Source organism: Sphingopyxis sp. (assembly GCF_016793825.1).
Lineage (GTDB): Bacteria > Pseudomonadota > Alphaproteobacteria > Sphingomonadales > Sphingomonadaceae > Sphingopyxis.
Genome location: NZ_JAEULM010000050.1, coordinates 57,672 through 113,375, shown reverse-complemented (window position 1 = coordinate 113,375; position 55,704 = coordinate 57,672). Strand labels below are relative to the sequence as shown.

General features: G+C 64.3%; 56 protein-coding genes (1 of these 56 cut by a window edge). 24 read left to right on the top strand and 32 right to left on the bottom strand.

From position 1 onward, the window contains the following. Positions 1-571 precede the first annotated feature (571 nt). The 4 genes from JNM03_RS17790 to JNM03_RS17775 form a co-directional block, all read right to left on the bottom strand. Positions 572-976: a DUF4197 domain-containing protein gene (locus JNM03_RS17790; RefSeq protein ID WP_294038708.1), complete on the bottom strand. Its 405-nt coding sequence runs from the start codon at positions 974-976 to the stop codon at positions 572-574. 24 nt (positions 977-1,000) lie between these two features. Beyond that, positions 1,001-1,240: a hypothetical protein gene (locus tag JNM03_RS17785; RefSeq protein WP_294038689.1), complete on the bottom strand. Its 240-nt coding sequence runs from the start codon at positions 1,238-1,240 to the stop codon at positions 1,001-1,003. A gap of 73 nt (positions 1,241-1,313) precedes the next feature. Next, entirely contained in the window at positions 1,314-3,098 is a 1,785-nt protein-coding gene (locus tag JNM03_RS17780; protein WP_294038687.1) for a sensor domain-containing diguanylate cyclase, read from the bottom strand. Between the two features lie 91 nt (positions 3,099-3,189). Further along, on the bottom strand, positions 3,190-3,798 hold the full coding sequence (locus JNM03_RS17775; protein WP_294038685.1) for a TetR/AcrR family transcriptional regulator: 609 nt from the start codon (positions 3,796-3,798) through the stop codon (positions 3,190-3,192). A gap of 85 nt (positions 3,799-3,883) precedes the next feature. Between JNM03_RS17775 and JNM03_RS17770 the strand changes: the two genes are divergently transcribed. Beyond that, complete coding sequence (locus JNM03_RS17770; RefSeq protein WP_294038683.1) at positions 3,884-5,329, top strand: carotenoid oxygenase family protein; 1,446 nt, start codon at positions 3,884-3,886, stop codon at positions 5,327-5,329. Here the strand turns inward: JNM03_RS17770 and JNM03_RS17765 are convergent. After that, complete coding sequence (locus JNM03_RS17765) at positions 5,250-6,110, bottom strand: NTP transferase domain-containing protein (protein ID WP_294038681.1); 861 nt, start codon at positions 6,108-6,110, stop codon at positions 5,250-5,252. The two genes, JNM03_RS17770 and JNM03_RS17765, sit on opposite strands and share 80 nt — an antisense overlap. Beyond that, a complete protein-coding gene (locus JNM03_RS17760) occupies positions 6,107-7,102 on the bottom strand; it encodes a phosphoribosylglycinamide synthetase (RefSeq protein ID WP_294038679.1) in 996 nt (331 codons plus the stop codon). The genes JNM03_RS17765 and JNM03_RS17760 overlap by 4 nt, the downstream gene beginning before the upstream one ends. A 268-nt stretch (positions 7,103-7,370) precedes the next feature. On the opposite strand from JNM03_RS17760, the gene JNM03_RS17755 reads away from it, so the two are divergent. Continuing rightward, the gene (locus tag JNM03_RS17755; RefSeq protein WP_294038677.1) at positions 7,371-8,393 is read left to right on the top strand and encodes a hypothetical protein; all 1,023 of its coding nucleotides are present in this window, start codon (positions 7,371-7,373) and stop codon (positions 8,391-8,393) included. A 96-nt stretch (positions 8,394-8,489) separates the two neighbouring features. Here JNM03_RS17755 and rplL read toward each other — a convergent pair whose 3' ends face one another. Together rplL and rplJ are read right to left on the bottom strand one after the other, a co-directional pair. Beyond that, complete coding sequence (gene rplL / locus JNM03_RS17750) at positions 8,490-8,864, bottom strand: 50S ribosomal protein L7/L12 (protein ID WP_294038675.1); 375 nt, start codon at positions 8,862-8,864, stop codon at positions 8,490-8,492. Between the two features lie 57 nt (positions 8,865-8,921). Next, positions 8,922-9,437 carry a 50S ribosomal protein L10 gene (gene rplJ / locus JNM03_RS17745; protein ID WP_294038673.1) on the bottom strand — a complete coding sequence of 172 codons (516 nt, stop codon included), beginning with the start codon at positions 9,435-9,437 and terminating at the stop codon, positions 8,922-8,924. Positions 9,438-9,924: 487 nt separating this feature from the next. Here rplJ and JNM03_RS17740 point away from each other — a divergent pair, with 487 nt between their 5' ends. From JNM03_RS17740 to JNM03_RS17720, 5 genes are all read left to right on the top strand, one after another. Continuing rightward, complete coding sequence (locus JNM03_RS17740; protein ID WP_294038706.1) at positions 9,925-10,485, top strand: PadR family transcriptional regulator; 561 nt, start codon at positions 9,925-9,927, stop codon at positions 10,483-10,485. After that, entirely contained in the window at positions 10,485-10,802 is a 318-nt protein-coding gene (locus JNM03_RS17735) for a DUF2218 domain-containing protein (protein ID WP_294038671.1), read from the top strand. Before JNM03_RS17740 ends, JNM03_RS17735 begins: the two co-directional genes overlap by 1 nt. A 193-nt stretch (positions 10,803-10,995) precedes the next feature. After that, complete coding sequence (locus JNM03_RS17730) at positions 10,996-11,520, top strand: DUF2975 domain-containing protein (protein ID WP_294038669.1); 525 nt, start codon at positions 10,996-10,998, stop codon at positions 11,518-11,520. Next, positions 11,520-11,729 carry a helix-turn-helix transcriptional regulator gene (locus JNM03_RS17725; RefSeq protein WP_294038668.1) on the top strand — a complete coding sequence of 70 codons (210 nt, stop codon included), beginning with the start codon at positions 11,520-11,522 and terminating at the stop codon, positions 11,727-11,729. The genes JNM03_RS17730 and JNM03_RS17725 overlap by 1 nt, the downstream gene beginning before the upstream one ends. A gap of 144 nt (positions 11,730-11,873) precedes the next feature. Further along, a complete protein-coding gene (locus JNM03_RS17720; RefSeq protein WP_294038666.1) occupies positions 11,874-12,167 on the top strand; it encodes a zf-TFIIB domain-containing protein in 294 nt (97 codons plus the stop codon). A gap of 38 nt (positions 12,168-12,205) precedes the next feature. On the opposite strand, the gene JNM03_RS17715 is transcribed toward JNM03_RS17720, so the two are convergent. From JNM03_RS17715 to JNM03_RS17705, 3 genes are all read right to left on the bottom strand, one after another. Beyond that, on the bottom strand, positions 12,206-13,603 hold the full coding sequence (locus JNM03_RS17715) for an amino acid permease (protein ID WP_294038665.1): 1,398 nt from the start codon (positions 13,601-13,603) through the stop codon (positions 12,206-12,208). Between the two features lie 71 nt (positions 13,604-13,674). Further along, the gene (locus JNM03_RS17710; RefSeq protein ID WP_294038664.1) at positions 13,675-14,316 is read right to left on the bottom strand and encodes a YoaK family protein; all 642 of its coding nucleotides are present in this window, start codon (positions 14,314-14,316) and stop codon (positions 13,675-13,677) included. A gap of 4 nt (positions 14,317-14,320) precedes the next feature. Continuing rightward, entirely contained in the window at positions 14,321-14,608 is a 288-nt protein-coding gene (locus JNM03_RS17705; protein WP_294038663.1) for a 4a-hydroxytetrahydrobiopterin dehydratase, read from the bottom strand. Between the two features lie 51 nt (positions 14,609-14,659). Here JNM03_RS17705 and JNM03_RS17700 point away from each other — a divergent pair, with 51 nt between their 5' ends. From JNM03_RS17700 to JNM03_RS17690, 3 genes are all read left to right on the top strand, one after another. Beyond that, positions 14,660-15,103 (top strand): metallopeptidase family protein, encoded by a 444-nt coding sequence (locus JNM03_RS17700; RefSeq protein WP_294038661.1) that lies wholly within the window; start codon positions 14,660-14,662, stop codon positions 15,101-15,103. Then, entirely contained in the window at positions 15,100-15,684 is a 585-nt protein-coding gene (gene ccmA, locus JNM03_RS17695) for a heme ABC exporter ATP-binding protein CcmA (RefSeq protein ID WP_294038659.1), read from the top strand. Before JNM03_RS17700 ends, ccmA begins: the two co-directional genes overlap by 4 nt. 124 nt (positions 15,685-15,808) lie before the next feature. Next, on the top strand, positions 15,809-16,456 hold the full coding sequence (locus JNM03_RS17690) for a heme exporter protein CcmB (protein ID WP_294038657.1): 648 nt from the start codon (positions 15,809-15,811) through the stop codon (positions 16,454-16,456). A 192-nt stretch (positions 16,457-16,648) separates the two neighbouring features. On the opposite strand, the gene JNM03_RS17685 is transcribed toward JNM03_RS17690, so the two are convergent. After that, positions 16,649-17,614 (bottom strand): DUF3011 domain-containing protein, encoded by a 966-nt coding sequence (locus JNM03_RS17685; RefSeq protein ID WP_294038656.1) that lies wholly within the window; start codon positions 17,612-17,614, stop codon positions 16,649-16,651. A gap of 150 nt (positions 17,615-17,764) precedes the next feature. On the opposite strand from JNM03_RS17685, the gene murA reads away from it, so the two are divergent. Beyond that, positions 17,765-19,048 (top strand): UDP-N-acetylglucosamine 1-carboxyvinyltransferase, encoded by a 1,284-nt coding sequence (gene murA / locus JNM03_RS17680; protein ID WP_294038654.1) that lies wholly within the window; start codon positions 17,765-17,767, stop codon positions 19,046-19,048. A 10-nt stretch (positions 19,049-19,058) separates the two neighbouring features. Here murA and JNM03_RS17675 read toward each other — a convergent pair whose 3' ends face one another. From JNM03_RS17675 to JNM03_RS17650, 6 genes are all read right to left on the bottom strand, one after another. Then, entirely contained in the window at positions 19,059-20,015 is a 957-nt protein-coding gene (locus tag JNM03_RS17675) for a DMT family transporter (RefSeq protein ID WP_294038652.1), read from the bottom strand. Further along, positions 20,012-21,013, bottom strand: a complete 1,002-nt coding sequence (locus tag JNM03_RS17670; protein ID WP_294038704.1) for a low specificity L-threonine aldolase — start codon at positions 21,011-21,013, stop codon at positions 20,012-20,014. Before JNM03_RS17670 ends, JNM03_RS17675 begins: the two co-directional genes overlap by 4 nt. Positions 21,014-21,199: 186 nt before the next feature. Then, complete coding sequence (locus tag JNM03_RS17665) at positions 21,200-22,417, bottom strand: argininosuccinate synthase (RefSeq protein ID WP_294038651.1); 1,218 nt, start codon at positions 22,415-22,417, stop codon at positions 21,200-21,202. Between the two features lie 89 nt (positions 22,418-22,506). Further along, positions 22,507-22,899, bottom strand: coding sequence for a hypothetical protein (locus JNM03_RS17660; protein WP_294038650.1), 393 nt, complete (start codon positions 22,897-22,899; stop codon positions 22,507-22,509). Positions 22,900-22,965: 66 nt separating this feature from the next. Beyond that, a complete protein-coding gene (locus tag JNM03_RS17655; RefSeq protein WP_294038648.1) occupies positions 22,966-23,469 on the bottom strand; it encodes a hypothetical protein in 504 nt (167 codons plus the stop codon). 11 nt (positions 23,470-23,480) lie between these two features. Beyond that, positions 23,481-24,023 (bottom strand): hypothetical protein, encoded by a 543-nt coding sequence (locus JNM03_RS17650; RefSeq protein ID WP_294038646.1) that lies wholly within the window; start codon positions 24,021-24,023, stop codon positions 23,481-23,483. Between the two features lie 113 nt (positions 24,024-24,136). Between JNM03_RS17650 and JNM03_RS17645 the strand changes: the two genes are divergently transcribed. Together JNM03_RS17645 and JNM03_RS17640 are read left to right on the top strand one after the other, a co-directional pair. After that, on the top strand, positions 24,137-25,096 hold the full coding sequence (locus JNM03_RS17645) for a YafY family protein (RefSeq protein WP_294038644.1): 960 nt from the start codon (positions 24,137-24,139) through the stop codon (positions 25,094-25,096). A 32-nt stretch (positions 25,097-25,128) separates the two neighbouring features. Then, positions 25,129-25,566 (top strand): DUF1801 domain-containing protein, encoded by a 438-nt coding sequence (locus JNM03_RS17640; protein WP_294038642.1) that lies wholly within the window; start codon positions 25,129-25,131, stop codon positions 25,564-25,566. Between the two features lie 32 nt (positions 25,567-25,598). Here the strand turns inward: JNM03_RS17640 and JNM03_RS17635 are convergent, their stop codons facing one another. Continuing rightward, a complete protein-coding gene (locus JNM03_RS17635) occupies positions 25,599-27,311 on the bottom strand; it encodes a class I adenylate-forming enzyme family protein (RefSeq protein ID WP_294038640.1) in 1,713 nt (570 codons plus the stop codon). Between the two features lie 134 nt (positions 27,312-27,445). Here JNM03_RS17635 and lgt point away from each other — a divergent pair, with 134 nt between their 5' ends. The 6 genes from lgt (at position 27,446) to JNM03_RS17605 (ending at position 33,358) form a co-directional block, all read left to right on the top strand. After that, entirely contained in the window at positions 27,446-28,267 is an 822-nt protein-coding gene (gene lgt / locus JNM03_RS17630; RefSeq protein ID WP_294038702.1) for a prolipoprotein diacylglyceryl transferase, read from the top strand. Further along, entirely contained in the window at positions 28,260-29,324 is a 1,065-nt protein-coding gene (locus JNM03_RS17625; protein ID WP_367236029.1) for a class I SAM-dependent methyltransferase, read from the top strand. Before lgt ends, JNM03_RS17625 begins: the two co-directional genes overlap by 8 nt. Further along, the gene (locus JNM03_RS17620) at positions 29,321-29,839 is read left to right on the top strand and encodes a GNAT family N-acetyltransferase (RefSeq protein WP_294038638.1); all 519 of its coding nucleotides are present in this window, start codon (positions 29,321-29,323) and stop codon (positions 29,837-29,839) included. The genes JNM03_RS17625 and JNM03_RS17620 overlap by 4 nt, the downstream gene beginning before the upstream one ends. After that, positions 29,836-30,609, top strand: a complete 774-nt coding sequence (gene pgeF, locus JNM03_RS17615; protein WP_294038637.1) for a peptidoglycan editing factor PgeF — start codon at positions 29,836-29,838, stop codon at positions 30,607-30,609. The genes JNM03_RS17620 and pgeF overlap by 4 nt, the downstream gene beginning before the upstream one ends. A gap of 103 nt (positions 30,610-30,712) precedes the next feature. Then, positions 30,713-31,996 (top strand): MFS transporter, encoded by a 1,284-nt coding sequence (locus tag JNM03_RS17610; protein ID WP_294038635.1) that lies wholly within the window; start codon positions 30,713-30,715, stop codon positions 31,994-31,996. 69 nt (positions 31,997-32,065) lie between these two features. Continuing rightward, the gene (locus JNM03_RS17605; protein WP_294038634.1) at positions 32,066-33,358 is read left to right on the top strand and encodes a cystathionine gamma-synthase family protein; all 1,293 of its coding nucleotides are present in this window, start codon (positions 32,066-32,068) and stop codon (positions 33,356-33,358) included. Positions 33,359-33,384: 26 nt separating this feature from the next. Here the strand turns inward: JNM03_RS17605 and JNM03_RS17600 are convergent, their stop codons facing one another. Beyond that, complete coding sequence (locus JNM03_RS17600; RefSeq protein WP_294038632.1) at positions 33,385-34,104, bottom strand: HAD family phosphatase; 720 nt, start codon at positions 34,102-34,104, stop codon at positions 33,385-33,387. 90 nt (positions 34,105-34,194) lie between these two features. Here JNM03_RS17600 and JNM03_RS17595 point away from each other — a divergent pair, with 90 nt between their 5' ends. The 4 genes from JNM03_RS17595 to JNM03_RS17580 are packed head-to-tail and all read left to right on the top strand — an operon-like array spanning position 34,195 to position 37,716. Next, positions 34,195-35,301 (top strand): MlaE family lipid ABC transporter permease subunit, encoded by a 1,107-nt coding sequence (locus tag JNM03_RS17595; RefSeq protein WP_294038630.1) that lies wholly within the window; start codon positions 34,195-34,197, stop codon positions 35,299-35,301. Next, the gene (locus JNM03_RS17590) at positions 35,301-36,167 is read left to right on the top strand and encodes an ABC transporter ATP-binding protein (protein WP_294038628.1); all 867 of its coding nucleotides are present in this window, start codon (positions 35,301-35,303) and stop codon (positions 36,165-36,167) included. The genes JNM03_RS17595 and JNM03_RS17590 overlap by 1 nt, the downstream gene beginning before the upstream one ends. Continuing rightward, positions 36,167-37,108, top strand: a complete 942-nt coding sequence (locus JNM03_RS17585) for an MlaD family protein (protein WP_294038627.1) — start codon at positions 36,167-36,169, stop codon at positions 37,106-37,108. The genes JNM03_RS17590 and JNM03_RS17585 overlap by 1 nt, the downstream gene beginning before the upstream one ends. 8 nt (positions 37,109-37,116) lie before the next feature. Next, positions 37,117-37,716, top strand: a complete 600-nt coding sequence (locus tag JNM03_RS17580; protein ID WP_294038625.1) for an ABC-type transport auxiliary lipoprotein family protein — start codon at positions 37,117-37,119, stop codon at positions 37,714-37,716. Positions 37,717-37,749: 33 nt separating this feature from the next. Here the strand turns inward: JNM03_RS17580 and pepN are convergent, their stop codons facing one another. Continuing rightward, positions 37,750-40,338 (bottom strand): aminopeptidase N, encoded by a 2,589-nt coding sequence (pepN, locus tag JNM03_RS17575; RefSeq protein WP_294038623.1) that lies wholly within the window; start codon positions 40,336-40,338, stop codon positions 37,750-37,752. 47 nt (positions 40,339-40,385) lie between these two features. Here pepN and JNM03_RS17570 point away from each other — a divergent pair, with 47 nt between their 5' ends. Continuing rightward, positions 40,386-41,195, top strand: coding sequence for an SDR family NAD(P)-dependent oxidoreductase (locus JNM03_RS17570; protein ID WP_294038622.1), 810 nt, complete (start codon positions 40,386-40,388; stop codon positions 41,193-41,195). Positions 41,196-41,207: 12 nt separating this feature from the next. Here JNM03_RS17570 and JNM03_RS17565 read toward each other — a convergent pair whose 3' ends face one another. The 11 genes from JNM03_RS17565 to JNM03_RS17515 all read right to left on the bottom strand — a co-directional run. Next, positions 41,208-42,473, bottom strand: coding sequence for a DUF445 domain-containing protein (locus tag JNM03_RS17565; protein WP_294038620.1), 1,266 nt, complete (start codon positions 42,471-42,473; stop codon positions 41,208-41,210). A 72-nt stretch (positions 42,474-42,545) separates the two neighbouring features. Then, the gene (locus tag JNM03_RS17560) at positions 42,546-45,962 is read right to left on the bottom strand and encodes an efflux RND transporter permease subunit (RefSeq protein WP_294038619.1); all 3,417 of its coding nucleotides are present in this window, start codon (positions 45,960-45,962) and stop codon (positions 42,546-42,548) included. A gap of 44 nt (positions 45,963-46,006) precedes the next feature. Next, positions 46,007-47,182 (bottom strand): efflux RND transporter periplasmic adaptor subunit, encoded by a 1,176-nt coding sequence (locus tag JNM03_RS17555; RefSeq protein ID WP_294038698.1) that lies wholly within the window; start codon positions 47,180-47,182, stop codon positions 46,007-46,009. Positions 47,183-47,500: 318 nt separating this feature from the next. Beyond that, complete coding sequence (locus tag JNM03_RS17550) at positions 47,501-47,773, bottom strand: GlsB/YeaQ/YmgE family stress response membrane protein (RefSeq protein ID WP_294038617.1); 273 nt, start codon at positions 47,771-47,773, stop codon at positions 47,501-47,503. A gap of 1,177 nt (positions 47,774-48,950) precedes the next feature. Then, positions 48,951-49,940 (bottom strand): quinolinate synthase NadA, encoded by a 990-nt coding sequence (gene nadA, locus JNM03_RS17545; protein WP_294038615.1) that lies wholly within the window; start codon positions 49,938-49,940, stop codon positions 48,951-48,953. A 91-nt stretch (positions 49,941-50,031) separates the two neighbouring features. Beyond that, the gene (locus JNM03_RS17540) at positions 50,032-50,802 is read right to left on the bottom strand and encodes a hypothetical protein (protein WP_294038613.1); all 771 of its coding nucleotides are present in this window, start codon (positions 50,800-50,802) and stop codon (positions 50,032-50,034) included. Positions 50,803-50,868: 66 nt separating this feature from the next. After that, the gene (locus JNM03_RS17535) at positions 50,869-51,510 is read right to left on the bottom strand and encodes a DUF4230 domain-containing protein (protein WP_294038611.1); all 642 of its coding nucleotides are present in this window, start codon (positions 51,508-51,510) and stop codon (positions 50,869-50,871) included. A gap of 112 nt (positions 51,511-51,622) precedes the next feature. Continuing rightward, complete coding sequence (locus JNM03_RS17530; RefSeq protein ID WP_294038696.1) at positions 51,623-52,540, bottom strand: MBL fold metallo-hydrolase; 918 nt, start codon at positions 52,538-52,540, stop codon at positions 51,623-51,625. Positions 52,541-52,679: 139 nt separating this feature from the next. Beyond that, positions 52,680-54,383: a M56 family metallopeptidase gene (locus tag JNM03_RS17525; RefSeq protein WP_294038609.1), complete on the bottom strand. Its 1,704-nt coding sequence runs from the start codon at positions 54,381-54,383 to the stop codon at positions 52,680-52,682. Beyond that, positions 54,380-54,748 carry a BlaI/MecI/CopY family transcriptional regulator gene (locus JNM03_RS17520; protein WP_294038607.1) on the bottom strand — a complete coding sequence of 123 codons (369 nt, stop codon included), beginning with the start codon at positions 54,746-54,748 and terminating at the stop codon, positions 54,380-54,382. The genes JNM03_RS17525 and JNM03_RS17520 overlap by 4 nt, the downstream gene beginning before the upstream one ends. Before the next feature lie 400 nt (positions 54,749-55,148). Then, a protein-coding gene (locus JNM03_RS17515; protein WP_294038605.1) for a cytochrome c biogenesis protein DipZ crosses the window boundary here: on the bottom strand, positions 55,149-55,704 show its 3' end. It continues 1,172 nt past the right edge of the window; 556 of the gene's 1,728 nt are visible here — the last part of the coding sequence; its start codon lies off the right edge, out of view — the gene reads right to left on this strand; the stop codon is at positions 55,149-55,151.

The following is a 55,704-nucleotide window of genomic DNA, read 5'->3' as shown; positions in this document are numbered from 1 at the left end:
GAACAAGCCGGGAATTAAGAACGTCTCATGTCCAAGCCTAAAACGCGCATCATGTATATCGAAGACAAGTCCGCAGGGTCTAATGGTCCCGCCAGGATTGGTAGAGTTACCTTCTCAAAATCAGGTCGTTCGGTTCACTATGGGGGCCGGACGTTTGGGAAAGTTGGAGACGGATACAAATATAATCACATAGCTGAAGACAGCGGTGATCGATTTTGGATTTCCGGACCCCGAAAGGACGGAAAGGATCGACTTTATCCGGGAAGTTCGATGCCCGTAGAGATTGATGAGGATGTCGCAGAAGAATATTGGCGCGACATCAGAGGCAAAGCCTGACCGAACGTCCGCAATCGGTCGATTGCCGTCAATGCGTTTGGAGTGGGAGCGAAAGGCAGGAACGGGGTGGGACGCGGTCCGTCCTTCACCTTCGTCATCCCGGACTTGATCCGGGATCCATTTCCGCAGCGCTGCTGTGAATCCCGGATCACGTCCGGGATGACGACAAGGAATATCCTCCCTGTCGCGCAGCGACGGGAAGAAATTCAGGTTCGCAACGGGTCAAAACCGACCGCTAGAATATCCCCTTGAGCAATTTACCCGGGTTCTTCCGCAGCGCCGCCTCTTCATTCCCCATGTACAGGAAGATACCTTTCAGCGCCTGTTCGGTGACCGAGTCCGTCAGCCGGTCGCGGCTGATCCCCGCGACCGAGAGAAGCTGGCTGTTGCTCGCCAACTGGTCGAGCTGACGATAGGCACCGACGTCGTCGAGCGCGCCGGCGATCAGCGGTCGCACCTTTTCGTTCAGTACGCCGCCAGCGCTCGATTGCAGATAGCGCGTCGCCCCATCCTTTTTCGACACCAGCGACGGCACGTCATTCCAGCCCATATTGTCAATCGCGGCGCGGAACACGGGTTTGGCCTCGCCCGCTGCTTTCCCGCCCGCGTCGTTCAGGCTTTTGGTGAGCTTGGTCGTCAGGCCCAGCTTATCGCCGGCGCCGAGCTATTTCGACGCCAGCTTGCCACCCCCGCCCGGCAGCAAAATGCGCACCGCAGTATCGGCGTAGAAGGCACCGGGCTGTGCCAGCCGGTCGAGCGCGCCGTCCGACGCATTGCCGATCAAACCCTTGAAACCGCCGGCCGTCGTCTTCGCCAGCGCGGCGGGCATGACCGCAAGCCCCGCAGCCGAAAAGGCGCCCGCCAGCATCATCCGCCGCCCCACCATCATATCGTCCCGGTCCATGGAAGCCTCCGCATCGGTTGCAAGACCCGACGATAGCGGAAATAGCCCGCCTGCCCAAGCATTTAACGTCGGCTTACGCCGCCATTCGAAGGCGGTTTCGTCCATCGCGCTTCGCCGAATACAGCGCCTGATCGGCGCGGTGCAGCAACTCCTCGGCGTCGGGTTCGCCGGCGTACAGGGCCAGACCTATGCTGATCGTCGCGTTTGGCAGCGCCTTTTCCTTTGCCGTGCCCGCCTCGACGGCCTTGCGCACGCGCTCGGCGACAATTTCCGCCGCCTGCGCGCTCGACCGTTGCAGGACACAGACGAACTCTTCGCCGCCGATCCGTCCGACCATGTCGCAATCGCGCAGCACCGCCTTCGCCCGCTGCGCGACGCGGCGGATCACCGCATCCCCGACGGCGTGCCCATGCGCATCGTTGATCCGCTTGAAATGGTCGATGTCAAAGATCGCGACGGCCAGCGGCGCGCCATTTTCGCGCGCACCGACGAGCGCCTTCTCGAGGAACGCCAAAGTGTGGCGCCGGTTGGGCAACCCGGTCAGCATGTCGGTGTTTGCCACCCGTTCGGCCGCGCTGCGCGCCGCCTCCAGGATTCGCGCGTTCTCGACCGTCTCGGTGACGTCCTGCACGGTGCCGAAGATGCCGACGGCCTTGCCGGCGCGGTTCATTTCGATCGATCCGTGCGATTTCACATGGCGTATCTCGCCATCGGTGCGCCGGATGCGCCCTTGATATTCGAACGCCTGTCCGGTCCGAACCGCCTCGGCCAGCACCCTGCGCACCGCCACGGCGTCCTCGTCGACATATTGCTGGACGCTGTAATCGACATCGACGGGCGTTCCAGGCTCAAGACCGTGAACGCGATAGGTCTGGTCGGACCATTGGATCGTCCAGTCGACCAGGTCGACGCGCCAATGGCCGACGAGCGCCGCCGCCTCGGCCTGGATCAGCCAGCGATTGCTCTGTTCGAGCCGCCTCGCGAGCCGCCGCTGCACGACGAGCAGCGCCGCCAGCGGCAACGTCGTGAAAAGCAGCGCAACCAGATAGAATTGCAGGAACAGCACCTTGACCTTCTGGCTGTCGGCGATCGCGGCGATCGGCCCTACGCCCTGCCCGGTCAGCAACGACGCGATGATCGTCACGATCAGCATTCCCGTCGCGGCGCCGAACGGCCCCAGTCGATAGGCGGCGGCGACCACCGCGATGCACGGGAGGAAGGTCACCGGAAAATGCGATTGCGAAAAAGCCGTCGCGGTCACCGCCGCGGCGGCGGTCAGGATCAGGACCGCCTCGGTCTTCATTCGCGCCGACATATTGTCGAGCGCCTTTGTATCGATCATCCGGGCGAGCATCACGATCGGCGGCGTGACGATCAACATGCCGAGCCCGACCGTCGTGAGCCACGAGAAAAAGAAATCGATGCCGGTGCCGGCAAGCCCCGTGGCGATCGACGCGCTGAGCGCGCTGGCGGACAGCGTCGCGATGCAGAAATCACCGACCGAACGCGGCACCATGAAGGATAGCTCGCCCGTATGACGGCGGCGAATCAGCCACAGCGCGACAAAGGCTTCGCATGCGTTCGCAAGCGTGAAGCCGGCCGCGGGAAGCGGCGGCGTACCGGCAAGCATATTCGCAGCAAAGCTCGCCGCCGCCATCCCCGCGAACGAGGCGAACTGCGCCCGCGCGGGCATCAGGAGCAGCAGCGCGAGGAAATAGCCGCTCGGCGGCCAGACCGCGGCGATATTGTCCGCGCCCTTGGTCGCATAGAGCGACAGGCTGGCCAGCAGGAAATAGCCGAACGCCGTAAGCAGCGACCAGAGCGCCGCCTCGACTCCGGATGAGAGCGACCGCGTCATAACCGTCCGCTAGCCCGGAACTGGAAAATAAACCGCTAACATTCGCTGCGCTCTAAACCCTATTCACCGCGAAATCATGCCTTTTCGGGGACTAGTCGACCCCGCCGAACGTCATGCCGACAATCTGTTCGATGCGCGCCTCGTCCCAGTCGATCCGTCGGTCGAGGACCAGCATCGCCAGGCCGTGGACCAGCGACCAGGCGTGCAGCGCCGCCACCTCCGGATCGTCCAGATGCGCCATCGTCTGCGCCACGCCCGCGCGAAGCAGGCTATAGGCGACCTCTCCGCCATCGCCGCCGCCCTGCTTTCGTTCGAGCATCTGGCGTGTGAAGCTGAGGCGAAAGACGGCCGGCTCTTCGTGCGCGAAGCGGACATAGGCGACGCCGGTGGCGAGGAACCCGGTCCGCCCCCCGCCCGCCTTGAGCCAGGCCTGCGCCTGCAGCGCGCCCAACCGGCGCAACCCCTCGTCGGCAAGCGCGTCGAGCAGCGCCTCCTTGTCGGGAAAATGGCGATACAGCGCCGTCGCGCTGACCCCGACGTCGCGGGCGAGCGCGCGCAGCCCCAGCTCGGCACTGTCACCACTCTCCAGCCGCTTCAGCCCGGCCGCGATCACCGCGGCGCGCAGGTCGCCGTGATGATAGGAACCCGCACTCTTGCCGCCGCCATTTTCCATGTTGACACTGTTATCTTCTTCGCTCATGTTGTCACCGTAAACATTCCGAGTCGGCCTTGCAAGCCCCCGCTGCATAGTCGCGTTTCCATCCTTCCGCCCAAGGAGCATCGACATGGCGAGCAATGTAGAGACCCTGATCCGCGGCGCCGTTACCAAAGGCATCGGCAAGGTCGCCGATTTCAATCGCAAGCGCCTGCCCCGACCCACCGATGCGCACCCGTTCCTGACCGGCATCCACAAACCGATGGAAGAAGAGGTGACGCTGGAAAACCTGCGCATCGACGGCGAAATTCCGACCAGCCTCACTGGCCGCTACCTGCGCAATGGCCCCAATCCCGCCGCCGAACCCGACCCGGCGAGCTATCACTGGTTCAGTGGCGCCGGCATGGTCCATGGCATCCGGATCGCGGACGGCAAGGCCGACTGGTATCGCAACCGCTGGGTTCGCGGCACCGAGGCGTGCGCCGTGCTCGGCGAACCGATCCCCCCGGGCACGCGGGCCGAGGGCGGTTTCGACGCGCCCAACACCAATGTCGTCGGCATCGCCGGCCGGACCTTTGCGATCGTCGAGGCGGGCGGCAAGCCGGTCGAGCTGGGCTATGAATTGAACACGCTCGCCCACAACCCCTTCGACGGGACCCTCGCCGGAAGCTATACCGCACATCCGCACGAAGACCCCGCGACCGGCGAACTCCACGCCATCACCTATAAAGGCGACGAGCCGAACAAGGTCTGGCACGTCGTCCTCGACAAGGACGCGCACGTCGTTCGCGAGGAAGCGATCGCGGTCAGCGACGGCCCGTCGATCCACGACTGCGCGATCACCGAAAATTACGTGCTCGTCTTCGACCTGCCCGTTACCTTTTCGATGAAGATGCTGCTCGGCGGCTATCGCTTTCCTTATGCATGGAACGACGCCCATCAGGCGCGTGTCGGCCTTCTCCCCCGCAAGGGCCGTGGCGACGACGTCGTCTGGGTGCCCGTCGAGCCTTGCTATGTCTTCCACCCCGCCAACGCCCACGAGACCGCCGACGGCAAGGTGGTGGTCGATGTCGTCGCGCACGAGACGATGTTCGCCAGTTCGAAGCGCGGGCCCGACAGCGAAAAGTCGCGCATGGAACGCTGGATGATCGATCCGGCGGCCGGCACGACCGTGCGCACCGTCGTCCACGATCATGCACAGGAATTCCCGCGTTACGACGAGCGCCTGACCACTCGCCCCTATCGCTATATCTACAGCGTCGCGATCCCCGACGGCGTTTCGTCCGAATGGGCGCTCGCCGATACGCGGCTGTTCCGCCACGATCTGGAGCAAGGCACGACCGCCATCCACGATTTCGGGTCCGGCCGTCACCCCGGCGAGTTCGTTTTCGTACCCAGAGGCGAAGCCGGCGCCGAGGATGACGGCTGGCTGATCGGCCTCGTCGTCGACATGAACGACGAGACCACCGACCTCGTCATCCTGAATGCCGATGATTTTACCGGATCACCGCAAGCCGTCGTTCACCTGCCGCACCGCGTGCCGCCGGGGTTCCACGGAAACTGGGTGGCGGACTGACCTCGCCGGCGCCCGCCATCAACGCCTCGGTCACACGCAGCGAGCGCTCGTTGTCGACATCGATCGCCATCGCCCCGTTGCGGACCAGCAGCGGGGCGACATCGACGTCAAGCTTGCGTGAAATGCGCTGGAAGATGTGATGGATCGGACCCAGGCCGAAGCGGAAGCGTAGCAGGTTGACGATACCGAACGCCCGCATCACGCGGACCGGCTTCTTCACGAACTGGCCGCCGCCGCGAAACGCCTCCGCCGCGCGGAGCGCGCCGCGATCGCCGATCCAATAGGCATTGCAGTTGGACACGGCGACGTCCGAAAATTCATAGAAGCGCCGCTGCCCCTCTGGGTGAGCCGCCAGAACATCCTCGCGCCGCGCCAGCGCCACCCCTGCCCCGACGCCGAGCCGTTCGGCTTCCTTGCCGATCTCGGCGATCGTCTCGGCGGTCAGCAGGCAATTGTCGGCCGTCGTGACAAACAGCGGAAAATCCGCCTTGTCGGCAACTGCCAGGATCGAATCCGCCAGATTGTCCGCCGCACGAACCACCTCCAGCCGCGGCCCCAGACGGTCGACGACCGGATCGGCAAGATCGTCGAGCAAGGTCGCGTGATGGGTCGAGATGAAGATCCGCGTCGCGCCAGTCCGCGCCGCGCTGTCGAGCACATGTGCGATCATCGCGCGGCCGGCGACCGGGACAAGGCATTTGTCGCCCACGCCATAAGCTTCGGCCAGCGCATCGATCGCGCCGGCACGGCGACCGGCAAGGATCAGGATCGAACCGGTCATGCCGCGTTCCGCCGTACGCTGGGCCGGATCTGACGGATCATGCTTTCCGCGACGATTGTCTCGACAAGGTCGCGGTGGGAGAAGCCGGCCAGCGTCGCCGCACGTGCAAACAGCTTTTCGGACCAGAGATTGCAGTTGAGATTGACTTCGAGCAGCCGGATATCGCCGGTCCGCGCATCGACACGAAATTCGAACCGCCCATAGTCGAAGGGGCGGAAAACCTCGACCATGCGGTCGGCATATTCCGCGATCCGCGCCGCGATATCGCGGTCGCCGACTTCGCGGATCGTATAACCGACGTGTCCAGCCAGATCGCGTTTCTCCTCGTAAGTGCGCAGCTGCGTGGGATCATCCTGTTCGAAGACCAGCATCGGCAGCATCGCCGGGGCACCGTCCAGCGTGATGACGGGAACCTCGACATCGCTGCCGTCGATGAAGGGTTCAACGATCGCATCATGGTCCAACGCATGGATTTCGGTGATCGACCGCGCCAGTTCGACGCGGTCCCGTGCGTCGCGCACACCCCAGGACGCCGAACTGTTGTTCGGCTTGATCACCCAGCGGCGCGCCGGCGGGCACCGCAGCACATCGACGGGCGCGCCGCGACGGAACAATGCCCACGGCGCCGTGGGGACGTCCCGCGCCGCCGCTTCCAGCTTGGTGAGATGCTTGTCGTCGGACAGCCCGCGAACGATCGGCGATGCGCCGAGATACGGGATCGCAAGCCGGTTGCAGAGCAGCGGCACCAGCATTTCGGAATTGAAAAAGCCGCCACGATTGAGCAGCGGAAAGACGAAATCGGCGCCCGGCGGGTCGAACAGCGCAGGATAACTGTCCGCGATCAGCAGCGGCATGCCGATCTGTTCCAGCGTCTCGCGCATCTCGCGGTGGTAGAGGGCATGGTTGCCGTCGTCGGGATGAAGTCCCCCCGTCCAGCGGGCATGTTTGGCGATGAACAGCAGGCGCTGCGTATCACGCAGCGGGGCGGGCACTCTCGTCGGAGATAGGTCGGTTCGCATGCCGCGCTTTGATCATGGCAAGGTTGCACCGCCATGACCCTTTGGTGACTGGCCCGCCATCAAAGCGCAAAATCACTGTCACTTTCGGGCGACGGACGCCGTCACGGACCGCCGCGAAGCCGGTCCGAAGCCGCGACGAACTGCTATGAAATCCTCACCGCACCGTCGGGGGCGCACGGCTCGTCGCGGAAGCGGCCTGCTTTGGCAGCGCTTTTGCCGCGCGGTTCGTTGCCCCTTCACTATGACGAAAATTGCTCCCCCTATCCGTCCCGCCGCGAGCGCGATTGCCGCGTTCCTGGCCCTGTCCACCCCCGCCGCCTTTGCGCAGGATGCGCCGATCGTGCCGATGACCCCGCCGGTCGCCGCACCGACGACCCCGGCACCGCCGACGATCCAGCCGCCCACGACGGTTGCCGCTCCCGCCGAAGCGCCGGCGGCGCAGCCGGTCATTCGCGTGCCGCTCGACCTGCCGCCCGTTTCGAGGGCGACCGAACGCGACGCCGCCGCGCCTCCGGCACGGGCACGCGCCGAACGCCCGACGCAGCGCGCGGCCGCTCCGGCCCCGACAGCGACGGCTCGCGCCGCCGCAGCGCCAGCCGCTGATCCCCTATCGTCCGCCGCCCCCGCGGAGGTTGCCGCGCCGATTGCGGCGCCGAAGACCGAGCCTGTCCAGCCCGCCGCCGACGTCGTTGCGGCGCCTGTCGAAACGACCGCGACAAACAGCAGCGGCTTTCCCTGGGAGATCGCCGGGGGGGCAGCGGCGCTGTTGATCGTCGGCAGTGCCGGCCTTGCTTTCGCTCGCCGTCGCCGCGTGTCGAGCGAGGTGTGGACCTTCGACGAAAGCGCGACCGGCACCGAATGGGTCCCCGCAGCGGAGCCGGCCTTCGCGGCACGCGAGGAAATCGCTCCGACGCCCGAACCCCGACCGGCGGACCCCGCAAGCACGCCGACCTTCGCCGCCGCGCCGAGTGGCAGCATGGGACGCCACGAAGCCATCGCGATGGCAGGCCCCACGCCCGAGAATCCCTTCTCGACGCTCAGCAAACGGCTAGCCCGCGCGCGCTTTCTCGATCGGCAGGAACGCGCGGCATATGACGCGACCCTAGCCAGCGCGCAGCCGGCCGAACCGGCGCGCAAGCCAGTCAGCGCATGGGAAATTTCCCAGCGCCAAGCGCCCGCCATGCCGGCCGAACAGGAAGTTCGCCGACTTGAACGCGGCCGCACGGCCCGCGCCGACCTGAAGCCCGGCTGGACGCGCAACTAACCCGCTATCACGCCAAGGAAAAAGGGCGGCGCCTTGCGGCACCGCCCTTTTTCCTTGGCGAACCTCGGCAGGCGAACCTGCCGAAATCCGGCTGCATTACTTCAGCTCGACGGTGCCGCCGGCGGCGAGGATCTTCGCCTTCAGCTCTTCGGCTTCCGCCTTGCTCACGCCTTCCTTGACGGCCTTCGGCGCGCCTTCGACAAGCGCCTTGGCTTCGCCAAGACCCAGGCCGGTGATCGCGCGGACTTCCTTGATGACGTTGATCTTGTTGCCGCCGTCACCCGTCAGGATGACGTCGAATTCGGTCTGCTCTTCAGCAGCCGGGCCAGCAGCGGCAGCGGCCGGGCCAGCAACGGCGACGGCAGCGGCAGCCGAAACGCCCCACTTTTCTTCGAGCAGCTTCGACAGGTCAGCCGCTTCGAGGACGGTCAGCGACGACAGTTCTTCAACGATCTTTGCAAGATCAGCCATGTTCATTCTCCATCAGAGCCGGGATGTCCCGGCAGTAAGTTTCAGTTCAGTTCGAAATCACGCTGCTTCTTTGGCGGCATATGCGCCAAAAACCCGCGCCAACTGGCCGGCCGGAGCTGCGGCAATCTGCGCAACCTTGGTGGCCGGAGCCTGCACAAGACCGATGATCTTGGCACGCAGTTCGTCAAGCGAGGGAAGCGAAGCCAGCGCCTTCACGCCATCAACGTCGAGCACCACGTCGCCCATGCCGCCGCCAACGATCTCAAGCCGATCATTGGTCTTGGCAAATTCCACGGCGATCTTCGCAGCCGAGACCGGATCGGTCGAGGTTGCAAGGGCCGTGGGACCGGTCAGCAGGTCGCCGATACCGGTGTAGGACGTGCCATCGAGCGCGATTTTGGCAAGACGGTTCTTCGTGACGCGAAAGTCGGCTCCTGCATCGCGCATCTGCTGGCGCAGCACCGTCGACTGGGCGACGGTCATGCCAAGGTTGCGGACGACCACAACAGCGGCAGCTGACGACAGCGTAGCGTTCAGCGAGGATACGGCTTCGGCCTTTTCCGTACGATCCATGCCTATACTCCACTCATCTGCCCGGATGCGCAGGCGTCGAAACGCACGCGCCGCCGGGCGGCTAACACACGCAAACGACAGACATGGGACGCATCCCGCCTGTCTTTCGCGCAACGATGTCCGATGGGGTCGGTCAAGCCGCGAACGCCTGGCAATCAGGCGGGCGACCGAAGAAGACTGTTCCCCGTCTCGGCTGGAAATTAAGAAGGGCCAATCCCCTTCACCAACTGTCTCGGACGGAATTGCCACGAGCGAACCCGCTGCAACACGGGGCGCCTGATAGCGATCCGCATCGGGGAGTCAAGCGCAATGGCGGATGCAATGGCGGAAAAGCTCCCCGCCACGCCGATCGAAAAATATTCCGCGATGACTTGCAAAGTTTGTTTCAAGATATATCTTAGAAACATCGAATTGCATGAAGGAGAAGAAAATGCGACATGGAATGAACCGGCATGGTTGCGACAAGCGCCATGCCATGCACCACGAAATGCGACAGGCGATGCGTCACGGCGGCTTTGGGCACGGACGCGGGTTCGGGCGCGGCTTCGGCGGGCGCCACGGACATGACGACGAAGGCCAGGGCCGTCGCCGGCGCATGTTCGACAGCGGCGAGCTGCGGCTCGTGCTGCTGAAGCTGATCGCCGACGAGCCACGCCACGGCTATGACCTCATTCGCCAGATCGAGGATCTGACCGGCGGCGCCTATGCGCCGAGTCCGGGCGTCATCTACCCCACCCTGACCCTGCTGGGCGACATGGGGCTGATCGAGGCGGCCGACAGCGACGGCGCGAAAAAGCTGTTCGCCATTACCGACGGCGGCCAGGCCGAACTGGCCGCGAACAAGGATGTCGTCGAACGGCTGATCGCGCGCCTCACCGAAGTTGGCGAAGAACGCCAGCGCACGGACAGCGCGTCGGTCCGCCGTGCCATGGGGAACCTGAGGGCGGTGCTGATGAACCGTCTGGGCGATCGCGACCTCGATGAGGCGACGCTGCACGACATCGTCGGTCTGATCGACGAGGCAGCTCAGAAGATCGAGCGGCTGTGATGACCAGTAGCATCGCCAAGATCCCCACCGCGCATGCGAGCAAATATCTGCAACAATTGTGCAAGCACTGGCAGCACAATCTGGCGGTCGAGTTCACCCCCGAGCATGGCACCGTGACCTTTCCCAAGGATGCGCGCGGCGCGACATGGACGGATGATGCACTGGTGACGTTCGATGCCGGATCCGACGCCCTGTCCGTCCGCATCGACGCCAGCAGCGACGACCATGTCGAGGCGATGAAAGGCGTGGTGGCGCGCCACCTCGATCGCTTTGCGTTTCGGGAAGCGCCATTGGGGTTCGACTGGGCTGCTACCTGAGCGCCAACCTCGCCCAACAGGCATCGTCATTCCAGCGGAAGCCGGAATCTCTCCGTCGAACATCTGCGCACCGGCGAGATCCCGGCCTCCGCCGGGGTGACGAAGGGCATTATCGTTTTTCGATAATATCGATTGACGATAAGGCAGAATCGGAATATATCGTTTTTCGATAATCAAACTATCGGAGAACGATATGCCTAAAGACCATTCGACCCTGCTGGGCGCGACCCGTGGACTGCTCTGGCTGATGCTGGCGCTCGTCGCGGCGGCCTTTCTGTTCGTGATGGCCGCCGCCGGCGCACTGGTCGTGATCTGGCCCGACATCGCGGTCGGGGTAAAGGACAGCGAAGTCTTCATCGATCCCGCAACGATCCGGCCACCGCTGTTCGCACTGCTCGGCATTCTCGCCATGGTGCTGGCCGTCGCGGTCTTCATCTTGCGCAAACTGCAGGCGCTCGTCGCCAGCGCGTCGAGCGACCCGTTCATTCCCGCCAACGCCGCCCGGCTCCGTCACATCGGCTGGGCGCTCGTCGCGGTGCAGCTGCTTGCGCTGCCGCTGGGGTCGATCGCGCGAAGCATCGCGGTCCCGACGAGCCAGTTCGCCGACATGGGCGGGATCGACCTCAACGGCATATTGTCGATCCTGCTCGCCTTCGTCCTCGCGGCCGTCTTCGAACGCGGCGCGGCAATGCGCGACGAGTTGGAGGGGACGGTGTGATGGCGATCGTCGTGAAACTCGATGACCTGCTTCACGCGAAGCGGATGACGCTGACCGACCTGTCCGACCGCATCGGCATCACGCTGGCCAATCTGTCGATCCTCAAGACCGGCAAGGCCAAGGCGATGCGCTTTTCGACGCTCGAGGCGATCTGCAACGAACTCGAATGCCAGCCGGGCGACTTGCTGGTCTTTGAAGCCGATAGCTGAAGACAGCGCGGCACCCCACTGGCCCCGCAGCCGCTTCCCCGGGCGGCGGCGGGGCTTTTCCTGTCCCGGGAACGCAAATCGGCGACCGGCGTTCCAACCTGTACGGCGGTCATTCTGGCCGCGCATTGCATGAAAGGAACATCCGTGACCGATGCCCAGGGGCTGCTTTGCCCTTCCTGCCGCGTGAATTTGACGATGTCGGAGCGTCAGGGGATCGAGATCGACTATTGTCCGCAATGCCGCGGCGTCTGGCTGGACCGCGGCGAACTCGACAAGATCATCGAACGTAGCGAAGGCGCCGGCGCCCCGCCGCCACCGCGCCAGACCACGCCGCAGCCGCAATATCGCGAGCGCGGCTATGACGATGATCGTCATTACGCCAAGCCCTACAAGAAGAAGAGCTATACGAAGAGCTTTCTCAGCGACCTGTTCGATTGACGATGCGTTCCTCCCCTGCCGAAGGCATGGGGAGGAACTCAGTCCGCTATCGCATTGCGCCGCGCATAAGCGAAATAGACGCCAAGCCCCGCCACATTCCATATCCCAAACCATATCTGCGTCTTCGCTGGCAGGCTGAGGAACAGGTAGATGCAGCCAAGCACGGCGATGCCGCCCACGACCCAGGGCATCGGCGTGCGGAAGGTGCGCGGCGCGTCCGGCGCGCGGCGGCGCATGACGAGCATGCACACCGACACCGCGGTAAACGCCGCGAGCGTGCCGGCGTTCGCCAGCGCCGCCAGTTCGTCGAGCGGGATGAAACCGGCCAGGATCGCAACGACGATCGCGGTGAAGATCGTGATACGCACCGGCGTTCCGCGCGCCGAAAGCTTCGCAAGGCCGCTGGGCAGCAATCCGTCGCGGGCCATGGTGAAGAAGATACGGCTCTGCCCGAAGAAGAAGGCGAGGATCACCGTCGGCAACGCGATCACCGCCGAAAGCGCAAGATATTTCGCCGCACCAGGCTGACCCAGTTCGCGCAGGATCAGCGCCAGCGGTTCGGGGCTGTTCGCGAACCGGCTATAGCTGATCGCTCCGACCGCCGCGACGGCCACGGCGACATAGATGAGCACACAGATGACCATCGATCCGACGATCCCGATCTTGAGATCGCGGTCGGGATTCTTGGTCTCTTCGGCCGCGGTCGCGATGGCATCGAAGCCATAGAAGGCAAAGAAGATGATCGCCGCCGCCGCCATCACGCCGCGCTCGACGCCATCGGGCGCCATATGCTTGGCAAAGCCATAGGGGCTGAACGGTTCTAGGTTCGCGGCATCGAAGGCCGGCAGCGCCAGGGCGACGAACACCGCGAGCGCGATGATCTTCACCACCACCAGGATCGCGTTGACCGTCGCGCTTTCGCGCGTGCCGTAAAGCAGCATGCCGGCGACGATCGCGATGATCGCGATCGCCGGCAGGTTGACGATCCCGCCAAGCTCGGGCCCCTGCATCAGCGCCATCGGCACGCCGGCCCAGGCTTGCAGCAAGGGGGCGGCATAGCCTGACCAGCCGACCGCGACGGCGCTTACCACCAGCGAATATTCCAGGATCAGGCTCCAGCCGACGATCCACGCGATCAACTCGCCGATCACGACATAGCTGTAGGTATAGGCGCTGCCCGACGCAGGGATCATCGTCGCCATCTCGGCATAGGCAAGCGCGGCGCACGCGCAGATCAGGCCTGCCACCGCGAACGACAGGATCACCGCGGGGCCTGCCTTGTCGGCACCGACCCCGATCAGCGTCAGGATTCCCGTACCGACGATCGCCCCGACGCCCAGCGCGATCAGATGCGGCCAGCTGAGCGTTCGGGCGAGGCCATGCCCTTCCTGCTGTTCCGGAACGATGGTCTTGCGGCGCAGCAGGCTGTCGCTCATGCGGTGGCTCCCCTTGTTACTTTATTGCTTGACCCCTTGTGGAACCGCCGCGCCGCGAAGGCAAGGCCGGCTTAGGCCGCCCGCCGCACCGCGCGCAGCGCGTGGATAACCAGTCCGCCGGCCAACAGGGCCGCCAGGCCATAGGCGAGCGGAACCGACCACAGAACCGTGCGTGCGCCAAGGATCGCGCCGCCGACAAGCGCGGCCCACAATCCGAAGTGATGAAACCAGCGCCCGTCCCCCTGCCCGCGCAGCCGGTTGGCGATCTTTTGCCCCATCTGGACGAGCGTCCCGGTCATGTACGTGACGCCGACGACGGCGCCGTCCTTCCCTTCCAGTGCGGCGTTGACCAGCCCCATCGCCAGGGCAAGGCACGCGATGGCCGGCCATTCGCCGCCGCCCAGCCGTATCGGCGCCGCGACCACCATCAGGATGGCGACCAATGACAGGACGGCCGGTGTACGCCTCGATCCGACGCGCGCCGCCAGCAGCGAACCGACGACCACCCCGGTCACGAACAGGGCGATCAGCCCCCCTGCGATCAACGCCGCCTGCCGCACTTCGGCGGCTCCCACCGCGAACCGCGTCGAATTGCCGGTCATGAACGACACGAAAAAGCCGCCCGATTCGACAAAGCCGATCGCGTCGACGAACCCGGCCAGAATCGCGACCCCGATCGCGAGCGACTGGGTGGATCGGTCGAACCGGATCATGGCGTCAGAGCAGTCCCTCGATCGCCTCGGCCAGCGCGACGTCGCGCTCGGACAATCCGTCCGCGTCGTGCGTCGTCAGCAGGATATCGACGCGATTGTAGACGTTCGACCATTCGGGATGATGGTCCATCTTTTCGGCAAGGATCGCGACGCTTGCCATAAAGCCGAAGGCTTGCGCGAAATCGTCGAACCTGAACTGCCGCACGATGCCGTCGCGCACAGGTTCGTGCGTCCAGTCGGGAAAGCGCGCGAACAGCGCGGCGCGCTCTGCATCGTCGAGTTTCTGGACCAAGTCTTTTCTCCCGCTGGTCAAGTTGCGCCTCCCGCCATAAGGAAGGGCGCGATGAGCGACAAGACCGCGCCCCCGATTACGCCCCTTGCCGGACTTCCGGCCGGCTGGACGGGGGCGGCGCCCGACGCCGATGCCCTGTTCGCGATGGCGCAAACTGCGCTCGATGCGTTGCCGGAGGTTTTCAGGCCGCATATCGAAGGCGTCGTGATCGCGATCGAGGAGTTCGCCGACGACGAGGTGCTGAAATCGCTCGACATCGAGCATCCGTACGATCTGACCGGGCTCTACGAGGGCCGCCCGCTCACCGAACGCAGCATCGAGCAGAGCGGAGGGATGCCCGATCGGGTCACGCTTTACCGCATCCCGATCCTCGTCGAATGGATCGAGGGCGGCGAGCGGCTCGACTGGCTGGTCCGCCACGTCCTGATCCACGAGATCGGTCATCATTTCGGCTTTTCCGACGACGATATGCACGCGCTGGAAGACATGGCGTGACCGCGCTGCTGCGACTGGAAGACGTGGCGTGCATCCGCGGCGACCGCCTGCTGTTCGTACGCCTGTCGCTGACACTGGAACGCGGCGCCGCGCTCTGGCTGCGTGGCCCCAACGGCGCTGGAAAATCCAGCCTGATCCGCCTCGCCGCCGGCCTGCTCCGCCCCGCCGCGGGGACCGTCGAACGCCGCGAGCGCATCGCACTGATCGACGAGGCGACGGCGCTCGACGCCGAACTCCCCTTGCGCCGCGCGCTCGATTTCTGGGCGCGGATCGACACGGTCGATGGCCATGCCGTGGATCGCGCGATGGACGACATGGCGCTGGCGCCTCTCGCCGAAGTCCCGGTGTCGATGCTCTCGACCGGCCAGCGCAAACGCGCCGCCATGGCGCGCGTCATCGCCAGCGGAGCGCCGATCTGGCTGCTCGACGAACCCGCGAACGGCATGGACGACGCGGCGCAGGCGCGGCTGGTCGCGGGAATCGCGAAGCATCGCGCGAATGGAGGCGCCGTGCTGCTGGCCTCGCATTTCGCGCTGGGCGTTCCCGATCTGGCCGAACTCGACATGGGCGCGCTGGCGTGAGCCCGCGTCCGTCATTACGAGGCGCCGAGGGCGACGTGGCAATCTCCAGCCATCGGCCTCGCGGAAGGCCGATGGCTGGAGATTGCTTCGCTTCGCTCGCAATGACGAGGTGGGGGGTTCCGGAATGACCGCGCTCATCGCCCTCTTCTGGCGCGACCTAAGGCGCGCGTGGGGCAGCGGAGCGCTCTGGCTCCCCGTCCTGTTCTTCCTGCTCGTCGCGACCGCCTTCCCGTTCGCGGTCGGGCCCGACGCCCCATTGCTGCGCCGCGCGGGTGGCGGGATGGTCTGGGTCGCCGCGCTGCTGTCGGCGTTGCTGCCGATCGACCGGCTGGTGAAGCCCGACAAGGACGCAGGCGTGCTCGACCAGCTTGCCGTGCGCGGCTTCGCCGACGAGCTGATTGCCGCCGTAAAGATCGTCGCCCATGCCATTGGTTTTGGCTTGCCCTTGCTGATCGCGCTGCTGCCCGCATCGGCCCTGCTGGCGCAGGATTCGGCGCGGGTCGAAACGCTGGCGACCGGCATCGCCATCGCCATCCCCGCCCTCGCCTCGCTCGCGCTCCTCAGTGCCGCGCTGACCGCGAACCTGAAAGGAGGCAGCGCGATCGGCGGGCTGCTGATCCTGCCGCTCGCGGTGCCGATGTTGATCTTCGGCGCCGGTATGCTCGACCCGTCGGGTCGCGGCGCGGTGAAGTTGCTGGCGGCAGTGAGTTTGCTGCTGACGGTGATCGGGCCCTTCGCGGCGGGCGCTGCGCTGCGGGGGCTGAGGGAATAGCCGGTAGTGATTGATTGCGGACGTTCTTCTCCCCTCCCGCAGGCGGGAGGGGTTAGGGGTAGGCAGCACCGTCTCAGGCGCCCACCCCGCTGCGACTAACGAACAAGTTCGCAAGTCTCGCTGCCCCTCCCGCCCGCGGGAGAGGAGTTTAGCGTATTTGTCGAACGTCCGCCTCCCACTCCAACGCTGACCTCAATTGAAATCGAGCTGGATGATATCGCTCGGTGTCGCGCGGCAATACATCTCCACCGATTTTGCGCCGTCGGGATATGTCGCGGTCATCGCGGCGCGGATGCGCCAGCCGCCATTGCCCTGTTCCAGCGAGACGAGCTTGTCATAGGACAGATTGGTTCCGCCGGTCGCCCCGATCTGGCGCGCGGCATCGGTCATGCAATTCTGCACCGATGGCCGGGCGGCGCTCGGCAAGCCGTTCAGATTGGCGGTCAGCGTCGCAGGCCCCTGTCCCGGCTGCGCGGTCGCGCTGTCATCGGGGGCGGCGCCGTCCTTCTTTTTCTTCTGGCTCGCGAGCAGCGCGATCAGGCCGCCGGTAACGACGATGCCGCCGATGATCAGGCCGGTGCTCGGCCCTTTCTTCTTTTCGGGTTCAGGTCCGGGCAGCGGTGCCAGGTTGGCATAGCCATAGCCGAACTCGGCGCGGCAACCACTCGTCACCCAGATATAATCGGCGCCATAGCCCCATTGCCGGCCGGCGTTGCACTTGCCGCCGATCTTGCGCACCAGTTCCACGCGCCCGTTCGTCTGCACCGCGCATTGCTCATAACGGTTGCTCCGCGATTCGCAGCGCAGCGTGCCTGCGAAATCATTGCCGGGATAGGTTCCGCCAGCATAGCCATAGCGGAACTCGGCGCGGCAGCCCCCCGACACCCAGATGCCGTCGGTGTCAAAGCCCCAGTCGCGTCCCTTCGAACAGCGCCCGCCGATCACGCGGACGAGTTCGACCCGATTGTCGGTTCGCACATCGCAGCGTTGCTGCCGGTTCCCATAGGATTCGCAACGGATCGTGCCAGCATAGCCCTGATCGTACCCCGACGATCCTGTCGGCGGCGGATAGGGATAGGTCTGCGCAAAGGACGGGACGACGAACTGGCTGGCGACGAACGATGCGGCGGCAATCACCGTGACGGCAGGATTTCGCATAGCTATTTCTCCCCGGTTGAACTCTCTGCGCTACGACCCTCATATCCTTCGACTATCGACGCGAAGTGTTTCACATTTTGACAGGGCGCGCCACCGGGAATGCCCTCCGCATCCGCTTGCGCGCGCCAATGCATGCGCTAAGGACAGACGATGGATCAGATCGTCATTCGCGGCGGCCAGCGACTCAAGGGCCGTATCCCCATTTCCGGCGCCAAGAACGCCGCGCTCACATTGTTGCCGTGCGCCTTGCTCACCGACGAGCCGCTGACGCTGCGCAACCTGCCGCGGCTCGCCGACGTCGACGGGTTCGGCCATCTGCTCAACCAGCTTGGTTGCTCGACGACCATCGAAGGCTCGCGCCCCGAGGATTTCGGCCGTGTGATGACCGCGCGCGCGACCACTCTCACCTCGACCGTCGCGCCCTATGACATCGTCCGCAAGATGCGCGCATCGATCCTTGTCCTCGGCCCGCTGCTCGCGCGCGCGGGCGAAGCGACGGTCTCGCTTCCTGGCGGCTGCGCCATCGGCAACCGCCCGATCGACCTCCACCTGAAAGCACTGGAAGCCTTTGGCGCCGAAATCGAGCTGGCCTCCGGCTATGTAAAGGCGAGCGCTCCCGGCGGACGGCTTGCGGGCGGCAGGTTCACCTTCCCGGTCGTATCGGTCGGCGCCACCGAAAACGCCGTCATGGCGGCAGTGCTCGCCAGCGGCACCTGCGTCCTGGAAAACGCGGCGCGCGAACCGGAGATCGTCGACCTTTGCAACTGCCTCGTCGCGATGGGCGCGCACATCGACGGGATCGGCACCGAGACGCTGACGATCGAAGGCGTCGACCGGCTGCACGGTGCAACCTACCGCGTGATGGCCGACCGGATCGAGGCGGGCAGCTATGCCTGCGCCGCGGTGATCACGCAGGGCGATGTCGAACTGGTCGGCGCGAACGCAGCCGAGATGGACGCAACGCTCGCCGCGCTGCGCGAAGCCGGCGCAACGGTCGAAGAGACCAAGGCGGGCATTCGCGTCGCGATGTCGGGCCGCGCCGAGCCCGTCACGCTGTCGACCGCCCCCTACCCCGGCTTCGCGACCGACATGCAGGCGCAATTCATGGCGATGGCCACGCTAGGCACCGGCGCGTCGCTGTTCACCGAAACGATCTTCGAGAACCGCTACATGCACGTCCCCGAACTCGCGCGCATGGGCTGCGATATCCAGGTCAAGGGCCGAACCGCGATCGTCCGCGGCGTCGAAGGCCTTGTCGGCGCACCCGTGATGGCGACCGACCTGCGCGCCTCGATGAGCCTGATCATCGCCGGCCTCGCCGCCGAGGGCATGACCGAAGTCAATCGCGTCTATCACCTCGACCGCGGCTATGAGCGGCTGGAAGAAAAGCTGCAGGCTGTCGGCGCGGATATCGAGCGGATCAGCGCCGGCTAGGGTCCTGACCCTAGTCGGCGTCGACCGGCACCGACACCATATTGCCGCTGACCGAGGGTCGCTCGGGCCGCTTCGCCACCGCGATCGCCAGCCCGATCAGCGCCACGGCCCCGCCCGCGATCGACAGCGTCGCCCAGCGATAGCCTTCGAGCGCGGTCGAAAAGCCCATCGCGATGATCGGGATCAACACGCTGGACCAGGCCGCCTGCCCCGGCCCGACCGCGCGGATAACGTTGAAATAGAGCGGAAAGGTCACCGCGCTCGCCACGATACCAAGATAAAGGACGCCACCCAGATAGACGGGCGTCGCCTCGATCGCCGGCGGACCGGTGGTAATCCACGCAAACGTCCCGTCGGCGACCGCACCAAAGAGCATCGCCCAGGCGATCATCACCACCATCGGCTGCGCGCGGGCGATCGTCGTGCCCTGCATCACATTGGCCGTCGAGGCGCTGAAAACGCCCGCTAGCGTCAGGACGGTTCCCATGATCACCGCCTGCGGATCGAGCGCGGCGGCGCGATATTCGTGCAGGATCATCAATCCGACCCCGATGATCGCGATCCCCGCCCCGGCAAGGAAACGCCGTTCCAGCGGACTCTTGAGAAACAGCCGCCCCAGCAGCGTGTTCGGCACGATCAACAGCGCGAACAGCACCGCGACAAGCCCCGACGTGATATGCTGTTCGGCGCGGTACACGAAATTGAAGTTGAAGGTGAACTGCGCGATCCCCAGCACCACGGCAAAGGTCATCGCATCGCGGCCCAACCAGATCCTCTCCCCCCTGAAAATGGCAAAGGCGAACATCGCGATCGCGGCAACGGCAAAACGATAGGTCACCGACCAGCTCGGCGGCACGATCCCGAGTTGGCCCTTGATGACGATCCAGGTCGAACCCCAGATCAGCGTGACGAGGATGAAGGGCAAAAAAACGCGCGGGCTGAGCAGCGTCGCGGGCTGCTCGCTCATAGCGCCGAGATGGCGGCCGCGAGCGGCGCTACAGCAGCCGCGTCCTGATCCCAGCTCACGACAAGGCGCGCTGCTCCATCGCCCCAATCATAGAAGTCAAAGCCCTTGGCTCGCAGATCGGCCGCCTCCTCGGCACTGATCCGCACGAACAATTCATTGGCCTCGACCGGATACATCAGCCGGTCGCCGCATGCCGCGGCAACCGCGGCCGCGCCGGCGTTGGCCGCACGGGCATTGGCGAGCCACAGGTCGTCCTTCAGCATCGCGCGAATCTGCGCCGCGACAAAGCGCCCTTTGCTGAGCAAGTGGCCGCCCCGCTTTTTCAGCTCGCGAACCCCGGCGCCGCCGCTACCGCCGAAGAACACGAGCGCTTCCGCCATCATCGCGCCGTTCTTGGTAAAACCGAACGACAGGGCGTCGACACCCGCTCGCCACGTCACATCCGCGGGCGCACAATCGAGGAACGCCACCGCATTGGCGAAGCGCGCGCCATCCATATGCAGCTTCATGTCGTTTGCCTTGGCGATCTGGCTGATCTCGTCCACTTCGTCGGGACGCCAGGCTAGACCATATTCCGTCGCATTGGTGATGCTGATCGCGGCGGGTTGCACCTGATGAACATCCTTGCGGATGCCGGCGATGCGCGCCTTGAGCGCATCGGCGTCGATCTTCGCACCGGTACCCGGCAGGGTCATCAGCTTCGCACCGCCCGAATAGAAGGTCGGAGCGCCGCATTCATCGACCTCGATATGCGCTTCCTCATAGCAGAGAATGCCCTGCCAAGGCCGCACAAAATGGCCGAGAATGATGCTGTTCGCCGCGGTGCCGGTCGATATCCAGACGACCTCGCACGTCGTTTCGAACAGATCCGAAAACGCCGCGTCGAGCGATTGGCTGAGCGCATCGCCGTCATAAGCGGTATCGACATGATTTGCGGCGGCAAGCGCCTCCATCACGGCGGGATGGACGGCGGCAGCATTATCCGAGAAAAAGCGCATGGCGGTCATGCCGCGCCCTTAGCGCAGGAATCGCTGCGGCGCTAATGCGTTAAGAATTGGTACTGCCAATTCGGAGATATTATTGAAAGCAGCGATCCTGCTCCAGCCTGAGATCGGACAAGCACCCGTCACGCCCGCGTCGATGCGTGCGCAAAATCCCATATCCAGAGCATGCCGTCGCCAGGCTCAGCGATCGCGCTTCGCGAGCAACTTCAGGCGCAATGCGTTGAGCTTGATGAAGCCGGCCGCGTCCTTCTGGTCATAGGCCCCCGCGTCATCCTCGAACGTAACATGGCGCTCGCTGTAAAGGCTGTGCGGCGACTTGCGACCGACCACACTGGCGTTGCCCTTGTAAAGCTTCAAGCGAACGGTGCCCGCGACCTTTTCCTGGCTATGGTCGATCGCCGCCTGAAGCATCTCGCGCTCGGGCGCGAACCAGAAACCGTTATAGATGAGCTCGGCATATTTCGGCATCAGTTCGTCCTTGAGATGCGCCGCGCCGCGATCGAGCGTGATGCTCTCGATCCCGCGATGCGCGCGGGCGTAGATTTCGCCGCCCGGCGTCTCGTACATGCCGCGCGACTTCATGCCGACAAAGCGGTTCTCGACGAGGTCAAGGCGGCCAATGCCATGCTTGCGGCCGAGATCGTTGAGCGCGGCGAGCAGCGTCGCGGGGGACATCGGCTGGCCGTTGAGCGCAACGCCGTCGCCCTTTTCAAAATCGATGGTGATATATTCGGGGGTGTCGGGCGCATCCTCCGGATTCACAGTGCGCGAATAGACATAGTCGGGGGTCTCTTCCCACGGATCCTCGAGCACCTTCCCCTCGGACGAAGTGTGAAGAAGATTGGCATCGGTCGAGAACGGGCTTTCGCCGCGCTTGTCCTTCGGCACCGGAATCTGGCTTTTCTCGGCAAAGTCGATGAGAGCGGTACGGCTGGTCAGATCCCACTCGCGCCAGGGTGCGATGACCTTGATGTCGGGGTTCAGCGCATAGGCGCTGAGCTCGAAGCGCACCTGATCATTGCCTTTGCCCGTCGCCCCATGCGCGACCGCATCGGCGCCCGTTTCCTTCGCGATCTCGACAAGCCGCTTCGAAATGAGCGGGCGCGCGATCGAGGTGCCGAGCAGATAATCGCCCTCATACCGGGCATTGGCGCGCATCATCGGAAAGACGAAGTCGCGGACGAATTCTTCGCGTACGTCATCGATATAGATATGCTCGGGCTTCACCCCCATCAGCTCGGCCTTGGCGCGCGCGGGTTCCAGCTCGTCGCCCTGCCCCAGGTCCGCGGTAAAGGTCACGACCTCGCAGCCATAGGTCACCTGCAGCCATTTCAGGATGACGCTGGTATCGAGACCTCCCGAATAGGCGAGGACGACGCGCTTGAAGGACTCGGACATGACAGCACCTTTTGGCGGGGAAAGACGCGGGCGCGGCTAGCAGGCCGCCGCCGAAGGTGCAACCGGATTGGGACGCCGGGAACCTGACGTTAACGGTCGCGGGGAGCAGGTGGCTGGTTGGCGATAAACTGCTGACAGACCGCTTTTGGGAGATGAATTATATCCATTCGCCCGTCGCTCGCTGCCCTGCTGAAAATGCACCAGAAACCTCGATCGCCATATTGCGCAAGTTCCGACCGTTCGAAAACCATCTCCTTGTCGGCGTAGTTCCCCGTTTCATCCTCGGCGTGGACAGGACGGCGACCTTCCAGCAGATATGCGATCGCATGACTGCCCTTGGGAACCGGCCCAATGGTCTGGGTACCGATCAACCAAGTCGTACTCGACGGCATGATATTGGCGACAATGATCTCGTCGGCCGACGCTAAGCTGGACAGGAGCGAGGCGATGGCGGCGATAGCCGCAGCAGCAGGTCTGAGCATGAGTCCTCATCCACAAGATCGACCCATTCCACTAGCTAGCTTTCCGACACTCGTCGGGCAACCCTGTCATCCCACCCGCGTCCAGTTCATCCACCAGCTCCAGTCCCAGCTCTTGCCGCCGTCGGTCGAACTGGACTGATGCCAGCGGCAACTCGTCGGCGTGATCCGGTCCCATATGCCGCGATAGAGATTTGTTGCACCATCGGCCTGCTCCTCGGACAGGAATATGCCCTCTCCATCGACAAAGGTGCCAAGCTGCGGCGCATTGACCACGCCGTCATAGCTACCGGTCCAATGGTCGGTCCATTGGCCTTCCTTGGGGCGCCAGACCCGGACTCCCATGCCGCGAAACTTGTCGGACGGGATGCGCAGTTCCTCGATGCTCGCTTGTCCGCCCATCACACGGTGGACGGTCGCCGCCCCTGCGAATTCTTCCCAGACGTCGGCCGTCCCGTCCTTGAGCCGGCGATTGTGGATGCGCCACTCGCCGGCAAGGAAATCGAAATCGCCGATCCCGCGGCCCGTTACGACACCCTTGCCCGGCGGGCCGTAGAAATATCCGTCCGTCATATCTGCCTCCCTTATGCCACCCGCGTCCAGTCCATGTACCAGCCGCGCTCCCAGCTTGTGCCGCCGTCGCGCGACATCATCTGGTACCAGCGGCAGGACGTCGGGGTGATCTTGTCCCAGACCGCCTTCACCTTGACCGGTTTCCCATCCATCTCGTCATCCGCGGTAAAGACGCCGGCGCCATCGATGAAACGCCCGAGTTGCGGCGGGTTGACCACGCCGTCTTCGGCTGCGGTCCAGTGGTCGGCCCAGAGGCCGTCCCTGGGATGCCAGACCCTGACGCCCATTCCGAGGACGCGGCCGTCGCCCTTGCGCAGTTCCTCGACGCTGCCCATGCCGCCGAGCACGCTGCGCACCGTCGCGCTGCCATCAAGCTCGCGATGGCCGTCCGGCCCCGATGTGTCGAAGCGGCGATGTTTGATCGCCCATTCGCCGGTCAGGAAATCGAAATCCCCTGGCCCCTTTCCCGTAACAATCCCTCCGACGGGATCCGCCGCGAGAAGCCCGCGCGGCGAGAAGGCCAGAGCCGCTGCAAGCGCACCGCTAGCGAGCATCTGTCGGCGCCTTATCAATTGCATCGTCACACACCTTTTTCCTGAAGAGCTTCCTTTCATAAGACACTATTCCTGACATCTATCGTCAGCTATTATGTGACAGAGAAAAATCGATGCGTGCCAGCCGTCTCCTTTCGATCCTCATCCTGCTGCAACTGCGTGGACGGCTGACTGCATCGGACCTCGCGATCGAGTTCGAGGTGTCCGAACGCACCATCTATCGCGACATCGACGCGCTGAGCGCTGCCGGGGTACCGATCTATGGCGACCGTGGGCCGGGCGGCGGCTTCCAGCTCCTGGACGGCTACCGCACGCGGCTCACCGGCTTGTCGACGGGCGAGGCGGAGGCCGCGATGATGATCGGCCTTCCCGGGCCCGCTGCCGAACTGGGACTTGGTACGGAAGCCAGCGCGGCACGAAACAAGCTGATGTCCGCCCTGCCCGACGCCGGCGCGGCACTGGCAGACCGGATGGCCGCCCGGTTCCACCTCGATCCGATCGACTGGTATCGCGGCAGCGAGGCGCTGCCATATCTGCCGACCATCGCCCGCGCGGTGCTCGATCAGCGCACCCTCCGGATGCGTTACGAAAGTTGGCAAGGCGTCCGCGACTGGAACGTCGAGCCGCTGGGCCTCGTCCTGAAAGCGGGCATCTGGTATCTTGCGGCGCGCGGGGCGGAGAAGGTCCGCGTCTTCCGCGTCTCTCAGATTCAGGCGTTGACCGTCAGCGATGCCGGGTTCGAACGACCTGTCGATTTCCATCTCGCGACATGGTGGCGAACCGAACAGGCGCGTTTCGAGGCCGATCTGTTCACGACCCAAGCCATCGTCAGAGCCTCGGCCGAGGGATGCAAACGCCTTGCCGCGCAGTCGCCGCGCGGTGCAACGGCGGTGTCCGCAGCGGCGCCCGCCGACCCTGACGGCTGGCGCCGGATGACGATGATGATCGAAGACGCCGATCATGGCGCGCGCGAAATGCTGGCGCTCGGCGCCGAAATCGAAGTTGTCGGACCCGACAGCTTCCGGCGGCGCGTCGCCGCGCTGGCACGCGAGATTCTGGCGCGACACGGTTGAACAGGCTATCATTCGCGCAAGGGAGTGAAGCCATGGGCAAGGCCGAGATCAAGACCAAGGCAACCGACGTCAGTGTCGCCGAATTCATCGCGGCGATCCCCGAAGTCCGGCGGCGGGAGGATGCGGCGGTCGTCGACGCAATCCACCGCCGCATAACCGGACTGGCGCCGAAGATGTGGGGACCATCGATCATCGGCTACGGCAGCTACGACTATGTGTACGACAGCGGCCGGTCGGGGACCATGTGCCGCGCCGGCTACTCGCCCCGCAAGGGTGCGATGACGCTCTATCTCGTCGGCCACTACCAGAATCGGCAAAGCGAAGCCGACGCGCTGCTGGCAAGGCTCGGCAAGCACAAGACCAGCAAGGCGTGTCTCTACATCAACAACCTCGCCGATGTGGACGTCGCCGTGCTCGAACAGCTTGTCACGCTGAGCTGGGACGTAATGAACGAGCGCTATCCGGAATAGCGCGCCGGCGAACGCGCCGGCGCGCGAATAGTCTAGGCGGTCGCTTCCGCCGCATATTCATCCCGATAGACCTTGCGCAGGCTGACCTTGTCGATTTTTTCGCTGCCAAGCTTGGGCAGCGCGTCGTTCGACATCCAGATTCGGCTCGGCACCTTGTAAGGCGCGAGCCGCTGGCCAAGAAAGACGGACATATCCTCTGCCGACACGCTGCTGCCGGGCTTCATCCAGATCACCGCGCCGACGACTTCGCCGAGCCGCTCGTCGGGCAGGCCGAATACCGCGCACTCGTTGGCATCGGGATGTTCGTAGATCGCGGCCTCGACCTCGGGGCAGCTGATATTTTCGCCGCCGCGGATGATGATGTCCTTCTTGCGATCGACGATGAACAGATAGCCGTCGGCATCGAGATACCCAAGGTCACCCGAACGGAAATAGCCATTGTCGAAGAAGGCTGCCTTCGTCGCTTCCGGATTGTTCCAATAGCCTTCGAAATTGCACACCGAACGGATGCATACTTCGCCGACGCTGCCTTGCGGTTGCTCGACCCCATTGTCGTCAAGGATCGCAAGATCGACGAGCGGTTTCGACGCGGGGCCGGTCGATGTCGGCTTCTCGAGATAGTTTTCGTTGATGATGCCGCATCCGACCGCATTGGTTTCGGTAAGGCCATAGCCGAGCAGCGGCTTGCCCTCACCCATCTCGGTCGCCAACCGCCGGACATGTTCCGGCGGGCGTGGCGCGCCTCCGCCGGCGTAGCTCTTGCACGTCGACAGATCGTAATTCTTGCGGTTCGGGCTGACGAGAATTTCATAGCTCATGAGTGGCACGCCCACGAAATAATTGACCTTCTCGTCCTGGATGAGCCGCATCGCTTCGTCGGCGTTCCATTTCGGCATCAGGACAAGCTTGCGCCCGAGCGCCATGCTCTGGAGGAACACGGGAATCTCGGCCGTGACATGGAACAGCGGCGTGCAGATCAGGGTCGCGGGCTGAAGATCGGACATCTGCCCGTCTTCCGTCAGCAGATGAACGATGCTCGCCGTCTGCGCCACATAGTTGAAGATTGCCTGTACCACCGCTTCGTGGCGCGAATAGGCGCCCTTCGACTGGCCAGTCGAACCCGAGGTGAAGAGGATGGTCGCCAGATCCTGACCGGTCAGCACCGGTAGCACGGTCGCCGCGCCGCCGCCGGCATCGGTGATCGGCGCGATCGCGCGGTCAATGGGCTGAGCGATGTCCAGTGTGACGAGCCTTGCACCGTGCGACACCCCCGGCTCCTGAAGCCGCGCCGCCCGCTGGACGTCAGCGATGACCAGCTTCGCTTCGGCATCGTCGATCCCCGCCGCAAGTTCGCTGCCCTGCCACCAGCCGTTGAGCAGGGTCGCACAGCCGCCGGCGAGCAGGATGCCGACATAGGTCACGCACCAGGCATTGGCGTTGCGCATCGCGATGGCGACGCGATCGCCGCGCTGCACGCCGTATCCTTCGACCAGTCCCGCCGCAACCTGGCGCGCCGCGGCATAGAATTGCCCGAAACTCAGCCGTTCGTCGCCCTCCACCAGAAAAGTCGCGTCGCCATGCTGCGCCGCGAAAAAGGCGACATAGTCGGCAAGATTCGTCGGTGCATTCGCAATGAGGGGGAGCTGGCGACCAAAGCGTTCCACCGATCCGATCTGGATCGGCCCGCCGGGCCCGGTGATCAGATTATACGCGGATTCGAGGCGCAGATCGAGCGCGGAAGGCATTGGGCATCTCTCCTCTTGGTCTCTTTCGCCTTACCCCCTATGGGGAAGGCCTCTCCTGGGGAAGGTGTCGAGACTATATGTTTCTTTTTGCAACCTTAGCCGAAGCAACACAATATGTGAACTTCACCGAGCTGATGGGCGAGCATAGCGAGGTCGCCTTCAGCGTCTTTGGTTTGCCGATCCGCTGGTATGCGCTTGCCTATCTCGCGGGTATTTTTCTTGGCTATTGGTATCTGCTCAAGCTGATCGATCAGCCCGGCGCCCCGATGGCGCGCCGTCACGCCGACGACATGATCTTTTATGCCATGCTGGGGATCATCCTCGGCGGGCGCCTGGGTTATGTCCTGTTCTACAATCTGGAATCCTATCTTCAGTCGCCGGCCGCGATCTTCCGTTTGTGGGACGGTGGCATGTCGCTGCACGGCGGGGTACTGGGTGTTCTGCTCGCGATCTGGTATGTGACGCGCAAGGAAAAGCTGAATTTCCTGCGCTTCTGCGACTATATCGCGTGCACCATCCCGTTCGGGCTGTTCCTTGGCCGCCTCGCCAATTTCGTCAACGGCGAGCTTTGGGGTCGCGTGACCGATGTGCCTTGGGCGATCATCTTCCCGCGCGGCGGCCCCGACCCCCGCCACCCAAGCCAGCTTTACGAAGCGGGACTTGAAGGCATCGTGATGATGGCCGTCCTCGCCTTCTTCTTCTGGCGCACCGATGCGCGGTACAAGCCCGGCTTCCTCGTCGGCATGGCTTCCATCCTCTATGGGCTGAGCCGCTTTACGGTGGAGTATTTCCGCGAACCGGACGTCCAGCGGATGAATGTCGTCGAGGCGACCGGCCTGTCGATGGGGCAATGGCTGACGGTTCCGATGCTGGTGATCGGCGTCTGGCTCGTCGCGACGGCGAAGAGCCGGCGCCAACGGATCGAGCCGGTCGCGGGGACGGACAGCGTTGCCTGACGGCCCGCCGACGCCGCAGCAGTTGATCAGGGATATCGCGGCCGCAAGGCCGATGTCGGTTGCCGACTATATGGCAGCGGCCAACGGGCACTATTATGCAACCCGCGATCCGCTCGGCACCCAGGGCGACTTCACCACCGCGCCCGAAATCAGCCAGATGTTCGGCGAGATGGTCGGCGTCTGGATAGCCGACCTGTGGTCGCGCGCGGGCAGCCCGGCCTTTCGCTATGTCGAACTTGGCCCCGGCCGCGGCACGCTTGCCGACGACGCGCTGCGCGCTATGGCGCGTTTTGGCTGCGTGCCGGTGGGCATCGATCTGGTCGAGACGAGCCCGACGCTGCGCGCCGCACAGCATATCCGGTTGCCCGCCGCCGAACATCACGACGAGGTCGACGCGCTGCCCGACGACGCACCGCTGTTCGTCGTCGCGAACGAATTTTTCGACGCCCTGCCGATCCACCAATATGTCCGCGTCGCCGACGGCTGGCGCGAACGCATGATCGAACGCCGCGATAGCATATTGGCGCCGGTGGCCGGCGGCATTCAGGTCGATGACGCAATACCCGCTGCGCTGCGAAGCCAACCCGAGGGAACGATCGTCGAGACGATGCCGGTCGCGGCGGCGATCATGCAACGCTGTGCCTTTCGCCTCGCGCGGCAAGGCGGCGCGATGCTCGCGATCGACTATGGCTATGCCGGCCCCGCGGCGGGCGACACGTTGCAGGCGATGAAGGCGCACCAGTTTACCGATCCCTTCGCCGATCCGGGCGAGGTCGATCTGACCGCGCATGTCGATTTCACCACGCTTGCCGCGGCCGCGCACGATGTCGGCGTGTCGGTCAGCGCCCTCGCAACGCAGGGCGAATGGCTGCAACGGCTCGGCATCGACGCGCGGCTCCGGTCGCTCTCCGTCGCTGCGCCGAACCGCGCCGAGGAATTGAAGGGCCAGCGCGACCGCCTTGTCGAGGCAATCGCAATGGGTAGCCTGTTCAAGGTGATGGCCTTCACAGCGCCCGGCTGGCCCGCCCCCGCAGGATTCACAGGAGACGCCGCATGACCCCCATCCAACTGGCCGAACGCGGAGACGCAGAAGCCATCGCTGCCTTTGCCAACGGATCGTTCACCCACACCTTCGGGCATATCTATGACCCCGTCGACCTGGTCGCCTTTCTGGCGGAATGGAATCCCCCCGCCCGTGTCCGCGCACAGATCGCCAGCGACGATCATGACATCGCGCTGGTACGCAGCGAAGCCGGCGCGATCCTCGGCTATATCAAGATGGGCCCGGTCGATTTCGACCTGCCCGACGATCAGCCGACCGACGATGCGGTCGAGTTGCACCAGCTCTATGTCGCCGAAGCCGCAAAGGGGACGGGCGTCGCGGTGGCCCTTATGGAATGGGGCATTGCCTGGGCGCGCGAGCGGGCGTCTATCCTCTACCTCACCGTCTTCACCGACAACGACCGCGCGCAGGCCTTTTATCGGCGCTACGGCTTTTACGACGTTGGCCGCAACGAATTTCGCGTCGGCAATCATATCGACGAGGATCGCTTTTTCAGGCTCGACCTGTGACAATTCCCTTCACCACGGCCGCGCCGCTGGAGGCGATCCCGCACGGCTTCTTCGGTCGCCGCGGCGGGGTGTCCTCCGGCGAACTCGCCTCGCTGAATTGCGGCCTCGGTTCGCTCGACGATCCCGCGCTGATCGCCGAAAACCGCCGGCGCGTGGCAGATACCATATTGCCCGGCGCGACGCTGACCGGCCTTTACCAGGTTCACGGCAATCGCTGCGTGGTCGTCGATCGCGATACCGACCTTGCCGCGCGACCCGAGGCTGACGCGCTCGTCACCAGCACCCCCGGCGTGCTGCTTGGCATCCTGACCGCCGACTGCGTGCCGGTGCTGTTCGCCGACCGCGAAGCCGGCGTGATCGGCGCCGCGCATGCCGGCTGGAAGGGAGCGCTCGCCGGAGTCACCGACGCCACGCTCGACGCGATGGAAGGTCTGGGCGCCGTCCGCGCGAATGTCGCCGTCGCTATCGGCCCATGCATCGGTCGCGCCTCTTACGAAGTCGACGACGGTTTTACCGCGCGATTCCTGGCCGATGATTCCGCGAACGAACGATTCTTCGCAGCCTGCAAACCCGGACATGCGATGTTCGACATCGCCGCCTATGTCGCCGCGCGCCTCGCCGCTGCCGGCGTACGCCGAATTGCCATCGGCGGACAGGATACCTATGCCGAGGTCGATGAGTATTTCAGCTATCGCCGCGCGGGCCACCGTAACGAGAACGGCTATGGCCGCCAATTGTCGGTGATCGGGCTGGGCACATCATCCCCTTGATCGTGACCCTGAACTTGATCCGGGATCCGGCTTCCTCGAAGAGAGCGGGGCTCCGGATCGGCTTCGGCGTGGCAAGACAATGTGGGGCGGGGAGAGGAAGCGCATGAAATCCTTGGCGATCCCGCGCAAGCGGCTCGTTTCGATCGTTGGCGGTTCGGCGGGCAATCTGGTCGAATGGTACGACTGGTTCGCCTATGCCGCCTTCGCGATCTATTTCGCGCCGGTATTTTTCCCCAAGGCCGACCCGACCGCACAGCTTTTGAGCACGGCGACAATCTTTGCCGTCGGCTTCGTCATGCGGCCGATCGGGGCGTGGGTGATGGGCCGTTTCGCCGACACGCGCGGTCGCAAGGCCGGACTCTCCTTATCGGTCGCGCTGATGTTCAGCGGATCGATGCTGATCGCGATCGCGCCGACCTATGCGGTGGCGGGGCTGCTCGGGCCGGCAACCCTGCTTGTTGCGCGCATGTTGCAGGGACTGTCGCTCGGCGGCGAATATGGCGCAAGCGCGACCTATCTGTCGGAGATGGCACCGCGCGAGAATCGCGGTTTCTGGGCCAGCTTCCAGTATATGACGCTGATCGGCGGCCAGCTTTGCGCGATTTTCGTGGCGGTGGTGCTGCAAGCCTTCCTGACCGAAGACGAACTGACCGCCTGGGGCTGGCGCATCCCGTTCGTGATCGGCGCGCTGCTCGCGCTCGGCGTCTACCTGCTTCGCCGCAATCTGGCCGAGACGCCATCGTTCGAGAATCAGGCGGTCGACCGCCCGGCTTCGACGGCAAGGCTGCTATGGACCGACCATCGGCGCGAAAGCATCCTGGTCGGAATGCTGTCTGCGGGCGGCGGGCTCGCGGCCTATACCTACACCAGTTACATGCAGAAATATCTGTTCAACACCGTCGGCTTCGACAAGGCGACCGCGACCTATATCATCGCGGTCGCGCTGATATGGTTCACGATTATGCAACCGGTGTTCGGTGCGCTTGCCGACCGGTTCGGGCGCAAGCCGATGCTGCTGCTCTTTGGGATTGGCGGCGCCCTCGTCGCGGTTCCGACCTTCCTGACGCTCGAGACGGTGACCTCCCCGGTGACGGCGACGCTGCTCATCCTGATCCCGCTGACCCTGCAGGCGGGCTACAGCGCGAACAACGCGCTGGTGAAGGCCGAACTCTTCCCGGCGCACATTCGCGGCCTGGGCGTGGCGCTGCCTTATGCGATCGGCAACGCGATCTTTGCAGGAACGCTGGAAATGGTCGCGCTGGGTCTCAAGGGCGCCGGGCTGGAGTGGGTGTTCTATTTCTACGTCGCGATCGTCATCGGCATGGCGGGCGTCGCGACGCTGATGCTCCCCGAAACGAAGGACCGCAGCCTGATCGTCGAGGATTGACCGCGCAACATAGTTTCAAAAGAAACCGCTGCTGCTATAGGGGGCTTCAACCTCACAGGAGCACCCCCCATGTCCACGCGCGGCAACCCCAAGATGAACAGCAGGAAAGTCGGCGACAAGGACCTCAGTCCCGCGACGTTGATGATGGGACTCGGATATGATCCCATGCTGTCGGAGGGGTCGCTGAAGCCGCCGATCTTCCTGACGTCGACTTTCGCCTTCGAAAGCGCGGCGGCCGGCAAACGATTCTTCGAGCATATCACCGGCAAGCGCGAAGGGCCGGCCGACGGCCTTGTCTATTCGCGCTTCAACGGCCCGAACCAGGAAATCGTCGAAGACCGACTAGCAGTATGGGACGGCGCGGAAGATTGCCTTGTCTTTTCAAGCGGCATGTCGGCGATCGCGACGATGCTCCTCGCCCTCGTCGGCCAGAATGACGTGATCGTCCATTCGGGTCCGCTCTATGCGGCAACCGAAACGCTGATCGCGCGCATCCTGTCGCGCTTCGGCGTCAGCTTCGTCGATTTCCCCGCCGGCGCGACGCGCGAGGAGATCGACGACATCCTCGCGCGCGCCCAAACGCTGGCAGACGAAAAGGGCGGCAAGGTCGCACTCGTCTATCTGGAAAGCCCGGCGAACCCGACCAACGCACTCGTCGATGTCGAGGCGGTCCGCGCCGCGCGCGACGCCGCTTTTACCGGCGAACAAAAACCCGCAATCGCGATCGACAACACCTTCCTCGGCCCGCTGTGGCAACAGCCGCTGAAACAGGGGGCAGACCTCGTCGTCTATAGCCTCACCAAATATGCGGGCGGCCATTCGGACCTGGTCGCCGGCGGCGTGTCGGGCAGCCAGACGCTCATCAACTCGATCCGTCCGATGCGCAACACGATCGGCACGATCTGCGATCCCAATACCGCATGGATGCTGCTTCGCAGCCTCGAAACGCTGGAACTGCGAATGAGCCGCGCGGGCGAGAACGCGCTGAAGGTCTGCACATTCCTGCGCGATCACCCGAAGGTCGAAGGACTGGGCTATCTCGGTTTCATCAGCGACGCACGGCAAAAGGACATCTTCGACCGTCACTGCACGGGCGCGGGTTCGACCTTCTCGCTCTTCATCAAGGGCGGCGAAGCCGAGAGCTTCCGTTTCCTCGACGCGCTACGTATCGCGAAACTGGCGGTCAGCCTCGGCGGCACGGAAACACTCGCCAGCCACCCCGCCGCGATGACCCATCTGTCGGTTCCCGATGAACGCAAGAAGGCGCTCGGCATCACCGACAATCTGGTGCGCGTATCGATCGGGATCGAGAATGCCGACGACCTGATCGCCGACTTCGCGCAGGCGCTGGACGCGGTCTGATGCCTCGCTTCGCTGGCGCGCGGGGATTACTTCCCGGCGCGCCAGTCGACCACCTGCCAACCCATCTTCGGCGCCAGCAGCTTCAGCTTGCGCGACGGCGTCGTGGCCACCGCTTCGTCGGCGAAACGCAACATCGGATGATCGGATACATGGTCTGAATAAGCCCGGACATGCGCTTGATCACGGGTGATTTCATTCGCCGCGAGCCAGTCCGAAATGCGCGCGAACTTCGCCTCTCCATAACAATTGTCGCCTGCCAGCCGCGCATGAATATGATCGGCACCGTCGGGCTCGTCGAGCCGCGTCGCAAGCACGTCGTCGATCCCCAGCCGCCGCGCGATCGCATCGACATACAGGTGGAAGGATGCGGTCGCCAGCAACAACCGGTACCCTGCCTCGCGGTCGGCGGCGATCTGCTCGATCGCCGCGTGGTGAAGCCCGCGCGCGACCACCTTGTCGGCATAGCTTTCGGCAAGCGGCGAAATTTCGGTACGACTGAAACGGCTGCCGACAAGAAGGCGCAGATTGATCGCCTTCAGCCGCGACCGGTCGATCAGGCGCAAGCTATAGCCGAACCCGGCAAGCGCGACGAACGGCAGAAGAAGCAGCCGCCATTGCTGGCGCCGTCTTGCGACATGCATCAAGAATCCGCTGTAAGTCCCTGATCTGGTTATCGTCCGATCCATGTCATACATTGCGACACGGTGCGCATAATCGGTCGGTGGGGCGGCGGGCGGAATTTCCATACCGATGTCATAGGGCCGCGCCGCGCTGCGGCCAAGGGGGGCGGGATTCGCTTGCCGTTCCAAATGAAATAAGACAATGTCGCCCGCGAGATGGTGGCCCGGGCGGACTTCGACTACAGCGATGGCGCCAAGGGTGCCGCGGTTCGCTTTACCGGCCGGCTGACGCTGGCGCGGCTTGGTGACCTTCCGGCACGGCTCGACGAACTCGGCCCGATCGAATCGCTCGACCTTTCCCAAATCGAACGGATCGATACCGTCGGCGCGTGGATCGTCACCCGCACGATCAATGATCATGGTGCGACCGTGACCGGCGCCAGCCCGGAAGCGCGACGGCTTCTCGATGCGCTGAAGGACGACAAGAGCGCGTTTCGCGTCCACCGCGATCGCCGCTCGGCGATCGAACGCATGCTGGACCAGGTCGGCCTGGCAAGCATCGCGATCTGGCGCGAACTGATCGGGATCATCGATTTCTTCGGCGCGATGATCGTGTCGCTGTTCGTCCAGATCCGCGCGCGGCGCCGGCTCCGCTGGAATGCCGTCGTCACCCGGTTCCAGGCGGTCGGCGTCGATGCGCTGCCGATCATCGGCCTGATGAGTTTCCTCATCGGCATCGTCATCGCACAGCAAGGTGCGGTGCAACTCGAACAATTCGGGCTCGAGGTGTTCACGATCAACCTCGTCGGCCGCGCCTCGATCCGCGAACTCGGCCTCCTGATGACCGCGATCATGGTCGCCGGCCGATCGGGTTCGGCCTTCGCGGCGCAGATCGGAACGATGAAGCTGACCGAAGAAGTCGATGCGATGCGCACAATCGGCGTATCGCCAATGGAAGCGATCGTGCTGCCCCGCGTCGCCGCCTCGACGATCACGATGCCGCTGCTGGGCTTTTACGCCAGCCTGTGCGCGATCGCCGGTGGCGGGGTCTTCTGCTGGGTCGGGCTCGACATACCGCCCCTCACCTATGTCCAGCGGCTGCGCGAAATCATCCCGATGACCGATTTCTACATCATGCTGATCAAGGCGCCGGTGTTCGGAATCCTGATCGGTGTCACCGGCTGCTATGAAGGCATGCAGGTGCGCCAGAACGCCGAGGAGGTCGGTAAGCGGACCACCTCGGCGGTGGTGGCCGCAATCTTTCTCGTCATCGTTCTCGACGCCTTCTTCGCGGTGTTCTTCTCGTCGCTGGGGTGGAATTGATGAGCGAGGAGGTCCAGGCCGAAATCAAGGAGGAACTCGCCGCTGCCGACGCCGTGCGCCCCGAAAAATTCGAGTATGCGATCCGTATCCGCGGCCTGCGCAACCAGTTCGGCGACGCGATCATCCACGACAACCTCGACCTCGACGTGCGATCAGGCGAGATATTGGGCGTGGTCGGCGGCTCCGGCACCGGAAAATCGGTGCTTATGCGGTCGATCGTCGGGCTCCAGACGCCGACAGCGGGCGAGATCGAAGTCTATGGCAAGACGCTCGACACGATCACGGATGCCGAGGAATCGCGCGACCTTCGTCGCCGCTGGGGCGTCATGTTCCAGGGTGGCGCCCTCTTTTCAACGCTGAGCGTCGCCGAAAATATCCAGGTCCCGCTGCGCGAATATTATCCGCGGCTGGACCAGCGACTGCTCGACGAGATCGCCGCGTACAAGGTGTCGATGGTCGGCCTGCCGCCCGATGCCGGCCCCAAATATCCCGCCGAACTGTCGGGCGGCATGGTCAAGCGTGCCGGCCTCGCCCGCGCGCTTGCGCTCGATCCCGCGCTGCTCTTTCTCGACGAGCCTACCGCGGGCCTTGATCCGATCGGCGCTGCCAAGTTCGACGAACTGATCCGCGAGCTTGCCGATACGATGGGCCTGACCGTTTTCCTGATAACCCACGATCTCGACTCGCTGTATGCGACATGCGACCGGGTCGCGGTCCTGGCGGAAAAGCATGTGATCGCAGTCGGCACGATCCCCGAACTGCTTGCCACCGAGCATCCGTGGATACAGGATTATTTCAACGGGCCGCGCGGCCGGGCCGCCGCCAATTGCAAACAGGCCGTCGAACGGCAGGATGGGAAAAGCTGATGGAAACACGATCGAACAATGTGCTCGTCGGCGCTTTCGTCCTCTTCTTTGTCGCCGCACTCGCGATCTTCGTCGTCTGGCTGGCGAACGACAGCGGCGGGACGAAGCGCGAATATGATATTTATTTCAAACAGTCGGTGGACGGACTCAACAAGGGCGCACAGGTGCAATATTCAGGCGTGCCCGTCGGCCAGGTGCGACAGATCGCACTGCTCCCCGACGATCCGCAGTTCGTTCGCGTGCGGATTGAGGTGAACGAGGGGGTCCCGATCCTGCAAGGCACCACCGCGGCGCTGGAGGGTGTCGGCTTTACTGGCGTCTCGCAGATTTCGCTCGACGGCGGGGTGAAGGGCGCGCCGCCGATCACCGACAAGGGGCCCGATGGCAAACCCGTCATCCCCAACCGCGTCGGCGGGCTCGGCGAACTTCTGAACACCGCGCCGCAGCTCCTGCAACGCCTCTCCACGCTCTCCGAACGGCTCGCCGAACTGGCCGATGATGAAAATCAGGCCAGCATCAAGGGCATTCTCAACAATGTCGAGGCATCGACCGCGATCCTCGCCCGCAATGGCCCTGCGATCGAAAAGGCACTCGCCGACACGCGCATCGCGATCCAGCAGACCGGCAACGCCGCCGAGCAGATCGGCAACCTCGCGGCCGCGACGCAGGGCACGATCGATCGCAACGTCGATCCGGCCATGGCCAACCTGCGCGACACGCTGAAATCCGCAAATAATTCGATCAGGACCCTCGAGGCGGCAATTTCCGACGCCCGACCGGGGCTCAAGACGTTCAGCGAGACGACAATCCCCGAAGCCAATGCGCTGATCCGCGACCTGCGCCGTACCTCTGCGTCGCTGTCGAGCCTGACCGACAAGCTCGACCAGCAAGGCGCCGGCGCGGTCCTCAGCGGCAGCAAGCTGCCCGATTACAAGGAATGACGATGCCCATGATAGGAAAACTCCGTGCGCCGTTGCTCTGTGCTACGCTCGCCGTGACGCTGTCGGGCTGTATCGGACTCGGCGGAAAGACGCCGCCTTTCCTGCTGACCCTCGATCCCGATACCGCACCGCAAGCGGGCGCGGCGCGTACGGCGGCCGAGGCGGCGACATTGACGATCCTCATCCCCACCGCTCCGCAAAAGCTGCGCACGACGCGCATTCCGGTGCAGCAGGACGACGCCAGCGTGACCTATGTGAAGGATGCGCAATGGGTCGAGGCGCCGTCGCGCCTGTTCCAGCGACTGGTGTCCGAAACCGTCGCGGCGCGCACGGCGCGCGTCGTTCTGGACGAGGGGCAATATCTGACCGCTCCCGGCGAGCAGCTCGCCGGACAGCTCATGGAATTCGGCGTCGATGCCCGGTCGAACGAGGCGGTCGTCGTCTTTCAGGCGATGCTCGTCTCGGCGGGCGGCAAGACCGTCACCCAGCGCCGTTTCGAAGTGCGCGAACCGATCGGCGGCAAGGTCGAAGCCAAGCCTGTCGGCGAGGCGCTGACGCGCGCAGCGAACAAGGTAGCCGCCGATGTCACCGGGTGGCTGGGTGGATGACCCCTTCCCCTGCCGCAACGGCAGAGGCGTTCTTCAACCCAGCAAACTCTTGCTCGCCTGCTCCGTCACGTCGCGTGACAGCCCCGGCTGGGCGAGGATGCGGCCGAGCTCCGCTTTCATCATCTCTGCGCGTGCATCGTCGAAACGCTTCCAGCGGCCGAGCGGCGGGATCATCTTCGCCGCCGTTTGAGGATTCTTGGGATCGAGCGCGATGACGAGGTCGGCGATCAGCCTGTAGCCCGCCCCGTCGCCCTGGTGGAACGCGGCCTGATTACCGGTCAACGCGCCGTAAAGCGAGCGGACGCGGTTGGGGTTGGAAAGCGTGAAGTCGGGATGCTGCGAGAGCGCCTTGACGGCTTCGACCGTGTCGGGCCGCATCGACCAGGACTGCACCTGAAACCATTTGTCGAGGACGAGCGGATTGTCGCGATAGCGCTGGTAGAAAATGTCGAGAGCGTGCGTCCGCTCGTCGCTTTCTCCATGCGCAAGCGTCGCAAGCGCGGCTTGCCGTTCGGTCATGCCATCGGCGTCGGAGAAGATCCTGAACGCCAGCGCGGGCGCATCCTCGATACCGGTCGCGGCCAGATAGGCAAGCGCGACACCGCGCAGACGGCGACCGCCTTTTGCCTTGCGCGACAGGATTGCGGCGGGCGGCGCGACCTCGGCCAGAATCGCGCGCCATTCGCTTTCGAGAGCGCGGCCGATCGCCGCCTGCAACGCCAGCCGCTCGCGGCGGATCGCGTCGGGATCGACGGTCACCATCTGATCGCCGATGAACGCCTCGCTCGGCAACAGGATGGCTTCGGCGACGAAAGCGGGATCGGCGGCGCGCCCGCGGAGCGTCAGCGCGACGGCGTCGATCACCGACTGGGCGTCGGCGGTCTCCCCCGACACCGCAAGGACGAGGGTATCGAGCATCAACTGCTGGAGCGCTTCGTAGCGCGCGAAGGGATCGTCGTCATGCGCGGCGAGCCAGGCCAGTTCGCCGGGGGCACGCTCGAAATCGATGATCACGGGCGCCGAAAAGCCCCGATTGACCGACAGCGCCGGACGGGCGACGAAACGACCCAGCGCAATGCGCTGTGTCGCGCCGGTCAGCGTGACGAGTGAATCGGAAAGCCCGCCCGCACCGTCCATCGCGAACGCGGCAAGGCGCAGCGGCATCATGGCGGGCTGCTTGTCAGGCTGTCCCGGCGTCGGCGGCACCATCTGCGCGACATCGAGGAACCATTCTCCGCTTTCCTCGGCAAGTGACAGGCGAAGACGCGGGGTTCCGGCCTGCTCGTACCAGCGGCGGAACAATGTCAGGTCGATCCCGCCGCCCTCCTCCATGGCGCGGACGAAATCCTCGCAGGTCGCGGCTTCGCCGTCGTGGCGGTCGAAATACAGGTCCGTGCCTTTGCGAAAGCGATCGGGCCCAAGCAGGGTCGCCATCATGCGGATGATCTCGGCGCCCTTGTTGTAGACGGTCGCGGTATAGAAGTTCGAGATTTCCTGATAGCTGTCGGGCCGGATCGGATGCGCCAGCGGGCCGGCATCCTCCGGGAACTGCGCCGCGCGGAGCAACCGGACATCCTCGATCCGCTTGACGGGCGGCGATCCCATATCGGCCGAAAAGCTCTGATCGCGAAAGACCGTGAAGCCCTCTTTCAGGCTGAGCTGGAACCAGTCGCGGCAGGTGACGCGATTGCCCGACCAGTTGTGGAAATACTCGTGTGCCACGACGCCTTCGACCCCATTATAGTCGAGGTCGGTCGCGGTGTCGGGATCGGCCAGGATGTACCGGGTGTTGAAGATGTTCAGCCCCTTGTTCTCCATCGCCCCCATGTTGAAATCGCTGACCGCGACGATGTTGAACAGGTCGAGGTCATATTCACGACCATAGACGCGCTCGTCCCACGCCATGCTGTTCTTGAGCGCCTGCATCGCGTGCCCGGTTCGCGGCGCATCGCCGTCGCGCACCCAGATACCCAGTTCGACCTTGCGGCCCGACATGGTGACGAACTCGTCACGATTGACGACAAGATCGCCCGCAACGAGCGCGAACAGATAGGACGGCTTCGGCCAGGGGTCTTCCCACAACGCCCAGTGATCGCTGCCTTCCTCGCCCGACGCGACGCAATTGCCGTTCGAAAGCAGGATCGGAAACATCGTCTTGTCGCCCGCCATTCGCACCTTGTAGCGACTGAGCACGTCGGGCCGGTCGGGATGGAAGGTGATGCGGCGAAACCCCTCGGCTTCGCATTGGGTACAAAGCATGCCGTTCGATGCGTACAGGCCCATCAGCTGGGTGTTGGCGCCGGGATCGATCACCGTATCGACCTCGACCACCGCCGCGGCCCGATCGCCAAGGTCGACGATCAGGTCGGGTCCATCCATGCGCCAGTCGTTCCAGCTTTCGCCATCGACACGCACCGCTGCGGCGGCCAGTCCATCGCCGCGCAAGGTCAGCGGCACCGGCGCATCGCCATGGCGCACCACCGAAAGCGCCGCCGATACGCGGGTCTCTTCGATACCCAGAGCGAAATCGAGCGCGATGTCGGGAACCTGCCATTCGGGCGGACGATAGTCGCCGCGATGGATCGTGGCAGGGATGGCGGGGGTGGAAGAGGCATCGGTCATACACTGGGGTCTAGGCGCGGCACGTCAGGCGCGCAATAAGGTGCACGATGGCGAACATGCTGATTTTCGGAATGGGCTATGCGGCGGGACAGCTCGCGGACCGGCTGCGCGCCCGCGGCTGGGACGTTCGCGGCACGACGCGCGACGGGCGCGGCGACAGCCTCGCATTCGCCGACGAAGCCGCGGTGATCGGCGCCCTGCGAGACGCGACGCATATCCTGTCGTCAGTGCCGCCGACGGACGGGATCGATCCGGTGCTGGCGCGATATGGACAAGCGCTTGCCGTCGCGCCCGGCCGCTGGACAGGCTATCTGTCCTCGACCGGCGTCTATGGCGACGCGGGCGGAGCATGGGTCGACGAAGGCGCGCCCGTAAAGGGCCGCCGCGCGGACCGCAACGCCGCAGACGCCGCGTGGGTCGCGCTGCGCGGCGATGTCCGCGTCTTTCGCCTGCCCGGCATCTATGGTCCCGGCCGTTCGATCCTCGATCGTATCGAAGCGGGCCGCGCGCATCGCGTCGATCTCCCCGAACAGGTCTTCAGCCGCATCCATGTCGATGACATCGCGAGCGGGGTGATCGCATCGTTCAAAGAAGGGCCGGCCGGCGTCTACAACCTCGCCGACGACGAACCGTGCCACCAGAACCGCCTGGTCGAGTGGGGATGCGCGATGCTGGGCACGCCGCTGCCGCCGTTGCGAACGCTGGACGAAGCGGGCCTGTCGCCCGCGGCACGGGCCTTTTACGCCGAAAACCGCCGCGTTGCGAACGGCAAGGCGAAGCGGATGCTGGGATGGGCGCCGGAATATCCGACGTGGCGCGAAGGGCTGGCGGCCTGCAAACGATCGTCGCGCCGCTGAAGGAACCATGTCTTAGAGCAGCACGTCGACCGTGTGGATCAGCACGCCCACCAGCCCGCCGACCAGCGTGCCGTTGATGCGGATGTATTGCAGGTCGTCGCCCACCGCATTTTCCAGCCGGTCGGTGATCGTCTTCGCATCCCAGCCGCGGATCGTGTCCGACACCAGCTTCAACGCGGTCTCGCCATAGCTGTCGACCATTCCGACAACGGCGCGGCGCGCATATCGGTTGAGCGTGCGTTTGATCGCGATGTCCTCGCCGAGCATCGCGCCGAACTGGGTGAACAATTCGCCGATCCGTCCCGCAAGCATGGTTTCGGGATCGCGCGCGGCCTTGAGCAGCGCGCCGCGTCCCTGCTCCCACAGGCCGTCGAGCCAACGTTTGACCGCCTTGTTCTCGAGCAATTCGTCGCGAACGCGGGCGACTTTCGCCTTCACTTCGGGGTCGTGCTGCAGGTCGAGCGCCATCTTGGCGAGCCCTTCCTCGACGCGGTGACGGAGCGGATGCGTTTCATCGACGGCCATTTCGCTCAGCAGTTTCGAAAGGCCGGCGACGATGCGGTTCGAAATACTCTCATCCAACCCGGTAAAGCGCACGATCGCATTGGAATTGTCGTGCACCATCTGGTGGATCAGATGCTCGTTCAGCTCGAGCGTCTTCGATCCCCATTTGACCATCGCATCGAGCAAGGGCTGATGCCGCCCCTCGGCCAGCGCGGCCTGTAACGCTTGTCCCAGCAGCGGCGCGACGTCGAGTTCGCGCAGCCGGTCGGCAATCGCCGATTTGACCATTCCGCCAAGCCGCTGTTGATCGAGCGCTCCCAGCCCGTCGGCGATGATCCGCGACGCGCCGAGCTTCAACCGGCCGCCGCCCTCGGCCGGCTGGGACAGGAATTTGCCCACCGCGCCCGCGACATCGACGGTCTGCATCTTGCGCGCGATCAGCCGCGGCAGCAGGAAATTGGTGAGCAGGAAGCGCGCCAGCGTGTCGCCGATGCGGTTCTTGTTACGCGGCACGATCGCGGTATGCGGAATGGGCAGCCCCATCGGGTGACGGAACAGCGCCGTCACCGCGAACCAGTCGGCCAGCCCGCCGACCATCGCCGCCTCGGCAAAGGCGCGAACGAAGCCCACTGCCGGGTGAACGTCCTGGAAATATCTGGCGGCAAGGAACACCGCCGCCATCACGATCAGCAATCCGGTCGCAACGACACGGATATTGGAGCCTTTCGTCGGTATGGCAACGCCCATCGGCCGGGAGAGCATCTGGTCGGTCATGCGAACCAAATGGCGAAACGCGGCAAAGGTTGCAACCGGTGCAGTGGTTTACCGCACCGGCCGACCTTCATGTCACTCGGCCGGTTCAGGCGCCGGCGCCGAATGCGGCCTGGTGTCGTCGCCCTTGCGATAGGTCAGAAGATTGCTCGAGAAGAATCGACCGAGACGCTTTTCCACGCTGTCGGCCAGGCTGAAGCCCGCGGGGACGATCAGCAAGGTCAGCAGTGTCGACAGCGCCAGGCCGCCGATCACCACGACGCCCATCGGCGCGCGCCACGCGCCGTCGCCGGAGAGTGACAGTGCCGTCGGCACCATACCCGCGACCATTGCGACCGTCGTCATCACGATCGGCTGCGCACGCTTGCGACCGGCGTCGAGCAACGCATCCATCTTGCTGACGCCATGATCCATTTCCTCGATCGCGAAATCGACGAGCAGGATGGAATTCTTTGCCACGATGCCGAGCAGCATGAGCAGGCCGATGAAGACGGGCATGGAGATTTCCATGCCGGCGACCCAAAGTCCAAGCAGACCGCCAAGCGGCGCCAGCAGCAGCGACGACATGTTGACGAGTGGCGACAGGAACCGGCGATACAGCAGAACCAGCGTCGAGAAGACGAGTGCAAGGCCCGCAACCACCGCAATGATGAAGTTCTGGATCAATTCCTCCATGAACTTCTGCTGGCCCTGCACGATCTTGCGGATACCCTGCGGCATGTTCTTCACGGCCGGCAAGGCGTCGATCTTCTTCTGCGCATCGCTTGTGACAAGGCCCGGCGCCAGGTCGGCGCCGATGACGACGCGGCGCGTCTGATTGTAACGCCGTAACTCGGTCGGGCCGGCGCCAAAGCTGATTTCCGCCACCGCCTTCAGCGGAACCGTCGTGCCCCGCGTCGTCGGCACAGGCAGGCCCTCCAGCGTCGCAAGGCTGCGGCGTGAATCCTCCGACAGCAGGACGCGGATCGGGATCTGGCGATCGGACAGCGAGAATTTCGCCGCATTCTGATCAATATCACCCAGGGTCGCGATGCGTATCGTCTGGCTGAGCGCGGCCGTGGTGACCCCCAGATCGGCGGCAAGGTCCATGCGCGGGTTGATGATGATTTCAGGCCTCGGGATGTCGCCTTCGATACGGACCGAACGAAGCTCCTTGAGCGCGCTCATCTCCTTGACGATCGTCAGCGCATGTTTTTCCAGTGCCGCGGGGTCATCGCCGCCGATGATAAAGCTGATATCGCGGCCGGAAAAACCACCCGACTGGCTCTGGAACGAAACGCGCGCGTCGGGAATCGCGGCCATCTTCGGCTGAAGCCGCCGCTCCCAATCGACACTGCTCGCGTCGCGATCCTTCTTCAGCGTGATATACACCCCGCCGCCGCCGACATTGACGTCATAGAAGGCGTTGTCGACGTTGCGATCAGCCATCAGGATCGTGTTGATCTGGTTCGAAATCTTCTCGCTCTGCGCAAGCGTCGATCCCGGCGGCAGCTCATAGGTGATCTGGCTGTAGTCGCTGTTGATCGTCGGCTGAAACTGGCTGGGCAACATCACGAACATGACAATGCTCCAGATGAAGGCAACGAGGCCAATGCCGACGATCCATACCCGATGGTCGAAGGCCCGCGCCCAGGCGCGCTGCGCCATCGACTTGGCCCACTGCGTGAATGCCCACTGCCGCATCCCAAGCGCATAAGCGCCGCCGCCGACGATGATCTGCAACAGCGAAACGACCAGATAAGCCACGATCAACGCGATCGGTGTCAGCAGCAGGAAGTGCAGCGCCGCGTTGGGCGCATCCTGCCCTACCGGCACCGGCCTGAAGTAGGAGAAGGTCATCGCCACGGCCGCGAGAGCGGCGGCGATCAAGGGCACAGCCAGAAAGACCAGCCGCGTCGGCGTCAGCTCATAGCGCGCCCGGACAGCCCCATGCTTGGTACTGTCGAGCGTCCAGGACAGAATACGTTCGTACCGATCGACCCACGGCCCGACCGCATGCTCCTTTTCGCCCTCTGCCGAGAGGAAATAGGCCGCGATCATTGGCGTGATCATACGCGCGACCGCCAGGCTGACCAACACCGCAAAGACGACGGTCATGCCGAACTGGATGAAGAACTGGCCCGAAACACCCGGCATGAGCGCGACCGGCAGGAAGACCGCGACGATCGACATGGTCGTCGCGACGACGGCCAACCCGATTTCGTCGGCGGCGTCGATCGCCGCCTGATAAGCCGTCTTCCCCATTCGCATGTGCCGGACGATATTTTCGATCTCCACGATCGCATCATCGACCAGCACGCCCGCCACAAGGCTGAGCGCCAGCAGCGACAGGCCGTTCAACGAAAAGCCCATCATTTCCATGAACCAGAAGGTCGGGATCGCGGATAGCGGGATGGCCATCGCGCTGATCAACGTCGCGCGCCAGTCGCGCAGGAACAGGAAAACGACGACGACGGCGAGGATCGCTCCCTCGATCATAGCGGCCATCGAGCTGCGATACTGCTCCTTGGTATATTCGGTGCGCGTGAAGAGGATCTTGAAATCGACCTTGGGGTTGTTCTTCTTGATCTCCTCCAGCTTCTTCATCGCCTCGTCATGGACGGTGACATCCGACGAACCCTTTGCCTTTTCGATCGAAAAGCTCAGCACCTGCCGACCACGAATCTTGGCCAGATTGCGCTGTTCGGCATAACCGTCGGTCACAGTGGCAACCTCGGAAAGGCGGATCGTGCGTCCGTTGCCGATCGAGATACGGGTTTCGCCCAGCTGGAAGGCGTTCCCCGCGTTGCCGAGCACCCGCACGGCCTGTTCGGAACCGGCAATTTCGGTACGACCGCCCGCGGCGTTCACATTGACCTGTCGCAACTGCTGGTTGATCTGGCTCGCGGTCACGCCATAGCTTTGCATGCGCGCAGGATCGAGGATGACGCGGATTTCCCGATCGACCCCGCCAGAGCGGCTGACGCGGGCCATTCCCTGAATCGACAGCAAGTCCTTGGCGACCGTATTGTCGACGAACCAGGACAATTGCTCCAGTGTCATGTCGGTCGCTTCGACCGCGAAATAAGTGATCGGCCCGCCCGCGAAATCGACGCGCGCCACCTGCGGCTCCAATATGCCGTCGGGCAGGTCGCTGCGGATCTGCTGGACGGCCTGATTGACGTCATTGTACGCGCGGTCGATCGGCGTCCCGATCGCGAACTGCACCATCGTGCGGCTGTTGCCTTCACCGACATAGGACGACATGTCCTCGACGCCGCTCACACTGCGAACGGCTGCCTCGATGCGCTGCGTCACTTGCGTCTCAAGCTCGGTCGGCGCTGCGCCCGGCTGCGACACAACAACCTGTACGGCCGGGAATTCGACATCGGGATTATCGTTCACGTCCATCCGGTTGAAGCTGACGACCCCCGCCAGCAACAACAGGACGAACAGGACGATCGGCGGCACCGGGTTGCGAATGCACCAGGCGGAAATGTTGCGAAAGCTCATGATTCAACGCCTTTTGTGCGCGTGCTGCCCGAAGAAATGGTTCGTTACTGCGACGATTTCTGAACCACCGGCTTGACCTTGTCGCCGGGGTTGAGGAAGGCACCCGCCAGAACGACGACCTTTTCGTTGCCGGTCAGCCCCGACGCGATCGATACACCGCCGTCGGTAATGGTGCCGACCTTTACGGGCGCGCGCGCGATCTTGTTGTCGTTGCCGACGATCAGCACGAAGCTCCCTTCGGGGCTGCTGTGGACCGCGCTTTCAGGAAGCAGCGGCGCCTGTTCCGTACCCGATACAAGACGTGCGTCAGCAAAGCCGCCGGGACGTAGCGCGGCGCTGTAAGGCACAGCAATGCGCACCGTACCCTGGCGCGTATCCATGTTGATGATCGGCGACACCTGCCACACCTGACCTGCGATCTGCAGGCTGGTGCCTACCGGCGTCACCGTCGCGCTGGTGCCGACCCTGATGCGCTGCAGATCGGCCTCGGCGAGCTGCGCGAGCATTTCCATTTCGCCGCCTTTCGCCATGCGGAACAGGACGCCGCTGCCCGCGCCGACCACCTGGCCGGGTTCGACCTGCCGCGTCAGTACCAGGCCGGCTTCGGGCGCGACGATGTTAAGGCGCCCGTTGCGCGCGACGGCTTCCTGATATTGCGCCTGCGCGACGCGAACTCGCGCGTTGGCGGAATCCCGCGTCGCACGCTTGCGATCCATGTCGGCCTTCGAAATGAACCCGCGCCCGACAAGCGCCTGAGCACGTTCAAGTTCGGCCTGCGCAAGATCGGCGTCGGCTTGGGCTACCTTGATCGACGCGGCGAGGCTTGCCGCCTGTTGCGACTGGACCGAACGGTCGATGATCGCCAGTGTCTGGCCCGCGCCCACCCATTGTCCGGGTTCGACAAGGACGCGAACGACCTGCCCACCTTCGCCCGCGATGCCGACCGGCATTTCGCGCCGCGCAGCGATCGTGCCATTTGCCGTGATGGCGGCCTGAACCGATACGCGGCCCGGGATCATGACGGTCACGTTGGGGATATTCTGCGCCCCCGGTCCGCCGGCTCCGCCGGCCGCCGTACCGTCGCCCTTGCTATGCGCAAAGGCGTACCAGACGCCGAGCAGGACCACCGCGATCAGCGCGACCGCGGCGATTGTCAGCATCCGCTTGCGGCGGCTGTCCTGCTCATCGTAAAAGCTCTGCGTCCCCGCCAGGCTGTCCATCGAATCCACTTTCCGTTCGTAGTTCACGCCATATCCCCTCTGCCGCCCGCAAAAATCCCGACGTCGATCGCCCAGCGATCGCCCCGGCCCGCAAGCGCAGGATAATCCCGTTGAAGGTGTATTACCTTATTAAATCACCGCGTGCAAGAGGCGAAAACCCCCGCCCCTCCTGCTCCTTGGCCGCGCCGCCATAGAGAGGTCCAGCCAGCATTTCCAGCACTTAGGAAAACTACGCCAAGCATGAAAACGGGCGGCCGGAAAGAACCGACCGCCCGATTTGACACCGTCCGATCGCCAGGACCGGATCGGTCGTGCTACTCAGCGGACCCGGCCGCGCCGGATCAGGTTGACGATGGCGAGCAGCAGAATGGCACCGATGAATGCGGTCACCAACGTGCGCCAGTCGAAAGCGTCGCCGCGTAGATGACCACCGCCCAGAAGGCCGCCGAACAGGAGGCGCCCCAGAATCGAGCCAACACAACCGACGATAATGTTCAGGAATATTCCTTGTTGGGCATCGGTACGCATCACAATGCTGGCAAGCCAGCCGATCACGCCGCCCACGACGAGTGCGAGAATGAAGCTAATCATCTTTTTGACCCCCTACGATCATTGTGCGCCTGACCCAGCAGGCTCGACATTGCTACCTCAAATATTTTCAATCGCATAGCGAAATGGCGGAGCGCGCTGCGTGCCCTTTCCGTTCCCCACAGGGCAAGGGTGCAGGGACTGGCGCCTGAAAGGAGTCCGCGCAGCGAACGCCTCGGCAAACAGGGCAATTATCAAACCCACAGGCTTTCTCCCTGCGCGCGAAGGATGACCGTCGCTGCGACGAGAAAATAACCGCGATAAAGGAAAAAGGTTCCCGGCCGTCCCAAGGGACGGAACCGGGAAAAGGGGGATCAGCTCCGGTCGGGGAACTGCTCCGGGTCGCAAGCTTGAGATAAGCACCCAAGTTTGACCGCGGTGTGACCTGCATCACAGGGAGGAAAATTATTTCGGATGTGGCGATCACGACGATGCGGCCGGCGCAGCTTCGCGCAGGCATCCGACCGTCACGGTACGACATATGCCGGGCAGGACGGGTTGGCACGCATGGCGAGCGGGTTGCTCGCGGACGTCGCGCGCAAACGAAATGGGGGCCGACATCGCTGCCAACCCCCACTATCCGGTTGTTGATCCCGCGTACCCCGCCCCGCTTCATCCCGGTCCGCCGATCCGAAGACCTGCAGCCCGCAAAACGATGCGCCGCGACGCACGCCAGAGCAATCCGGCGACGGTTTGGTCGGCCCCCTTTCGGGGGCCGGCCTCACCTGAAAAGCCCTTCATCATCTCGTCCGTGCCTCTGCCGAAACAGTTGCTCTTTCAAAGCGATGGACTGCTTTTCTGTACCTGACCGGGTCCGCTTCAACTCGTGGGAATCGCTGCGTTCCGTGACCAGGATATCGATCGACTTCCTCGTAAACTCTGCCCGTTACCTTCTGGCTAGTCTTGCAACTACCCTTCATGTCCCGGCGACTTTTCGTCTCTGTCGTCCGATGATTTGAAGCTGTCACGAACCGTTTTCGTCGCCAACAAAAAAGGCGCGCGAAAGCGGCTTTCGCCTTCCGTGCTTGTGGATAACTCCGGCATTAGCAACAAGCGGATTCGCGGCGGTATCTTTGTAACAAGCCAGCAGCATTTTCAGATACGATTGCCGCAATGCAGCAAACGGACCGCCGGAGCGAATCGCGCCCTGCCGGCCCGAAGCCGATCGCTGAGTCGCGAATCAAGCGCGGCCCAGATCGCCCTTTCCGACCGTACCCGACGCCATTTCGAGCATCCGGTCGAGGCTCTTGCGCGTAGCAAGACGGAGACCTTCCTCCATTTCGATCTGCGGCTTGAGATCGCGAAGCGCCAGGTAGAGCTTCTCCATCGTGTTGAGCGCCATATAGGGACAGATGTTGCAATTGCAGTTCCCGTCGGCGCCCGGCGCGCCGATGAAGGTCTTTTCCGGCAGCGCAAGCTCCATCTGGTGGATGATATGCGGCTCGGTCGCGACGATCAGCGTGTCACCGGGAAAGCTCTTTGCGAACTGCAATATACCGCTGGTCGAACCGACATAGTCTGCGTGATCGACGATGTGCGGCGGGCATTCCGGGTGCGCGGCGACCGGAGCACCAGGGTGTTGCGCCTTGAGCTTCAGCAGTTCGGTCTCGCTGAAGGCCTCATGGACAATGCACACTCCCGGCCACAGCAGCATTTCGCGCCCGAACTTGCGGTTGAGATAGCCGCCGAGATGGCGGTCCGGGCCGAAGATGATCTTCTGGCTTTCCGGGATCTGGCTGATGATCGTCTCGGCGCTGGACGATGTGACGATAATGTCGCTGAGCGCCTTCACCGCCGCCGAGCAGTTGATGTAGGTCAGCGCGATATGGTCGGGGTGCGCTTCGCGGAATCTTTTGAACTGTTCGGGCGGGCAGCTGTCCTCAAGACTGCATCCGGCGTCCATGTCGGGCAGGATCACCGTCTTTTGCGGACTCAGTATCTTTGCGGTCTCGGCCATGAATTTCACGCCGCAGAAGGCAATTACATCGGCATCGGTATCGGCGGCCTTGCGCGACAGTTCCAGCGAGTCACCGACGAAATCGGCCAGATCCTGTATCTCGGGCTTCTGATAATAATGCGCAAGGATAACGGCGTTCCGCTCCTTGCGAAGGCGCTCGATTTCGGCGCGCAGGTCGAGACCCGAGAGATTCTCGCGAATGGGAGCAGTCATCGCTTTTCCTTATGTGGCTTTTGCCTTGGGCGCCCCTCTACACCGCACCTGCCAAGAGGGCAATTCGCGGCGCGCACCGTCACCAAGTCTCTCACATGGGCGGTGGCGGACCAAAGGCAAGACCCGACAGCGACGCACCCGGATGTCCTGCGGTGACCCAAGCGTAGATGGCCTCCCCTATGAGCGAGAAAGCGACAAGATGAGCGATCAGGACGGGCGCGACGATACCCATCGCCCCGAGCCACCACGCGGGATGGACGTGCCCGTCGCGTCGCCAATCACGAAACGCGCCGATGAGAGGAAAGACAAGCCCGCAGAGCGCCGCAATATTCCAGGCGTGGGGCGTCATCAGCGGCATAGGCAACAATCGACCGAAGGCCGGCCCGAGGATGGCCGCCATCGCGCAAAGCTGGAGGCGCATGTGCCAGTCGCGACTGTGACGTAAAGCGAGCGCCGCAGCGACGAGGAGCGCGAAACAGATGATGTTCGCCGGATTGGCGATCAAAAAATGCTGCGGCTGAAAAAAGAAGGGCGCGGTGCCGCGCTGGACGACGTCGATCGTGATCCAGAAGCCGAACACGACCATCATCAGCACCCACAGCGCCGCGACCTGCCCCAGTCGACGATGGAGCTTCGCACCGCCGCGAGACCCGAGCCAGCTCTGCGTCACAAATATGGCAACCCAGCCCATGAACACGAGCGCATGGACGTGAACGAGCGGGCGCACCGCAAAAGTCGAGCGCCCCATCGCCCATTGCATGGCGAAACCCAAGACGATGATGACCGACATCGCGGCGGCGCTGCGAAAATAGAAACTATCGTTGCCCGCTGCATCGAGCGGCTTCTGCGCCAAGCTTGCCACGTCCCTGTTCCCCTCCCGGACACCCGCGCAAGATAACCCAGCTAAGCGGGTGCCGAAAGCCGCGAATTATCCCGCAGGCGTATCGGCAAAGCGTGCCGTCACCCTGGCGTCGATTCCTGCGGCCTTCAGCGGCATTGCAAAACTCTGCTCAACGGCGGTGCGCGCCGCGCCCCGGGCAAGACGCATCGGAGTCGCGCCCTTCGCCTGCCTGATCAACTCCTCCTGTGCCGCCTTGCGGTTCGCGGCGTCGAGCGTCTTTTCGGCATCGGTGAGGGTCAGCAGGATTTCGCCGTCGCGATATTCGCTGATTGCGTCGAGATCGATCTCCGGCCCCGCCAGCCGCAGCGGCGGCAAGGTGACGGTCAGCGCATTGGTCGCCGCGTCCCAATCGAGGTCGGCCTGCCTCAGCCTGGCAAGGTCTAGCTCGTAACGGACCGTGCCGGGCATGATCAGCGTCTTCTTGGCACTCAGCCCCAGCCGGCTCTGCGTGGAGGTCACCACCGCAACATAGCGCGCGGTGAAGGGCACAAGGACATTCTGTTCCTGCAATCCCTGCAAGCTGGCCGCAACGACGGTTTCGGGGTCATAGCCCCGCTGCCAGTCACGCCACGCCGCGACAACCCACCAGGCGGCCAGCGCGAACAATGCCGCCGCAGCGAGCAGAATGACACGCGGCAGGAGACGCGGTGCGGCAGGAGCATCAGTCATGGCGCGGTACAATCCGAACAAGCATCGCATGGATCGACCGATCGTCCGCCGGGGATGGCGCGAGCACCATGTCGGGCAGGCGCGGCGGCGGCGAACAACAGCGGCAGCAGCATCAGCCAAGCCACCATTCATCACCCTCGGTCCGCACGACCCCGCGCTCCTTGAGGTCGAGCAGGTGCGCGAGCACCGAACGGCCGGCGGCGCCGGTCAGTCGCGGGTCGAGCCCTTTGTACATATGCGTCACCATCTCCGGGATTACGCGCGTGCCTTTTTCAAGTTCCCGCAAAATCTGCCGTTCACGCTGCTTCCGGTGACCGAGCATGCCGCGCACCAGCTGCCGGGGCTTGGTCACCGCCGGGCCATGCGCCGGATAATAGACGCGGTCGTCGCGGCCATAGAGTTTCGACAGGCTCGCCATATAGGCCGCCATATTACCATCGGGCGGGCTGACCACGCTGGTCGACCAGGCCATCACATGGTCGCCCGTGAACAGCGCGCCGCTTTCGAGCAACCCGAAGCAAAGGTGGTTCGAGGTATGCCCGGGCGTCGCCACGGCCTCCAGCGTCCAGCCATCGCCGCCGATCCGCTCACCGTCGGCAAGGACGCCGTCGGGCGCATAATCGGGGTCGAACGCGGAATCCGCGCGCGGCCCATCGTCGCGCAGGGCAAGCGGCGCGCAACCGATGATCGGCGCGCCCGTCGCTTCCTTGAGCGGCGCGGCGGCGGGCGAATGGTCCCGGTGCGTGTGGGTGCACAGGATTGCGGCAATGCGCCGCCCCCGGGTGGCGCGCAGGATCGCATCGACATGGCCGGCGCCGTTCGCATCGGGGGGATCGCCGATGCTCATTCCCGATCCGGTGGGCCCCGGATCGACCACCGCGACGTCATCGCCGGCACCGACGATCCAGGTCTGCGTGCCGGTGAAGGTGTAAGGCGACGGGTTCGGCGCGAGGACGCGGCGCACCAGTGGCTCATGCTGTTCGCAATCGCCGGCATGGATCGTATCGGGCCAGGGCTTTTCTTCGCTCATCGCGCCCATGTGGCATCGCGCCGGCGAAAGGAAAAGGGGCGCGAACGCGAAAAAGGGAGCCGCATGGCGCCTCCCTTTCCCCGCCCCTGCCGCCGACCCCACCGGGGATTGGGGGCCGACGTCGAAGCTGTCGGCGACCTTAGTCGGCCGATTTCTCGATATCCGCGATCGCTTTATCGAGGTCGCTGGCGACCTTCGCACGCATATCCTCTGACAGTCCTCGCGCCGCTACGCCCTTGGTGAAGCTGTCGCGCGCCTTTTTCAGCGCCGAAAGGCGGGCCGCCTTGCTCTCGGCCGTGTCGCCGCAGCGGATCATCACGATCCGTTGGCGCTGATTACCGTCGGCCTCCTCGCGATTGACGATAGGCGCCGTCTTCGATCCGTCGGCGCATTTACCGACGACCATCGCCTTGCCGTCAACCGAACTCCACGCACCATATGGTATCACGGCCGTTGGCGGGAGGGGCGGCATCGGCGGCAACGGGGCCATCGAAGTCATCGCGGTACGCATGTGTTCGCGGCGCCTTGCCTCCAGCTTGTCGGCAATGGCTTCTGCCTTGGCGCCAGTAATGCCCTGTTCCTTCAGCGTCGCGATCACGTCGTCCCGCGACAGGCCAGGTGTGCGGAGTTCAATTCGCCTCGCCTTGCCATCGACGGGGGCAAGCATCATCGACGGATGACCCTTGCCGTCGCCTTCGCCGTCGCGGCGAATGACGATGCGATGGACTTCGCGCGCCTTGCCGTCCGCTTCCGTGGCTCCACCACTTTGTTCGTCGGTAAAGATCATCACGCCGGGCGCAGCGGGGGCCTCGGGCGGCAGCGGCGCGTCCGGCACCGACGGCGGCGTCGGCGGCGTCGGCGGGGCCGGCGGCTCGGCGATGTCCGCCTGCGCGCTGGCGGTAGCGGCGGGCACCAGCGTCGCGGTGGTCGCGAGCACGGCGAGCGCCGCGCCGCCGACCAGCAGCTTGCCGACCAGGCCGCGCTTCTTCGAAATATCCTGCCTCATGAGCATCGTCAGTCTCTCCTGCAAATTGTCGTGGACGGCCATCGGCGCGGCGAGCGACAACCGTGAGCCGACGGCGGCCTTGGCGATCGCGATGGCATAGCGGGCGGTGCGCAGATCGCGGGGCGCATCGTCGGTCATCGTCAGAACCCGCGCATCGCACGCCGCCTCCTGATCAAAACGGAAGGCGCGGATCGCGCGCCAGGCCAAGGGATTGAACCATTGCGACGCGAGCATCAGCAGCGCGGCAGCATTGGCCCAAAGATCGCCGTGACGATGATGCGCAAGCTCGTGATCGATCGCGAGCGCGCGCTCCTCCGCCGCATAGCGACCGAAAAAGTCGCGCGGCACGGCGACGAAGCGACGCGCAAGACCGAAAGCGACGGGGCCATCGACGGCGCCGGTCATGACCAGCCGAACCCGACCGATCGGTTCGAGCTCGACGCCCTCGGCCAGCACAGCACGGCGAAAACGCCGGTGCGAAATCCACGCCGCGACGAGGACAAACGCGACGCCTGCCGCCCATAGCGCAAAGACATGGGGAAGAAAGTCGACGAAGGACCAGGGCGCTGCGGCCGGCACCGGCGTTTCTGTGAGGGCATCGACTGGTACCAGATACAGTGCCTCGTTCGCCGGCAGCATGGGCGCCGGCTGCGCCGGATCGGCGAACGGCAAAGGCGGAAGCACCATGCGCAACGCCGGGACAAGCCACAGCATATAGGTGAGGTGCGGACCGAAATGACGCGCGAACGGTTTGCGGATCACCAGAACCGCAAGGACGAGAGCAGCCGTGGTGATCATCGTGTCACCCCAGGCCTGAAGGATCATGTCGGCGCTCATGACTTGAGCTTCCGCAGCAGGGCTTCGATCTCGGCGATATCGGTGTCGGTCAACGCCTCCCGCTCGGCAAGATGCGCGATCAGCGGGCTCACGCGACCGCCGAACAACCGATCGACGAACCGCTGCGATTCCTCGCCGACGGCCTCGGCCCGCGCGACTGCCGGGCGATAGAGATAACGCCGCCCGTCGGCCTCCGCCGTGACCGCGCCTTTCTGGACCAGCCGGGCGAGCAGCGTCTTGACCGTCGCCTGGGTCCAGCCGTTGATCTTTCCTATACGCTGCGTGAGGTCGGCCGCGGTCTGCGGGGCCTTGTCCCACAAGGCCGACAGCACCTGCATTTCCGAATCGCTTGCTCGTTCCGCCATGCTGGAAACCCCTCCCGTTGGCGCTGATCTGCAATGCGACTACAAATGTAGTCATTCTGCTGAACGCTTCCTGAACAAAAATGGAGGCGCCTTTCGCTCCCGTCGCGAAGATCGGGAGGCTCGGCATGTGTCGGGAATTTTGACAGAGGCAAGCGCAGGTAACGATTCGCTAACCAGCGTCTGCCCCGGTAATCCGTGAAGGCGGCAAATTGGCACGCCGCTTGTATGGATATGGATGTTCCCGAGTGTTCCGCTCAATCGAGCGGTGGGGGGCATCGGTCTGGTCCCTGATGCCCCCTGCCCTCACTCCGGAAATCCCCACTTGCCCCCGATGCAAACGGGGGGCGGAGCGGCCTTCAAGGCCCCGCCCCCCGGATGCTTTTACCCATCGCGACCGAATTCAGCCGAAAGTGAAGGCAAAAGCCTGAGCGCCGGGATCGAGAAACTCGATCTGGAACACACGCTCCTGCGGACCCTGTTGGCGAACGAGCTGGTAGAGCCGCTGGCTGGTCACCGTCCCATTGCCCCCGGCGTCGATATCGAGACCGTGATCGGTACCGGGCGCCTTGCCGTCGATCGTGATGCGGAATCGGACGGGTTGCGTGCCGTCCCCGGCACCAAGGACAAGATGGAGGTCGCGGCCGCGAAAGCGGAAGGCGATCCGCGCGCCGGGAGCCGCCGACACAGCATGCTCGCCGCCGACGATCCATGCGCCGCCAAGCGCCCAGTCGTTGCGGACGGCCAGCACCGGCAGCACATAGTCATGCCGCGCATCGCGGACGAAACCGCCGGGCGATGCGAAATGCTGTGCGCGGTCATAACCGAGATAGGTTTCGGGTGATCGATCCCTGCGGGTACTCTCCCCCTCGCCAACCCCCTGCGCTTCGACCACCGCCGTATCCATCGCCCCCAGAGCGACGCCATTTTCGGCGATCAGGCGCTGGATGATCTTTTCC

Bases quoted from the DNA above. Each gene is read 5' to 3' on its own strand.
- JNM03_RS17685 (WP_294038656.1), bottom strand. From the start codon at position 17,614: ATGCGAAATCCTGCCGTCACGGTGATTGCCGCCGCATCGTTCGTCGCC.
- JNM03_RS17660 (WP_294038650.1), bottom strand. From the start codon at position 22,899: ATGCTCAGACCTGCTGCTGCGGCTATCGCCGCCATCGCCTCGCTCCTG.
- JNM03_RS17785 (WP_294038689.1), bottom strand. From the start codon at position 1,240: ATGGACCGGGACGATATGATGGTGGGGCGGCGGATGATGCTGGCGGGC.
- JNM03_RS17780 (WP_294038687.1), bottom strand. From the start codon at position 3,098: ATGACGCGGTCGCTCTCATCCGGAGTCGAGGCGGCGCTCTGGTCGCTG.
- JNM03_RS17665 (WP_294038651.1), bottom strand. From the start codon at position 22,417: ATGTCCGAGTCCTTCAAGCGCGTCGTCCTCGCCTATTCGGGAGGTCTC.
- JNM03_RS17725 (WP_294038668.1), top strand. From the start codon at position 11,520: ATGGCGATCGTCGTGAAACTCGATGACCTGCTTCACGCGAAGCGGATG.
- JNM03_RS17560 (WP_294038619.1), bottom strand. From the start codon at position 45,962: ATGAGCTTTCGCAACATTTCCGCCTGGTGCATTCGCAACCCGGTGCCG.
- JNM03_RS17520 (WP_294038607.1), bottom strand. From the start codon at position 54,748: ATGGCGGAACGAGCAAGCGATTCGGAAATGCAGGTGCTGTCGGCCTTG.
- JNM03_RS17755 (WP_294038677.1), top strand. From the start codon at position 7,371: ATGACGAAAATTGCTCCCCCTATCCGTCCCGCCGCGAGCGCGATTGCC.
- JNM03_RS17775 (WP_294038685.1), bottom strand. From the start codon at position 3,798: ATGAGCGAAGAAGATAACAGTGTCAACATGGAAAATGGCGGCGGCAAG.
- JNM03_RS17645 (WP_294038644.1), top strand. From the start codon at position 24,137: ATGCGTGCCAGCCGTCTCCTTTCGATCCTCATCCTGCTGCAACTGCGT.
- JNM03_RS17535 (WP_294038611.1), bottom strand. From the start codon at position 51,510: ATGACTGATGCTCCTGCCGCACCGCGTCTCCTGCCGCGTGTCATTCTG.
- JNM03_RS17550 (WP_294038617.1), bottom strand. From the start codon at position 47,773: ATGATTAGCTTCATTCTCGCACTCGTCGTGGGCGGCGTGATCGGCTGG.
- JNM03_RS17585 (WP_294038627.1), top strand. From the start codon at position 36,167: ATGGAAACACGATCGAACAATGTGCTCGTCGGCGCTTTCGTCCTCTTC.
- JNM03_RS17690 (WP_294038657.1), top strand. From the start codon at position 15,809: ATGACCGCGCTCATCGCCCTCTTCTGGCGCGACCTAAGGCGCGCGTGG.
- JNM03_RS17770 (WP_294038683.1), top strand. From the start codon at position 3,884: ATGGCGAGCAATGTAGAGACCCTGATCCGCGGCGCCGTTACCAAAGGC.
- JNM03_RS17600 (WP_294038632.1), bottom strand. From the start codon at position 34,104: ATGGAAATTCCGCCCGCCGCCCCACCGACCGATTATGCGCACCGTGTC.
- JNM03_RS17610 (WP_294038635.1), top strand. From the start codon at position 30,713: ATGAAATCCTTGGCGATCCCGCGCAAGCGGCTCGTTTCGATCGTTGGC.
- JNM03_RS17605 (WP_294038634.1), top strand. From the start codon at position 32,066: ATGTCCACGCGCGGCAACCCCAAGATGAACAGCAGGAAAGTCGGCGAC.
- JNM03_RS17715 (WP_294038665.1), bottom strand. From the start codon at position 13,603: ATGAGCGACAGCCTGCTGCGCCGCAAGACCATCGTTCCGGAACAGCAG.
- JNM03_RS17730 (WP_294038669.1), top strand. From the start codon at position 10,996: ATGCCTAAAGACCATTCGACCCTGCTGGGCGCGACCCGTGGACTGCTC.
- JNM03_RS17650 (WP_294038646.1), bottom strand. From the start codon at position 24,023: ATGCTCGCTAGCGGTGCGCTTGCAGCGGCTCTGGCCTTCTCGCCGCGC.
- JNM03_RS17525 (WP_294038609.1), bottom strand. From the start codon at position 54,383: ATGAGCGCCGACATGATCCTTCAGGCCTGGGGTGACACGATGATCACC.
- JNM03_RS17570 (WP_294038622.1), top strand. From the start codon at position 40,386: ATGGCGAACATGCTGATTTTCGGAATGGGCTATGCGGCGGGACAGCTC.
- JNM03_RS17590 (WP_294038628.1), top strand. From the start codon at position 35,301: ATGAGCGAGGAGGTCCAGGCCGAAATCAAGGAGGAACTCGCCGCTGCC.
- JNM03_RS17580 (WP_294038625.1), top strand. From the start codon at position 37,117: ATGATAGGAAAACTCCGTGCGCCGTTGCTCTGTGCTACGCTCGCCGTG.
- JNM03_RS17740 (WP_294038706.1), top strand. From the start codon at position 9,925: ATGCGACAGGCGATGCGTCACGGCGGCTTTGGGCACGGACGCGGGTTC.
- JNM03_RS17595 (WP_294038630.1), top strand. From the start codon at position 34,195: ATGGTGGCCCGGGCGGACTTCGACTACAGCGATGGCGCCAAGGGTGCC.
- JNM03_RS17700 (WP_294038661.1), top strand. From the start codon at position 14,660: ATGAGCGACAAGACCGCGCCCCCGATTACGCCCCTTGCCGGACTTCCG.
- JNM03_RS17635 (WP_294038640.1), bottom strand. From the start codon at position 27,311: ATGCCTTCCGCGCTCGATCTGCGCCTCGAATCCGCGTATAATCTGATC.
- JNM03_RS17670 (WP_294038704.1), bottom strand. From the start codon at position 21,013: ATGCGCTTTTTCTCGGATAATGCTGCCGCCGTCCATCCCGCCGTGATG.
- JNM03_RS17655 (WP_294038648.1), bottom strand. From the start codon at position 23,469: ATGACGGACGGATATTTCTACGGCCCGCCGGGCAAGGGTGTCGTAACG.
- rplJ (WP_294038673.1), bottom strand. From the start codon at position 9,437: ATGGATCGTACGGAAAAGGCCGAAGCCGTATCCTCGCTGAACGCTACG.
- nadA (WP_294038615.1), bottom strand. From the start codon at position 49,940: ATGACTGCTCCCATTCGCGAGAATCTCTCGGGTCTCGACCTGCGCGCC.
- JNM03_RS17765 (WP_294038681.1), bottom strand. From the start codon at position 6,110: ATGACCGGTTCGATCCTGATCCTTGCCGGTCGCCGTGCCGGCGCGATC.
- JNM03_RS17530 (WP_294038696.1), bottom strand. From the start codon at position 52,540: ATGAGCGAAGAAAAGCCCTGGCCCGATACGATCCATGCCGGCGATTGC.
- JNM03_RS17620 (WP_294038638.1), top strand. From the start codon at position 29,321: ATGACCCCCATCCAACTGGCCGAACGCGGAGACGCAGAAGCCATCGCT.
- JNM03_RS17675 (WP_294038652.1), bottom strand. From the start codon at position 20,015: ATGAGCGAGCAGCCCGCGACGCTGCTCAGCCCGCGCGTTTTTTTGCCC.
- JNM03_RS17555 (WP_294038698.1), bottom strand. From the start codon at position 47,182: ATGGACAGCCTGGCGGGGACGCAGAGCTTTTACGATGAGCAGGACAGC.
- lgt (WP_294038702.1), top strand. From the start codon at position 27,446: ATGGGCGAGCATAGCGAGGTCGCCTTCAGCGTCTTTGGTTTGCCGATC.
- JNM03_RS17640 (WP_294038642.1), top strand. From the start codon at position 25,129: ATGGGCAAGGCCGAGATCAAGACCAAGGCAACCGACGTCAGTGTCGCC.
- pepN (WP_294038623.1), bottom strand. From the start codon at position 40,338: ATGACCGATGCCTCTTCCACCCCCGCCATCCCTGCCACGATCCATCGC.
- JNM03_RS17710 (WP_294038664.1), bottom strand. From the start codon at position 14,316: ATGATCCGGTTCGACCGATCCACCCAGTCGCTCGCGATCGGGGTCGCG.
- murA (WP_294038654.1), top strand. From the start codon at position 17,765: ATGGATCAGATCGTCATTCGCGGCGGCCAGCGACTCAAGGGCCGTATC.
- JNM03_RS17735 (WP_294038671.1), top strand. From the start codon at position 10,485: ATGACCAGTAGCATCGCCAAGATCCCCACCGCGCATGCGAGCAAATAT.
- JNM03_RS17565 (WP_294038620.1), bottom strand. From the start codon at position 42,473: ATGACCGACCAGATGCTCTCCCGGCCGATGGGCGTTGCCATACCGACG.
- rplL (WP_294038675.1), bottom strand. From the start codon at position 8,864: ATGGCTGATCTTGCAAAGATCGTTGAAGAACTGTCGTCGCTGACCGTC.